The 56,402-nt window shown below is 65.3% G+C and carries 48 protein-coding genes; 19 read left to right on the forward strand and 29 right to left on the reverse strand.

What is annotated here, in order from left to right:
- Nucleotides 1-186: 186 nt before the first annotated feature.
- The 4 genes from AWB81_RS22560 to AWB81_RS22575 form a co-directional block, all read right to left on the reverse strand.
- Nucleotides 187-1,464 (reverse strand): MFS transporter, encoded by a 1,278-nt coding sequence (locus AWB81_RS22560; RefSeq protein ID WP_062638812.1) that lies wholly within the window; start codon nt 1,462-1,464, stop codon nt 187-189.
- Nucleotides 1,465-1,521: 57 nt separating this feature from the next.
- Nucleotides 1,522-2,526, reverse strand: coding sequence for a sugar kinase (locus tag AWB81_RS22565; protein WP_062638771.1), 1,005 nt, complete (start codon nt 2,524-2,526; stop codon nt 1,522-1,524).
- Nucleotides 2,527-2,562: 36 nt separating this feature from the next.
- Nucleotides 2,563-3,360 carry a sugar phosphate isomerase/epimerase family protein gene (locus tag AWB81_RS22570; RefSeq protein WP_062638813.1) on the reverse strand — a complete coding sequence of 266 codons (798 nt, stop codon included), beginning with the start codon at nt 3,358-3,360 and terminating at the stop codon, nt 2,563-2,565.
- Between the two features lie 135 nt (nt 3,361-3,495).
- On the reverse strand, nt 3,496-4,386 hold the full coding sequence (locus AWB81_RS22575) for a LysR family transcriptional regulator (protein WP_062638772.1): 891 nt from the start codon (nt 4,384-4,386) through the stop codon (nt 3,496-3,498).
- 109 nt (nt 4,387-4,495) lie between these two features.
- On the opposite strand from AWB81_RS22575, the gene AWB81_RS22580 reads away from it, so the two are divergent.
- The 6 genes from AWB81_RS22580 (at nt 4,496) to AWB81_RS22605 (ending at nt 10,191) form a co-directional block, all read left to right on the forward strand.
- Nucleotides 4,496-5,563, forward strand: coding sequence for a YeiH family protein (locus tag AWB81_RS22580; protein WP_062638773.1), 1,068 nt, complete (start codon nt 4,496-4,498; stop codon nt 5,561-5,563).
- 139 nt (nt 5,564-5,702) lie between these two features.
- Nucleotides 5,703-6,440, forward strand: coding sequence for a glutathione S-transferase (locus tag AWB81_RS22585; RefSeq protein WP_062638774.1), 738 nt, complete (start codon nt 5,703-5,705; stop codon nt 6,438-6,440).
- Between the two features lie 260 nt (nt 6,441-6,700).
- Nucleotides 6,701-7,504, forward strand: a complete 804-nt coding sequence (locus AWB81_RS22590; RefSeq protein ID WP_062638775.1) for an aldo/keto reductase — start codon at nt 6,701-6,703, stop codon at nt 7,502-7,504.
- A gap of 175 nt (nt 7,505-7,679) precedes the next feature.
- Nucleotides 7,680-9,416: a ClcB-like voltage-gated chloride channel protein gene (locus tag AWB81_RS22595; RefSeq protein ID WP_062638776.1), complete on the forward strand. Its 1,737-nt coding sequence runs from the start codon at nt 7,680-7,682 to the stop codon at nt 9,414-9,416.
- Between the two features lie 240 nt (nt 9,417-9,656).
- Nucleotides 9,657-9,920 (forward strand): hypothetical protein, encoded by a 264-nt coding sequence (locus tag AWB81_RS22600; protein ID WP_062638777.1) that lies wholly within the window; start codon nt 9,657-9,659, stop codon nt 9,918-9,920.
- A gap of 31 nt (nt 9,921-9,951) precedes the next feature.
- The gene (locus tag AWB81_RS22605; RefSeq protein WP_062638778.1) at nt 9,952-10,191 is read left to right on the forward strand and encodes a DUF2795 domain-containing protein; all 240 of its coding nucleotides are present in this window, start codon (nt 9,952-9,954) and stop codon (nt 10,189-10,191) included.
- 8 nt (nt 10,192-10,199) lie between these two features.
- Here AWB81_RS22605 and AWB81_RS22610 read toward each other — a convergent pair whose 3' ends face one another.
- A complete protein-coding gene (locus AWB81_RS22610; RefSeq protein ID WP_062638779.1) occupies nt 10,200-10,817 on the reverse strand; it encodes a TetR/AcrR family transcriptional regulator in 618 nt (205 codons plus the stop codon).
- Between the two features lie 243 nt (nt 10,818-11,060).
- On the opposite strand from AWB81_RS22610, the gene AWB81_RS22615 reads away from it, so the two are divergent.
- The 3 genes from AWB81_RS22615 to AWB81_RS22625 are packed head-to-tail and all read left to right on the forward strand — an operon-like array spanning nt 11,061 to nt 16,827.
- Nucleotides 11,061-12,197, forward strand: a complete 1,137-nt coding sequence (locus AWB81_RS22615; RefSeq protein ID WP_374730506.1) for an efflux RND transporter periplasmic adaptor subunit — start codon at nt 11,061-11,063, stop codon at nt 12,195-12,197.
- Nucleotides 12,194-15,379, forward strand: coding sequence for an efflux RND transporter permease subunit (locus AWB81_RS22620; protein WP_087135122.1), 3,186 nt, complete (start codon nt 12,194-12,196; stop codon nt 15,377-15,379). Before AWB81_RS22615 ends, AWB81_RS22620 begins: the two co-directional genes overlap by 4 nt.
- Nucleotides 15,376-16,827 (forward strand): efflux transporter outer membrane subunit, encoded by a 1,452-nt coding sequence (locus AWB81_RS22625; protein ID WP_062638781.1) that lies wholly within the window; start codon nt 15,376-15,378, stop codon nt 16,825-16,827. Before AWB81_RS22620 ends, AWB81_RS22625 begins: the two co-directional genes overlap by 4 nt.
- A 401-nt stretch (nt 16,828-17,228) precedes the next feature.
- Here AWB81_RS22625 and AWB81_RS22630 read toward each other — a convergent pair whose 3' ends face one another.
- Nucleotides 17,229-19,586 (reverse strand): AsmA family protein, encoded by a 2,358-nt coding sequence (locus AWB81_RS22630; RefSeq protein WP_062638782.1) that lies wholly within the window; start codon nt 19,584-19,586, stop codon nt 17,229-17,231.
- 122 nt (nt 19,587-19,708) lie between these two features.
- Here AWB81_RS22630 and AWB81_RS22635 point away from each other — a divergent pair, with 122 nt between their 5' ends.
- From AWB81_RS22635 to AWB81_RS22665, 7 genes are all read left to right on the forward strand, one after another.
- The gene (locus AWB81_RS22635; protein WP_087135123.1) at nt 19,709-20,455 is read left to right on the forward strand and encodes an ABC transporter ATP-binding protein; all 747 of its coding nucleotides are present in this window, start codon (nt 19,709-19,711) and stop codon (nt 20,453-20,455) included.
- Complete coding sequence (locus AWB81_RS22640) at nt 20,452-21,252, forward strand: ABC transporter permease (RefSeq protein WP_062638783.1); 801 nt, start codon at nt 20,452-20,454, stop codon at nt 21,250-21,252. The genes AWB81_RS22635 and AWB81_RS22640 overlap by 4 nt, the downstream gene beginning before the upstream one ends.
- 96 nt (nt 21,253-21,348) lie before the next feature.
- On the forward strand, nt 21,349-22,275 hold the full coding sequence (locus AWB81_RS22645) for a radical SAM protein (protein WP_062638784.1): 927 nt from the start codon (nt 21,349-21,351) through the stop codon (nt 22,273-22,275).
- Nucleotides 22,276-23,382 carry an SUMF1/EgtB/PvdO family nonheme iron enzyme gene (locus tag AWB81_RS22650; protein ID WP_062638785.1) on the forward strand — a complete coding sequence of 369 codons (1,107 nt, stop codon included), beginning with the start codon at nt 22,276-22,278 and terminating at the stop codon, nt 23,380-23,382. It abuts the gene before it with no gap.
- A complete protein-coding gene (locus AWB81_RS22655) occupies nt 23,379-23,645 on the forward strand; it encodes a hypothetical protein (protein ID WP_062638786.1) in 267 nt (88 codons plus the stop codon). The genes AWB81_RS22650 and AWB81_RS22655 overlap by 4 nt, the downstream gene beginning before the upstream one ends.
- 48 nt (nt 23,646-23,693) lie before the next feature.
- Nucleotides 23,694-24,314 carry an NUDIX domain-containing protein gene (locus AWB81_RS22660; RefSeq protein ID WP_062638787.1) on the forward strand — a complete coding sequence of 207 codons (621 nt, stop codon included), beginning with the start codon at nt 23,694-23,696 and terminating at the stop codon, nt 24,312-24,314.
- Complete coding sequence (locus tag AWB81_RS22665; protein ID WP_062638788.1) at nt 24,307-25,509, forward strand: macro domain-containing protein; 1,203 nt, start codon at nt 24,307-24,309, stop codon at nt 25,507-25,509. Before AWB81_RS22660 ends, AWB81_RS22665 begins: the two co-directional genes overlap by 8 nt.
- Nucleotides 25,510-25,596: 87 nt before the next feature.
- On the opposite strand, the gene AWB81_RS22670 is transcribed toward AWB81_RS22665, so the two are convergent.
- From AWB81_RS22670 to AWB81_RS22720, 11 genes are all read right to left on the reverse strand, one after another.
- The gene (locus tag AWB81_RS22670; RefSeq protein ID WP_062638789.1) at nt 25,597-26,070 is read right to left on the reverse strand and encodes a VOC family protein; all 474 of its coding nucleotides are present in this window, start codon (nt 26,068-26,070) and stop codon (nt 25,597-25,599) included.
- A gap of 36 nt (nt 26,071-26,106) precedes the next feature.
- Nucleotides 26,107-26,577, reverse strand: coding sequence for a VOC family protein (locus AWB81_RS22675; RefSeq protein ID WP_062638790.1), 471 nt, complete (start codon nt 26,575-26,577; stop codon nt 26,107-26,109).
- Nucleotides 26,578-26,726: 149 nt separating this feature from the next.
- Nucleotides 26,727-28,667 carry a hybrid sensor histidine kinase/response regulator gene (locus AWB81_RS22680; RefSeq protein WP_062638791.1) on the reverse strand — a complete coding sequence of 647 codons (1,941 nt, stop codon included), beginning with the start codon at nt 28,665-28,667 and terminating at the stop codon, nt 26,727-26,729.
- A gap of 133 nt (nt 28,668-28,800) precedes the next feature.
- Nucleotides 28,801-29,265: a response regulator gene (locus tag AWB81_RS22685; RefSeq protein WP_062638792.1), complete on the reverse strand. Its 465-nt coding sequence runs from the start codon at nt 29,263-29,265 to the stop codon at nt 28,801-28,803.
- Nucleotides 29,266-29,280: 15 nt separating this feature from the next.
- On the reverse strand, nt 29,281-31,695 hold the full coding sequence (locus AWB81_RS22690) for an ATP-binding protein (RefSeq protein ID WP_062638793.1): 2,415 nt from the start codon (nt 31,693-31,695) through the stop codon (nt 29,281-29,283).
- Complete coding sequence (locus tag AWB81_RS22695) at nt 31,692-32,300, reverse strand: biliverdin-producing heme oxygenase (protein WP_062638794.1); 609 nt, start codon at nt 32,298-32,300, stop codon at nt 31,692-31,694. Before AWB81_RS22695 ends, AWB81_RS22690 begins: the two co-directional genes overlap by 4 nt.
- Nucleotides 32,301-32,544: 244 nt before the next feature.
- Nucleotides 32,545-32,877: a hypothetical protein gene (locus tag AWB81_RS22700; protein WP_062638795.1), complete on the reverse strand. Its 333-nt coding sequence runs from the start codon at nt 32,875-32,877 to the stop codon at nt 32,545-32,547.
- Between the two features lie 30 nt (nt 32,878-32,907).
- Entirely contained in the window at nt 32,908-35,682 is a 2,775-nt protein-coding gene (gene ligD / locus AWB81_RS22705) for a DNA ligase D (RefSeq protein ID WP_062638796.1), read from the reverse strand.
- A gap of 46 nt (nt 35,683-35,728) precedes the next feature.
- Complete coding sequence (ku, locus tag AWB81_RS22710) at nt 35,729-36,640, reverse strand: non-homologous end joining protein Ku (protein WP_062638816.1); 912 nt, start codon at nt 36,638-36,640, stop codon at nt 35,729-35,731.
- 394 nt (nt 36,641-37,034) lie between these two features.
- Nucleotides 37,035-37,607 carry a DUF6013 family protein gene (locus AWB81_RS22715; protein WP_062638797.1) on the reverse strand — a complete coding sequence of 191 codons (573 nt, stop codon included), beginning with the start codon at nt 37,605-37,607 and terminating at the stop codon, nt 37,035-37,037.
- Between the two features lie 158 nt (nt 37,608-37,765).
- Nucleotides 37,766-38,782 (reverse strand): zinc-binding alcohol dehydrogenase family protein, encoded by a 1,017-nt coding sequence (locus AWB81_RS22720; protein WP_062638798.1) that lies wholly within the window; start codon nt 38,780-38,782, stop codon nt 37,766-37,768.
- Nucleotides 38,783-38,898: 116 nt separating this feature from the next.
- Between AWB81_RS22720 and AWB81_RS22725 the strand changes: the two genes are divergently transcribed.
- On the forward strand, nt 38,899-39,855 hold the full coding sequence (locus AWB81_RS22725; RefSeq protein ID WP_062638799.1) for a LysR family transcriptional regulator: 957 nt from the start codon (nt 38,899-38,901) through the stop codon (nt 39,853-39,855).
- Nucleotides 39,856-39,879: 24 nt separating this feature from the next.
- Here AWB81_RS22725 and AWB81_RS22730 read toward each other — a convergent pair whose 3' ends face one another.
- A complete protein-coding gene (locus AWB81_RS22730) occupies nt 39,880-41,097 on the reverse strand; it encodes a cytochrome P450 (RefSeq protein ID WP_062638800.1) in 1,218 nt (405 codons plus the stop codon).
- 168 nt (nt 41,098-41,265) lie between these two features.
- Between AWB81_RS22730 and serB the strand changes: the two genes are divergently transcribed.
- The gene (gene serB / locus AWB81_RS22735; protein WP_062638801.1) at nt 41,266-42,105 is read left to right on the forward strand and encodes a phosphoserine phosphatase SerB; all 840 of its coding nucleotides are present in this window, start codon (nt 41,266-41,268) and stop codon (nt 42,103-42,105) included.
- Nucleotides 42,106-42,188: 83 nt separating this feature from the next.
- Here the strand turns inward: serB and AWB81_RS22740 are convergent, their stop codons facing one another.
- The 11 genes from AWB81_RS22740 to AWB81_RS22790 form a co-directional block, all read right to left on the reverse strand.
- On the reverse strand, nt 42,189-43,388 hold the full coding sequence (locus tag AWB81_RS22740) for a cystathionine beta-lyase (protein ID WP_062638817.1): 1,200 nt from the start codon (nt 43,386-43,388) through the stop codon (nt 42,189-42,191).
- A 94-nt stretch (nt 43,389-43,482) separates the two neighbouring features.
- Complete coding sequence (locus tag AWB81_RS22745; protein WP_062638802.1) at nt 43,483-44,109, reverse strand: hypothetical protein; 627 nt, start codon at nt 44,107-44,109, stop codon at nt 43,483-43,485.
- A gap of 40 nt (nt 44,110-44,149) precedes the next feature.
- On the reverse strand, nt 44,150-45,334 hold the full coding sequence (gene bktB / locus AWB81_RS22750; protein ID WP_062638803.1) for a beta-ketothiolase BktB: 1,185 nt from the start codon (nt 45,332-45,334) through the stop codon (nt 44,150-44,152).
- A 40-nt stretch (nt 45,335-45,374) separates the two neighbouring features.
- Complete coding sequence (locus AWB81_RS22755; RefSeq protein ID WP_062638804.1) at nt 45,375-46,301, reverse strand: sugar kinase; 927 nt, start codon at nt 46,299-46,301, stop codon at nt 45,375-45,377.
- A 2-nt stretch (nt 46,302-46,303) separates the two neighbouring features.
- Nucleotides 46,304-47,680 carry a 30S ribosomal protein S12 methylthiotransferase RimO gene (gene rimO / locus AWB81_RS22760; RefSeq protein ID WP_062638805.1) on the reverse strand — a complete coding sequence of 459 codons (1,377 nt, stop codon included), beginning with the start codon at nt 47,678-47,680 and terminating at the stop codon, nt 46,304-46,306.
- Between the two features lie 309 nt (nt 47,681-47,989).
- On the reverse strand, nt 47,990-48,562 hold the full coding sequence (gene phaR, locus AWB81_RS22765; RefSeq protein ID WP_062638806.1) for a polyhydroxyalkanoate synthesis repressor PhaR: 573 nt from the start codon (nt 48,560-48,562) through the stop codon (nt 47,990-47,992).
- 134 nt (nt 48,563-48,696) lie between these two features.
- The gene (locus AWB81_RS22770) at nt 48,697-49,437 is read right to left on the reverse strand and encodes a 3-ketoacyl-ACP reductase (protein WP_062638807.1); all 741 of its coding nucleotides are present in this window, start codon (nt 49,435-49,437) and stop codon (nt 48,697-48,699) included.
- Between the two features lie 86 nt (nt 49,438-49,523).
- Entirely contained in the window at nt 49,524-50,705 is a 1,182-nt protein-coding gene (locus AWB81_RS22775; RefSeq protein WP_062638808.1) for an acetyl-CoA C-acetyltransferase, read from the reverse strand.
- 94 nt (nt 50,706-50,799) lie between these two features.
- Nucleotides 50,800-52,818, reverse strand: coding sequence for a class I poly(R)-hydroxyalkanoic acid synthase (gene phaC / locus AWB81_RS22780; RefSeq protein ID WP_087135125.1), 2,019 nt, complete (start codon nt 52,816-52,818; stop codon nt 50,800-50,802).
- Between the two features lie 482 nt (nt 52,819-53,300).
- Nucleotides 53,301-54,158, reverse strand: coding sequence for a peptidoglycan editing factor PgeF (pgeF, locus tag AWB81_RS22785; RefSeq protein WP_087135126.1), 858 nt, complete (start codon nt 54,156-54,158; stop codon nt 53,301-53,303).
- A 5-nt stretch (nt 54,159-54,163) separates the two neighbouring features.
- On the reverse strand, nt 54,164-55,399 hold the full coding sequence (locus AWB81_RS22790) for an RluA family pseudouridine synthase (RefSeq protein WP_062638810.1): 1,236 nt from the start codon (nt 55,397-55,399) through the stop codon (nt 54,164-54,166).
- A gap of 42 nt (nt 55,400-55,441) precedes the next feature.
- On the opposite strand from AWB81_RS22790, the gene AWB81_RS22795 reads away from it, so the two are divergent.
- A complete protein-coding gene (locus AWB81_RS22795; RefSeq protein WP_062638811.1) occupies nt 55,442-56,275 on the forward strand; it encodes an outer membrane protein assembly factor BamD in 834 nt (277 codons plus the stop codon).
- Nucleotides 56,276-56,402: the final 127 nt, after the last annotated feature.

Below are 56,402 nucleotides of genomic sequence, written 5' to 3' on the forward strand. Positions count from 1 at the left end.
GACGTGCGGTGACTGCTGCCTGAAAAAGCTGCTTTCTTTGCTTACTTTCTTTGCAGCAGCAAAGAAAGTAAGTCCCGCCCCGGACAGGGGCAGAGCTAATAGACCAAAACCAAAACAAGTTCCATAGAAGCACATCAAAATCAAACGGTGTTCAAACGCAACGCCCCGCCCACCCCGCCCAAAGTATCAGACCCTATGCGCAAGCTTCGCGCTCCCCGAAGCAGCCCCTTGCGGCCGCACGGCCAGAGTCAGGACCACAGCAGCAACGAGCGCTGCGCTCATGAACACGTACGAGGCCCCGGGCGACCCGGTCGCGCCATTGAGATACCCGACCACATAGGACCCGACGAACGACCCGAGCGCCCCCATGCTGTTGATCAGGGCCATCGCGCCTCCAGCGACATTCTTCGGCAGCAACTCCGGCACGATCGCGAAGAAAGGTCCATACGGCGCATACATCGCCGCGCCAGCGATCACGAGCAACGCATACGACGCCCAGAAGTGCGTCGAGCCAAGCAGGTACGATCCGGCAAACGCAAACGCTCCGATCAAGAGGAACGGCCACACGAACGCCTTGCGCGCATTCAACTTGTCCGACGCCCACGACGCCGCGATCATTGCGATGGTCGCCGCAAGGTACGGCATCGCCGAAAGCCAGCCCGTCTCGACCATGCCGAAGGTCGAAGCGTTCTTCAGAATCGAAGGGAGCCACAGCACGAAACCATACACGCCAATGCTCCAGCAGAAATACTGCGCGCACAACTTGATCACCGCAGGCGAACGGAACGCCTCACCGTAGTTCTTGACCGGCTTGATCGCGGCCTGCTCGGCGCGCAGCGTGGCATCGAGGTGAGCTTTCTCCTGCGCGCTGAGCCACTTCGCCTGCGCTGGCTTGTCCTGCACGATGAACCACCAGATCACAGCCCACACCACGGCCGGCAGCCCTTCCGCGATAAACATGTTGCGCCAGCCGAACGAATTCACCAGATACCCCGACACGACCGACATCCACAGCACCGTCACCGGATTGCCGAGAATCAGGAACGTATTGGCGCGTGAACGCTCGGACTTCGTGAACCAGTTCGAGATGAAGACGAGCATCGCGGGCATCACGGCCGCCTCGACGATCCCGAGCACGAAACGTATCGCCATCAGCGAAGGAATGTTGCTCACCATGCCTGTGAGCGCCGCGCATCCGCCCCACAGGATCAGGCTCACGAACACGAGCTTCTTCACACTGCGCCGTTCGGCGTAGATCGCGCCCGGAATCTGGAAGAAGAAATAGCCAAGGAAAAAGAGCGCGCCGATCAGCGACGACAAGCCCTTGCTGATGCCGAGGTCGTGATTGATGCCGGCCGCGGCGGCGAAGCCATAGTTCGCGCGGTCGAGATACGCGAGGCTGTAGGTAATGAAGACGATCGGCATGATCGCCCACCAGCGGCGCACCGCCAGCTTGGGGGTAATCGTGGTTTGCATCGTGTCTCTCCAGTATCCGGTTCGGTTCGATTCAGTCCGAATCGGTCAGGTCAGGTTGAAAGCGGCTCGTGCCGTCTTCTCGATGGATGTCTCAGGTTCTTCCAGCTTGTCCAGTTCAGCGCGCGTCGGCAGCCCTTCGCTGTCGCCGATCACCTGGATCGCAAGCGCGCCGATCCGGTTGCCGCGCGCGAGCGCATGGCGCACGTCGCGGCCCTCAAGCAGCGCGCTCACCACGCCGACCGCGAAGCCGTCGCCCGCGCCCACCGTATCGACGACCTTCGCGACCGGCACCGCCGGCACGATGCCCGCATCGCCGTCGGCGGTGCGGAAATAGGCGCCATGCGCGCCCAGCTTCACGATTACGCCCTTTGCGCCCTGGTCGAGATAGAAGCGTGCGATGTCCTCAGGCTTCGCGTGGCCCGTGAGCGTGAGCCCTTCTGTGACGCCGGGCAGCACCCAGTCGGCGAGCGCGGCAAGCGCGTTGAGCGACTCCGCCATCGCCTCGCGTGACGGCCAGAGCGTCGGGCGGAGGTTCGGATCAAAGGAAATCGTCTTGCCAGCAGCCCGCATTTCACGTGCCATGTGGAACGCGAGTTCGCGCGAACTTGCCGAAATGGCCGGCGCGACGCCCGTCAGGTGCAGGTGGCGCGCGCCCCTCACGTAGCCGGCGACGTAGTCGGCGACCGACAAATGGCTCGCCGCCGAGCCCTTGCGGAAATATTCGACTGCCGGATCGCTGCCGTCGTCGTTCTTCGATTTGAGCTGAAATCCCGTCGGATAACGCTCGTCGACGGTGACGCAATTCGCGTCGATGCCTTCGGCGGCCAGCACGTCGAGCACGTAGCGTCCGAACGAATCGCGCCCGACGCGGCTCATCCAGCCGACCTTGAAGCCGAGCCGCGACAGTCCGATCGCGACGTTCAGGTCCGCACCCGCGACGCGCTTCGTGAACTGGCCGACTTTCGCGAGGTCGCCAGTCTCGGCGGCCACGAACATCGTCATCGCTTCGCCGTAGGTCACGACGTCGAGCGTCTCGGGTTTTGTCTGCATGGTGTGTCTCCTCTCGTGTCTTGTCGGGGTGTCGGGTCAGGCGGCGGCGAGCCACGCGACTTTCGCGGCCGCGTCGGTTTCGGGCGCGGCGGCGTCGAACGGGAATTCGATGCCGCGCGGCACGTCGCGCGGCAGCAGCTTCAGCAAATGGGCGAACAGGACGTCGCGGGCGCCGGGCGCGACGGCGAAGCGCCGCGCGCCCTCGCCCGTCACGGCCTTGCAGTGCACGTAGCTCACGTGCGGCGCGAGGCGCCGCGCGGCTTCGGCCGGGTTCTCTCCCGCCCACAGCCAGTTGCCGGTGTCGAAAGTCATCGAGAGCGTGCGCGAGTCCTTCGGCAGCGCGTCGAACAGCGCGGCAAACGCGCCGATCGTGCCGCCCGCCTTCAACTGGCCGTTTTCCACGACGACGCGCGCCCGCGAACCCGACATCGTCGACAGCGCTCGATCGAGCGTGGCGGCATCGGTCGCGGTGCCGTGTTCCGTGCCGCCCAGTTGCAGCTTCACGATGCGTGCGCCGAGCGCCGCGGCTTCGTCGATGGCCAGCCTGAGCGCGGCGAGATCGAGCGAGCCGTCGGCAGCGAAGAGCGTCGCGGGCGTCGAATAAACCGCCCACAGACCGAGCGCGGCGACCTGCTCGCCGAGGCGGCGCAACGCGTCGGGCGTGGCGTCGGCGTAGCGTGCAAAGAGTTCGCGGCGCACTTCGAATCCGCTCGCGCCCGCGCGCGCCGCCGCGGCGGCCCAGAACGCGTGGCCATCGCGCCGGATGGCGTCCGCGCCAAACGCGCTGGCGACGATCACCACTTCGGCGTGTGTATCGGAATGAAGCTCGCTCACGGAAATCTCGCTCAATTCGTGCTTTTGGAACCTATGGAACCGGTTCCATTTGCGGGGTTTAAAAAAGACGCCTGCGCGTCCGTCTCAAAACGAATGGTGCGCCCGGTCGTCGGGCGCACGCTATAGTGGAATTCCCTAGGCCGGATTTGGGTCGGCGAGACACAGTTCGAGAAAGCGCGCCGCCACTCTCGATGGCGCTGCCGAGTGGGGCAGGAGGATCGAAAACCGGCGCGTGAGCGGTTCGGGCGCGATGCGCAGGCGCCTGAGCGCGTCGTCTTCGTGGCGGATCGACATCGCCGACACGAAGCCGATGCCCATGCCCGCCCGCACCGCTTCCTTCACGCCCTCGACGCCCGCGATTTCGAGCGCGATGCGCATCGGTGCGCCTGCGCTGGCGAACGCGCGCTCGACGATCTGCCGCACGCCCGAGCCGCTTTCGCGCAACACGAGCGGATGCGCGGAAATCGCATCGAGCGATGCCTCGCCGCGATCCGGCGCGAGCGCGTGCGACGCCGGCAGAATCGCGACGATCTCGTCCTCGCGCCAGGGCGTGACGCTCGTGCCCGGCGGCAGATCGACGCCCACCGGCCCTTCGATCATCGCAATGTCGAGTCCCGGAAGGGCCGCGACGATATCCGACGTGTTGCCGTCGATCGTCGTGATCGCGATGTCGGGAAACTCGCCGTGGAAGGCGGCGATGAGGTACGGCAGCAGATAGCTCGCCGGCGTCGTGCTCGCGCCGATGCGCAGCGTGCCGCGCTCAAGGCCGCGCAGCGCGTCGCGAAACGCATACGCCTGCCGGTAGGTCTCGCGGATACGCGCGGCGTACTCGGCGAGCTGCTCTCCCGCGGCGGTCAGCCGCACCCCGCGGCCGTCGCGCTGATAGAGCGGCTCGCCGAACTCGTCCTGCAACTGGCGCAACTGGCCGGAGACGGCCGGCTGCGAGAGATGCAGCGCCGTCGCCGCGCGGCTGATGTTGCCGAATTCGGCGACCGTCGCAAACGTTATAAGCTGATCGGGGGTCATTTCGTTATATATATCGGACCAGCCGATACTTTACATCCCAAATCACGATTTTTCATATCGATATATCAAGTTTAGGATTGGCGCATTGCGATAAAAACTCCGACCCGACATGTCCACTATCCAGCCCACTCATACTCTCGTCGCCAGCAAACCGTCCACGCGCGGTCAGCTGAACGGCATTCTCTTCGTCGCGCTCTTCGCCGCCGCCGTCACCCGACTCTCGTCCATGCCCGCCATCGCCGGACTCGGTATCAGCCCGCTGATCGTCGGCATCGTCGCCGGCGCACTCTACGGCAACGCACTGCGCGACGGCATGCCCGCCAGCTGGGCCGCGGGCGTCAACTTTTCGGCGCGCAAGCTGCTGCGTATCGCGGTCGCGTTCTTCGGGCTGCGCGTAAGCCTGCAGGAAATCGCGCAGGTCGGGTTCGCGGGCGTCACGGTGTCGGTGCTGATCGTCGTGAGCACGCTCGCGATCGGCACCTGGGCCGGCATGAAGCTGATGAAGCTCGACCGCGACACCGCGCTCCTCACCGCCGCCGGCAGCGCGATCTGCGGCGCGGCCGCCGTGCTCGCGTTCGAATCGACCCTGCAGTCCAAGCCGCACCAGAGCGCGATGGCGGTCGGCAGCGTCGTGCTGTTCGGCACGCTCTCGATGTTCCTCTATCCGCTCGCGATGCACGCCGGCTGGCTGCATCTCGATACGCTCGGCGCCGGCCTCTTCTTCGGCGGCACGATCCACGAAGTGGCGCAGGTGGTTGGCGCGGCCAGCAACGTGAGCCCGGAAGCAACGCACATCGCGACCATCGTCAAGATGACGCGCGTCATGCTGCTCGTGCCGGTACTGCTCGCGCTCGGCCTTTGGCTGAACCGCTCGCGTGCTGCTGCCGGCGCCGGCGGCAAGGGCGGCAAGCTCGCGGTGCCCTGGTTCGCGCTCGGCTTCCTCGCGCTCGTGATCGTGAATTCGCTGCACATCCTGCCGGAAACCGCGACCAGCACGCTCAACATGCTCGACACCTTCGCCCTCACGATGGCCATGACCGCGCTCGGCATGGAAACGCGCTTCGCACAGATTCGTCAGGCAGGCCCCCGCGCACTGGCAACGGGTGCGATCCTGTATGTCTGGCTGATCGGCGGCGGGCTTGCGATCACGCTCGGCGTCGAGCGCCTCTTCGGCTGAACGCCGGCTTAGTCTGATAAACAAGAACGCCCCGCCCTCGCGCGGGGCTTTCGCTATGTATGGCACGGACCCTGCTGAACCAGAAGTTTGCGCGCGGCGCGGCACGTCCGCCGCGCATGAACACGAGGAGGAACTGCCCATGCCCTACGAACTGTATTACTGGGACGGCCTGCAGGGCCGAGGAGAATTCGTCCGGCTCGCGCTGGAAGATGCAGGAGCCGACTATATCGACGTCGCGCGCGGCGCGAAGAAGGACGGTCTCGGCACGGACGCCATGATGAAGCTCATGAACAGCAAGACCGAGCCGCATATCCCGTTCGCGCCGCCGTTCCTGAAAGTCGGCGAACTGATCGTGCCGCACGTCGCGAACATCCTGATGTATCTAGGGCCGAAGCTCAAGCTCGCGCCGAAGGACGAGGGCTTGCGCTACGTCGCTCATGGCCTGCAACTGACGATCGCCGATGTGGTCGCGGAAGTCCACGACACGCATCATCCGCTCGCCACCGATCTCTATTACGAAGATCAGAAAGACGCGGCCAAGGTGCGCTCTAAGAACTTCATCGAGCAGCGCATTCCGAAGTTTTTCGGTTACTTTGAGCGCGTGCTGAAGCAGAACCCCGACGGCGATACGCAGATGGTCGGCAAGTCGGCGACGTATGTCGACCTGTCGATGTTCCAGCTCGTCGACGGCCTGCACTACGCCTTTCCGCGCGCGATGCGAAAATTCGGCCAGCACTATCCGCGTGTGGCGGCGCTGCACGATGCCGTGCTCGAGCGGCCGAACATCGCGGCGTATGTTGATTCTGAACGGCGCATCCCGTTCAATGAATCGGGGATCTTCAGGCACTATCCCGAACTCGATCAGGACGCGAAGTAGCCGTCGATCGCCTCGAAACCCTTAACCGCCACTTTGTGGCATGGGACCAGGTAAGCGCTGAAGCGCCAACTCTGGTCGACCGCCACTTTGTGGCATGGGACCCGAGTAAGGCGCTGAAGCACCAACTCTGGTCGACCGCCACTTTGTGGCATGGGACCCGAGTAAGGCGCTAAAGCGCCAACTCTGGTCGACCGCCACTTTGTGGCATGGGACCCGAGTAAGGCGCTAAAGCGCCAACTCTGGTCGACACAGGAGCCAGCATGGTCGAAACGATTCCCTCATTCGGTCTCGGCACGTTCCGCGTCGCGGCCGGCAAGACCGCGCAGTCGGTGAAGAGCGCGCTGCAACTCGGCTATCGTCACATCGATACCGCCCAGTACTACGACAACGAAGCCGAAGTCGGCCAGGGCGTGCGCGATTCGGGCATCCCGCGCGAGGACGTCTGGGTCACGACGAAAGTCTGGTGGGAGCGCCTGCGCCGCGACGATCTGATCGCAAGCCTGAAAGAGAGCCATCGCAAGCTCGATATCGGCACGATCGACCTCGCGCTCATCCACTGGCCGTCGCCGGACAGCGTCGTGTCGATCGCTGAAACGCTCGCCGCATTGCAGGAAGCGCAGAAGCTCGGGCTGATCCGCCATTACGGCGTATCGAACTTCACGGCGCCGCTCCTCGAAGCCGCGCTCGCCGCGCCGGGCGGGGGCACCATCGTGACGAACCAGTTCGAAGTCAGCCCGTTCCTCGCGAACCGCGCGCTTGTCGAGGCGACGCAGAAGCTCGGCGTGAAGGTAACGGCGTACATGCCGCTCGGCGAAGGTCGCGCGCACACCGACCCGACGCTCGCCGACATCGCGAAGAAGCACGGCGCGACGCCCGCGCAGGTGACGTTCGCGTGGCTGCTGTCGCGGCAGATCGTGGTGCTGTCGGCATCGACGAATCCGGAGCACCAGCAGGTCAACTGGGACGCGCAGAAACTGAAGCTCGACGCCGAAGACATCGCCCGCATCGATGCACTCGACGAAGGCAAGCGCAACGCAAATCCGCCGTTCGCGCCGAAGTGGTAGCGCGCGTAAGGTGGGCCCGACAGCCCGGCGCGTTGGAGCGCCGGGCTTTTTTTGCCCGCGCGGACCGACCGGCAGCATGGCTCGTCCGCGCGACACGCGAATGCTATCCTTGCGGCGCACTTGGCCCTGAACCGATCCAAGCCGCTCGCCCAACCGCCCGATACGTCCCGTTCACGTGCTTTCATTCCTGCTCAAACTGCGCACCCGCGCGCAAAAGCTCTTCCGGCTCTCCGATGACCACACGATGCTCGTGTGGGCGGTGATCGTCGGCGTCGCCGGGGCGTTCGCGACCGCGGCGTTTCGCGAAGGCATCGACGAATTGCAGCGGGCGTTCGGCAGCGAAGCCGGCAATTTCGTCGAGATGGCGAAGCGCCTGCCGTGGCCCGTGCGCGTCGCCCTGCCGACGGCGGGCGGACTGGTCGCGGGCGTGTGTCTCCTGATCGCGCGGCGCCGCGCGACGAAGCAGGCCCACGCCGACTACATGGAAGCCGTCACCATCGGTGACGGCGCCGTGCCCGTGTGGCAGAGCTTCTGGCGCAGTCTGTCGTCGCTATTCACGATTGCGAGCGGCGGCTCGATCGGGCGCGAAGGATCGATGGTGCAGCTCGCGGCGCTCTCGGCTTCGCTGATCGGCCGCTGGGTGCACTTCGATCCGCCGCGCCTGCGCCTCCTCGTCGCGTGTGGCGCCGCCGCCGGCATCACCTCGGCGTACAACGCGCCGATCGCGGGCGCGTTCTTCGTCACCGAAATCGTGCTCGGCTCGATAGCGATGGAGAGCTTCGGGCCGATCGTGGTCGCGTCGGTCGTCGCCAACATCACGATGCGCGAGTTCGCCGGCTACCGCCCGCCTTACGAGATGCCCGTCTTCCCGACCATCACGGGCGTCGAAGTGCTGCTCTTCGTCGTGCTCGGGCTGCTGTGCGGCGCGCTCGCGCCGCATTTCCTGCGGCTCCTCGCCGCCTCGAAGAAGCGCTTCACGCTTCTGCCGCTGCCCTTGCCGCTCAGGCTCGGGCTGGGCGGTCTGATCGTCGGCGTGATTTCGATCTGGTGGCCGGAAGTCTGGGGCAACGGCTACGAAGTCGTGAACTCGCTGCTGCACACGCCCTGGACCTGGACCGCCCTTCTCACCGTGCTCGTCTTCAAGATCATCGCGACCGCCGCAACGACCGGCTCGGGCGCGGTCGGCGGTGTCTTCACGCCGACGCTCTTCGTGGGCGCCGTGCTCGGGTGTCTCTTCGGCATCGCCGCGCACACGATCTGGCCGCACTCGACCTCCGAACCCTTCGCCTACGCGATGGTCGGCATGGGCGCGTTCCTCGCCGCCGCGACGCACGCGCCGCTGATGGCGATCCTGATGATCTTCGAGATGACGCTGTCGTACCAGGTCGTGCTGCCGCTGATGCTGTCGTGCGTAGTTGCGTATTTCATCGCGCGCACGTCCGAGCAGACGTCGATGTACGAAGTCACGCTGCGCCGCACGCGCGAAGAGAAGGAGCGCACGCGGCTCGCCGCCACGCAGATGCGCGAACTGGTGAAGCCCGCCGATACCGTCGTTCCGCTCTCGGCGAACGTGAAGGACATGACGCGCGTGTTCCTCGAATATCCTGTGAAGTATCTGTATGTCGTCGATGAGGGCGAGCACTTCCAGGGCGTGGTCGCGCTGAAGGACATCACCTCCGACCTGCTCGACGAACGCGACACGGAGACTAAGACCGCCCGCGACTATCTTCAGCCGCACTTCGACGTGCTCACGCCCGACATGTCGCTCGGCGAGGCGCTGCAGCACTTCCTCGCGTTCCAGGGCGAGCGGCTGCCGGTGATCGAGCGGCGTGCGGAGCCGCTTCTGCTCGGCGTCGTGTACAAGACATCGCTACTCGACGCATACTTCCGTTTGAACCCGACGACGCGCTGAACTTGCGCTAGTGTGCAAATTTGCAGTGCGCGGGTGCCTGGCGGCACTGCCGCATGCTGCCGGGCATCGGTGCGGCCGCACTTCAGAACTCACTCGAAGTGTGTTCGCCGCGCTCCCGTTCGAGCGCGTTCGCGCGTTGTAAGCAGTTAGTGTTTTCGCGCGACGCGAAGCGGCACGGATGCGATTGGCATGGGCTTTGCTCGTTGCTTTCTCGCTGCTTACGTCAGGAGGGGTTGAGCGATGAAAACCTCAACGATGTTGTCGATGGCTCTGGTTTCCGTGTCGTGCTATGCGGCGCCGCTTCACACGAGCGACACCGATGCCGCGATCGCGACCACTGCAATGCGCGCCGCAATGCGCGCGAACGCGGCGCCCGTGTCGGCGCCCGCGCCGGAGGTCACGGCGCAGGATCTCGACCATGCGCGCTGGCGTCACGTGAAAATCCCGAAGTCGCGCGCGCCGAGCCGCGGCATGGCGAGCCAGCCCGTGCAGGTGCAGACCTGAAGCGCTTCCTTTATCCACCGGAACGATGCGAATGACCGACACGCCCAAACACGCCTTGAACGACGAGCCGATCGACGATGAAATCGCGCAGGTGCTGCGCGCCATGCAGTTTCCGGCAAACAAGGACGCGATCGTCGATGCCGCGCGCGAAGCGGGCGTAAGCAACGACGTCATTACGGTTTTCGACGCGCTCCCCGAGCAGGATTACGCCGACGCGGATGCGGTCGAGCAACTTCTCGGCGGCAACGGCGGGCCGGGTCTGTCGATCTAGAGCCCGGCTCAGTTCGCGCCGAATACCACGCGGCTGAAGAAGCCTGCAAGCACGGCCTCGGCGAAATCCCCGGGCACCGATTGCGGGTCCGACGAATAGAAGAACTGCACGCCATCGCATAGCGCGATCAGGCCGAGCGAAAGCTGCTCGGCCGGCATTGGCAACGGCGTGCCGACGCGCTCCGAAAATGCGCTGATGTAATCGGTCGTGGTCTGGCGCAACTCCCGCATGAACGCATTGAACTGCTCGCGAAAAGCCGCGTCGCGGCTCGCATGCAGCTTCGCCTCGACCCACAGCAAAAAGCATTTGTTCTCGCGATAAATCTCGCTGTAGTACTCCAGCACGCGCGCTTCCATGTCCGCGCGCGACGCCTCCCCGTCTTCGAAAATCGAGCGCATGCGGCCCATCGTGGCGTCGTGATCGCGCCTGAGCAGTTCGAGCAGCAGCTCCGACTTGCTGCCGAAATTCGAATAGAACGCGCCGCGCGAGTAGCCCGCAGCGGCCGCGATGTCTTCGACGCTCGTCACGCCGAATCCCTTGTTCATGAATGCCGTGAGCGCCGCATCGAGTAGACGCTGGCGCGTCTGGTCGCGGCTTTGCTCACGTGTGAGGCGGGTGGGTTTCATGCGTCGAGTTTAGCATCGAACCCCCTTTCAGAACGTTTTTGATACAGCTTTGCATTCGAATACATACCTGTATTAGAATTCATCGTGCATTGCCCGGTGTATCGCCGGAAAGCCCGTCGTCAATGGCGTTCCGGCCTCTTGCCGAGCTTCTCATGCGTCCCCCCGTGTCTCGAAATGCTGCCGCCGCGCCGTACGCGCCGAGTTTTCGAGCTCCCGATCCCGCCTTCGGCGTCGAGGTCTTCTGTGATTTCTTCTCGCTGCGTGTTTCAGTCGAACCGCATCCGCGCGCTGGCCAGCGCCGCATTCATCGCCACGCTCGCCGCGCTCGCCGCATGCGGCAAGAAGGAAGCACCGGCGCCCGCGCCGAGGCCGGTCGTCGCCGTGGCCGCCGAGGCCGACGGACAGCCGCCGCGCGCCACCCTTCCCGGCCAGATCGAGTCGCGCTATTCGACGCCGCTCTCGTTTCGCGTCGGCGGGAAGATCACCGAGCGGCGCGTACGGCTCGGCGATAGTGTTGCGGCCGGCCAGATCGTCGCGAAGCTCGATCCGGCGGATGCGTCGAAGAATGCCGCCAGCGCCGCCGCGCAACTCGAAGCCGCCCAGCACCAGCTCGCCTACGCGAAACAGCAGCTCGATCGCGATCGCGCCCAATCCGCCGAGAACCTGATCGCGCCGGCACAACTGGAGCAGACGCAGAACGCCTATGCCACCGCGCTCGCGCAACGCAATCAGGCGCAGCAGCAGGCGGGGCTCGCGGCCGATCAGCTGAAGTACACGACGCTCATCGCCGATCACGCGGGCGTCATCACGTCCGAGCAGGCCGACACGGGCCAGAACGTCACCGTCGGCCAGCCTGTCTACAACCTCGCGTGGAACGGCGACATCGACGTGGTCTGCGACGTCCCGGAAAGCGCGCTTTCCGCGCTCGCGGTCGGGGCGCGCGCCACCGTCGCGCTCGGCGCGCTGCCGGGCAAGTCGTTCGCCGCGCGCGTACGCGAACTGTCGCCCGCCGCCGATCCGCAGAGCCGCACCTACCGCGCGAAGCTGACGGTCGAAGCGCCGACGCGCGACATGCGCCTCGGCATGACCGCCGACGTCACGTTCGCGCAGGCCGTCGCGACGCAGCACGCCGGCGTGTTCACGCTACCTTCTACTGCCCTCTTCCACGACAACAAGGAGCCCGCCGTCTGGGTCGTGAAAAGCGATAACGCGCTCGAACTGCGCCGCGTCGAGGTCGCGCGCTACGGCGAGCGCACCGTCACCGTCACGCGCGGCCTGAACGCGGGCGAGCGCGTCGTGTGGCAAGGCGTGCACACGGTTTCCGCCGGCGAGAAAGTGCGCGTCGTCGCGCCGCTGCATCCCGAGGACTTCGCGTCATGAGCACGCAGGCTCCGGATCAAGACACGCCGCAGGTAAGCGCGCAGAACAACGACTACCGTCACGAGGAAGGCCGCTTCAACCTCTCGGCGTGGGCGCTGCGGCATCGCGCGCTGGTCGTCTTCCTGATCGCGATGGCGACGATCTTCGGCATCATTTCCTACACGCGGCTCGCGCAGTCGGAGGACCCGCCGTTCACGTTTCGCGTGATGGTGATCCGCACGTTCTGGCCGGGCGCGACCGCGCGTCAGGTGCAGGAAGAAGTCACCGACCGCCTCGCGAGGAAGCTGCAGGAAACGCCGTCTACCGATTTCCTGCGCAGCTACTCGCGCCCCGGCGAGTCACTGCTGTTCTTCACGATGAAGGACGGTGCGCCGCCGAGCGAAGTGCCCGAAGAGTGGTATCAGGTGCGCAAGAAGGTCGGCGACATCGCGGCGACACTGCCGCAAGGCGTGCAAGGCCCCTTCTTCAATGACGAATTCGGCGACGTCTACACCAACATCTACACGCTCGAAGGCGATGGCTTCTCGCCTGCGCAACTGCACGACTACGCCGATCAGTTGCGCGCGGTGCTGCTGCGCGTACCGGGTGTCGCGAAGGTCGACTACTTCGGCGATCAGGACGAGCGCATCTACGTCGATATACCGAACACGCAGCTGACCCGCCTGAACATCTCGCCGCAGCAGATCGCCGAAGCGATCAACGGACAGAACGCGGTCGCGCCGGCGGGTACGATGAATACGCCCGTCGACCGCATGTTCGTGCGTCCGACCGGCCAGTTCACTGACATTAAAGCGCTCGCCGACACGCTGATCCGCGTGAACGGCCGCTCGTTCCGTCTCGGCGACATAGCGACGATCAAGCGCGGCTACGTCGATCCGCCCGCGACGCAAATGCGCTCGGGCGGCCAGCCCGTGCTCGGCATCGGCATCACGATGCAGCCGGGACAAGACGTGGTGCGACTTGGCAAGGCGCTCGACGCGAAGACCGCCGACCTCCGCGCGCACCTGCCCGCGGGGTTGAAACTCGCGGAAGTGTCGAGCATGCCGCACGCGGTATCGAATTCCGTCGACGACTTTCTGGAGGCGGTCGCCGAAGCGGTAGTGATCGTGCTGGTGGTGAGCCTCGTGTCGCTCGGCGTGCGCACGGGCATGGTCGTCGTGATTTCGATTCCGGTCGTGCTCGCGGTCACCGCGCTGTTCATGTATTTCTTCGATATCGGCCTGCACAAGATCTCGCTCGGCACGCTGATCCTCGCGCTCGGGCTGCTGGTCGACGACGCGATCATCGCCGTCGAGATGATGGCCGTGAAGCTCGAACAGGGCTGGAACCGCACGCGCGCCGCTGCCTACGCCTACACCAGCACGGCCTTTCCGATGCTGACCGGCACGCTCGTGACCGTCGCCGGCTTCCTGCCGATCGCGCTCGCGAAGTCGAGCACCGGCGAATACACGCGCTCGATCTTCGAAGTCTCGGCGATTGCGCTGATCGCGTCGTGGCTCGCCGCCGTCGTGCTGATTCCGCTGCTCGGCTACAAGCTCTTGCCCGAGAGGAAGCGCGAAGCGCACGAGGCGCACCTGCCCGATGATCACGAGCACGACATCTACGACACACGGTTCTATGGGCGTCTGCGCGGCTGGGTGACGTTGTGCATCGAGCGGCGCTTCGTCGTGTTGATCGTCACCGTCGGGCTGTTCGTGATCGCGCTCGGTGGCTTCGGCCTCGTGCCGCAGCAGTTCTTCCCGAGTTCGAACCGGCCGGAACTGCTCGTCGATGTGCGCCTGCAGGAAGGCGCGTCGTTCGACGCCACGCTGCGCGAAGCGAAGCAGCTCGAAAAGGCGCTTGAAGGACGGCCGGAAATCGATCATGTGGTGAGCTTCGTCGGCACGGGCGCGCCGCGCTTTTATCTGCCGCTCGACCAGCAGCTGCCGCAGCCGAACTTCGCACAGTTCGTCATCACGGCGAAGACGGTCGAAGCACGCGAACAGCTGTCGCAATGGCTCGAACCGACGCTGCGCGAAAAATTCCCCGCGATCCGCACGCGGCTGTCGCGGCTCGAAAACGGGCCACCGGTCGGCTATCCGGTGCAGTTGCGCGTCTCCGGCGACGACATCGCGACCGTACGCAAGATCGCCGAGCAAGTGGCCGCCGACATGCGCGCCGACGCGCGCACGACCAACGTGCAGTTCGACTGGGACGAGCCGTCCGAGCGCTCGGTGCGCTTCGAAGTCGACCAGAAGAAGGCGCGCGAACTCGGCGTCTCCTCGCAGGACGTGTCGAGCTTCCTGGCGATGTCGCTCTCCGGCTACACGGTCACGCAGTATCGCGAGCGCGACAAGCTGATCGGTGTCGACCTGCGCGCGCCGCTCACCGAACGCGTCGATCCGTCGCGGCTCGCGACGCTCGCGATGCCGACGCCGAACGGCCCGGTGCCGCTCGGCACGCTCGGGCACGTCGTCAACGACCTGGAGTACGGCGTGATCTGGGAACGCGACCGGCAGCCGACCATCACCGTGCAGTCGGACGTGAAGGCGGGCGCGCAGGGCATCGACGTGACCAACGCGATCGACAAGAAGCTCGACAGCACCTTGCGCCCGACGCTGCCGGTGGGCTACCGGATCGAAGTCGGCGGGCCGGTCGAGGAAAACGCGAAGGGACAGACATCGATCAACGCGCAGATGCCGATCATGCTGATCGTCGTGCTGACGCTCCTGATGATCCAGCTGCAAAGCTTCGCGCGCGTGATGATGGTCGTGCTCACGGCGCCGCTCGGGCTGATCGGCGTGGTCGCGGCGCTGCTTGCCTTCGGCAAGCCGTTCGGCTTCGTCGCGATGCTCGGCGTGATCGCGATGTCCGGCATCATCATGCGCAACTCGGTGATCCTGATGGACCAGATCGAGCAGGACATCGCCGCCGGACACGAGCGGTTCGACGCGATCGTCGGCGCGACCGTGCGGCGATTCCGCCCGATCACGCTGACCGCCGCGGCCGCCGTGCTCGCGCTCATTCCGCTTCTGCGCAGCGACTTCTTCGGTCCGATGGCGACCGCGCTGATGGGCGGCATCACGAGCGCGACCGTGCTCACGCTGTTCTATCTGCCGGCGCTTTATGCGGCGTCGTTTCGCGTGAAGAACGACGAACGCGCAAAACCCGGCGAGGATGCGCCGGAGGGAGTCGAGCCATGATGAAGGTCTGGAAAGCGACGACGGCGTCATTGGCCTGCGCCCTCGCCGCCTGTTCGTTCGGGCCGAGCGGCAAGCCGCCCGCGATGCCGCAGCCCGAACACTACGGCGCGCTCGCCCAGCCGGCGCAGACCGTCGAAGCGCAAGGCGCATCGCAACGCTTTGACGTCGGTGCGAAACCGGTGCCCGAATGGTGGAAGCTGTATCGTTCGGACGCGCTGAACGCGCTCGTCGACGAAGGCTTGCGCAACAGCCCGAATCTCGCCGCCGCCGACAAGAGTCTCGCGGCCGCGCGCGAGCAACTGAAGGCGCAGGTCGGCTCGTCACTGTTGCCATCGATCGATGCCGGCGGACAGGCCTCACGCCAGCGCGGCCTCGGCGTGCCGGAATTCGGTCCGCCGACCGCGGTCTATAACCTCTTCGTCGGCCAGATCCAGGCGCAATACACGTTCGATCTGTTCGGCGCGGCGCGCTACGAGAACGCGTCGCTCGCCGCGCAGGTCGACCAGCAGTCGTTCCAGCTCGATGCCGCGCGCCGCGCGGTCGCCGCCAACATCGTGACCGGCGCGATCGGCGCGGCCGCGCTGCATGCTCAGATCGACACGACCGAGCGCCTCGTCGCGCTCGCAAGCGACGACGCGCGCGATGCAGAACGCCGCTATGCGCTCGGCTCGGCGTCGCGCTCGGAGGCGCTCAATGCCGAGGAAAGCGCGGCATCGCTCGCGGCGTCGCTGCCGGGTCTGCGCGCGCAGTGGCTCGCGACGCGCCACGCGCTCGCCGTCCTGCTCGGACGCACGCCGGACCAGGCGCCCGACGATCTCGATTTCGCGAGCCTCGCCGTGCCGGACAGCGTGCCGGTGGTCGTTCCGTCGGAACTGCTCGCGACGCGCCCCGACATCCAGGCCGCCGATGCCGCTGTCAAAGCCGCAGCCGCGCAAGTCGGCGCAGCGACGGCGCAGTTGTTTCCGAGCCTGTCGCTGTCGGCATCGATGGGCAAAGGCGGCTTTAGCTGGCCGACGGCGCTGTCGGGCGCGGGCGCGTTGTGGAGCATTGGCGCGTCGCTCTCGCAGCCGATTTTTCACGGCGGCGCATTGCTCGCACAACGGCGCGCAGCGCTCGATACCTATGACGCCGCCGTCGAACAGTACAAGCAGACGGTGCTCGCCGCGTTCCAGAACGTCGCGAATACGCTGGCGTCGCTGGAACAGGACACGGCGGCTCTCTCGTCGAGCGATGCGGCGAGTCGCGCGTCGCGAGGCTCTTCCGACGACACCGCCGGGCGCGTGCGGCTCGGCGCCCTGCCGCCGCGTGCTGCGCGCGCAAGCGAACAGCAATACCGCAACGCGCAGCTCAACACGATCCGCTTTGCGAGCGCGCGGCTTACCGATACCGCATCGCTCTTTCAGGCGATGGGGTCGCCCGCGGGCATTGTGCAAGCGGCATCGCGATGAACTGACCTGGCGGGGAAAGTTGTCCCCAGCCGATGGGGACCAGTCTGTTAAAAAGCTTCGGACAACGACGCCAAGTGTCTGACACGCAAGGGAATATCGATGTCGCACGAAAGCGCATCAAGCGCGCTCGCGGCATGAGCGACTTATCCCCGCCGAATGTTGACAGACCTGTGGACAAGCACGTGGCGAGTGCCTCACGTCGTTGATTCGCCTGAATAAAACGCTCGCGATGCGCTTTGCATCAGTCCGGCGAACATCGTCCAGCCGACTGAAGCGCGCCCGGCTTATCCACAGAAAATGGGGATAGCCTTGTGCATAAGCGCGTGGCAGGTGAATCAAGTGGCTGATCGGCAAGAACATTCTGGCAACGGTGCCAGCGACGCACCTTCGCCGCGCGCCGCTCAACTCCCCTTGTACTCCGCCGCGCTCGCCGGCGCCGGCCTCGCCGGCGCGGCCGCCTTCGGTGCCGATGCGCCAGCCGCATCCGGCGACATATAAGCCGGCGCCGCCTTCGCCTTCTGCTGCTGACCCGCGGCCGGCGCGCTCGGCGCACTGCGCATGTCGGCGAGCATCTGCTGGCAAGGCAACGGCTTGTTGTTGCTCGGCGCGATGAGCGGAATCAGCGCCGCGAAAGGGTTGATCAGCCCGAGGCCGACCGCCGCCGCGCCGCGAACCGCGAGCGCGCCCGCGCTCACGCCCACGTGCGGGTCCTTAAACGTGCCCTTCACATAGAGCGGCGAGCGCAGCGAGAACACCCGGAAGCCTTTCGTATGCGGATGGATGGCAAGATCCATCTCCTCGGTCTTCAAGTCGATGTGGCCATCCATGTTGATGACGGCGTCGTCGGTATCGAGCGCGAACACGCGCGACTCCAGCACGCCGTTGGTCGCGACGAAATCCGCCGCCGCGCAGTTGATCTTCACGTCGCGCTTGCCGAAGAGCTTCTCATACACGACGTTCGCCACGTTCAGCCCCGCCGCCTCCATGTAGAGGCGGCTGACCGTGCCATCGGTGATCAGCGCCTTCACCTCGCCATTCGACGTCGCAGCGAGCGCCGCGGGCGAGTTGCCGGTCGCCGAGAGCGCCGCGTCGCCGTTCACTTCGCCGAGCGCCGACTGCATCGTCTTCACGTTCGGGAAGAGCTGTTTCAGCTTCAGATGCCGCGCCTCGGTCGAGACCCGCCCCTTCAGCGGCGTCGTGCTGCCGTCGAGATGGATGTTCGATGCGAGCGAGCCGCCCGCCACGCCGAACTTGAGCGGTTCGAGCGAGAGCACGCCGTCCTTCATCACCACATGCGTGTAGAGATCGGTGATCGGCAGGTCCGGGTCCTTGATGATGCGACGGCCCGTGAACTTGACGTCCGTATCGATGGCCTTCCAGCGGTCGGTCTTGAACTCCTCGGTCGGCAGCGCCTTCGCCGACGGCTGTTTCGTCTCCTCGCCGCGTTTTGCCTTGCTCGCATTCGAATCGGCGCCGATGATCGGCGCGAGATCGGAGAACTGCAGCAGATGCGAAACCAGTTCGCCGGACAGAAGCGGCCGCGGCTGTCGTCCCGCGTAGACGAGCGAGCCGTTGATGTCGCTGCCGCCCACGCGGCCCGTGAAGTTCTCGTACTTGAAGACGTTGCCCTCCTTCTTGAACTGCCCGACGAGCCGTCCTTCGGTCGCATACGGCGGCGTCTCGGGCAACGTCACGCTCGTGATCGGATAGAGATGCGCCATGCTCACGCCCTGCAGCCAGAGCCGCAAGTCGAGTGCAGCGAGATGCGCCGGATCGGTGACGGTGCCGACGAGTGCGATATGCGTGTCGCCGATCCGCACGTCCGCCTGCACGGGGAACGGCCTCTGCGCGTCCTGCAACGCAAGCACGCCGCCCACCTTGCCTTCGCCCGACACAGCCGTCTTGTTGTACGTGCCCTTCACCGTCCAGCCGATGCCGTACGGCGGCACCGGCGGCTTCGGACCGTTCTTCGTGGTGATGCTGTTGGCCGCCGATGTGCTGGCGGGATTCGCCGGCTCCGCACTCGCCGCAGCCGCGGCCGAAGCCGCCGAGGCCGCCGACGCCTCGGAAGCCGCTTCTGCGCTCGCCTGCTTGTCGAGCTTGTTTGCGCCGCTCTTGCCGACCACCTCCGCCGACGACTTGCGCGACGCCTCTTCCTGCTGCTTCATGGCCTCGCCGATCGGCACCGGCTGGCCGAGCGTATCGACGACCGCCTGCATGTCGGCTTTCGTGATCTCGTCCGAATAGGCGATCGCGCCCTTCGCGAACGCGATGTCGTGCAGCTTGAGATTCCACGTCGAAGGCTCGGTCGACTGCTGGAACTTGAACGTCCAGTTGTTGCGATTGTCCTTCAGGCGTTCGAGATCGATCGACGGATTGACCAGGTTGATCGTCGGAATCACGATGTCGTGAGCGAGGAGCGGCAGGAGCGCGACCTGGAACTCGATCTCGTCGAGCGTGGCGAAATATTGCTGCTTCGCCCAGTCCGGGTTCGCCACGGTAATTTTTTGCGCGGTGAAGCGCGGCCACGGCACCCAGCGCTTCCAGCCGGTCTCGCTCGGCGGGCGCGCCCAGCCGAGCTTGAGGTCGCCGGTGATGTGGAATTGCCGGCCGATGGCTTGTGACACCTTGTCGTCGACCCACGGCCGGGCACGATTCCAGTCGAAGGTCAGGAACACGACGACGATCACGGCGATCAAGAGCGCCAGAATGGCAAAGAACCATGCAACAATTTTTCCGATCTTCCGGCCTTGCGCCATGACGGCTCCAACGTTTTTTCTCATTGCGATCGGCGCAGCATGTTACGTGCCCGGTTTTACCGCCGCCCCGCGCCCGGCCGATTCGCTTTAAGATCGCTCGCCAGTCCTCACACATACTCAAAATGCCCGACCCGCAGCAAGCTTTCGAGACCTTGCCGAAGGCGCCCTCGCGGGACGCTGGTGCCGCGCTGATCGCCGCGTGCGGCGTCGAGCGGCGCGATCCTGTGCGCCAGGCGATCCTGCTCCATCCGACCGACTTCATCCTGCGCGAAGGCGATCGCGCGGTGATCACGGGTCCGTCCGGCTCCGGCAAGAGCGTGTTCTTGCGCACGCTCGCGCTGCTCGACCCGGTCGATGCCGGGCGCATTCTCTGGCGCGGCGAGCCCATCGCGCGCTCTCGCGTGCCGGCGTACCGGCGGCGGGTCGCATATATCGCGCAGCGGCCCGCGATGCTCGACGGATCGGTCGAGGACAATCTGCGCTATCCGTTCGGTCTGAAGGTTTATCGCGATCTGCGTTTCGATCGCGCGTCGGTCGCGCGTCTCGCGGCGGCGGCAAGCCGCGGCGAGGATTTCCTCGACAAGCGCGCGAGCGACCTGTCCGGCGGCGAAGCACAGATCGCGGCGCTGATCCGCGTCCTTCAACTCGCGCCCGACGTCCTCCTGCTCGACGAGCCGACCGCATCGCTCGATCCGGATTCGGCGCGCGAAATCGAGGCGCTGGTTGCCGCATGGTCCGCCAACGAGACGGCGCGCGCGCGCATCTGGATCTCGCACGATCCGGCGCAGGCACGGCGCGTCGGCGACCGGCAACTGACGATGGTCGCGGGCACGCTGACCGAGGCTCCGTCGCAGGAGGGCACGCCATGAGCGGTTATCAGAACCTGAGTCTCTTCGACATCGGGCTGGCGGCGGCGCTGATCGTCGTCAATGGCGCGCTCTCGGTCGCGCTCAGGCTCGATCTCGAACGCAAGCTCGCGTGGGCAGCGGTGCGCACGGTCGTGCAACTGTTCCTGATCGGCTATGTGCTCGGCTGGGTGTTCGAGTTCGACCGCTGGTACGTCGTGCTGCCGCTAATGGCCGTGATGACGCTGATCGCCGGTTTCTCCGCCTCGAATCGCGGACGGCGCACGTACGCCGGGCAGCGCGCCGACAGCATCGCGTCGATCTGGGCGAGTTCGTGGCTGGTCGGCGCGTTCGGGCTTTTCGTCGTGATCCGGATTCATCCGTGGTACGAGCCTCAATACGCGATTCCGATTCTCGGCATGATCCTCGGCAATACGCTGACGGGTGTGTCGCTCGGCATCGAGCGGATGACCGAGGAGCTGACCGCCGGGCGTGGCGCGGTCGAGATGTCGCTTGCGCTGGGTGCGACGCGCTGGGAAGCGGCGCAAGGCCCGGCGCGACAGGCAGTGCGCGCCGGGATGATCCCGACGCTCAACCAAATGGCGGTGGTCGGGCTCGTCAGCCTGCCGGGGATGATGACCGGACAGGTGCTCGCGGGGCAGTCTCCGTTGCAGGCGGTGCGGTATCAGATCGTGATCATGTTCCTGATCGCGGCATCTTCGGCGCTCGGGACGGTCGGGGCGGTCGTGCTCACGTACCGGCGGCTGTTTTCGCCGGAGCATCGGTTTATGGCGGGGAAGCTGGTGGAACGGAGCAACTAGGACGCCGGACAGGAGCGGCTCGCACGCCGGATTCTCTGCTATAAGTAGGAGATAAACCTCTGCCTTGTGCCTAAGCATGTGGAGAGAATGCGAACGATGAGCCCGCGCCGCCTACCCGATCGACTGAACCTGGCCATTGCGCGGCGTTGCCCTGTCTCGTGCAACGGTTGCTACACGTTTTTCGGCCGGGATGAACCGGACCTCGACGCGCTTCTGGCGTCGGTGGCCGTCTTTGTCCGCCTCGGCGTCAGTTGCGTCACCGTGTCGGGCGGCGATCCCCTGACGATTGCCAACCTGCCAGCGTTTCTGCGCGGTCTTCGTTCAGTGGGTGCGACGTCAATCAAGGTGGATACGGTCGGCGTCGGGTTGTCGCGGGGTATCGATGACGCGGGCGGCCCTGGCTGGCAGGTGGCCGAACTGATGGATGCCATCGATTTTCTCGGCATTCCGCTCGACGGGTGGTCGAACGAAAGCGTGCTCCAGTTCCGCCGCGGCCGGCGCAGCCTGTACAGCGAGACCGTCGCGCTTCTCGACACCCTGGATCGTCTGGATGGTCCCCCCCGGGTCATCGTCAACACCGTCGCGCATCGCGCCAACCTGCCTTGCCTCGATCGGATCAGTCTCGAAGTGCGACGCCATCGGGCCGTCTGTCACTGGAACATCTTTCAGTACACGCCCACGGACCAGGCTCGCGCGGGAGCGAACGACCGCTTTTTCGTGAGCGACGAGGCATTCGCGCAAACGGCCCTTACTTCTGGTTTCGCGGCGGCTCACGCGGGCGGCGCCGGACCGCGGGTCGAGTTTCGCAGCGCGACCTCCCGGCTTGGCCAGTACCTGCTCGTCAACAGCGATGGCGAAGCCTGGCTGCCCGATGCCGCTGGCTACACCATCCCCCTCGGGCCAGTTTTTGGCGCGGAGAAGTCCGTCCTCGAACGCTGGGAAGATGCGGCAGCAACCTTGCAAAAGACGACGCCGCGCCGAACCCTACCGGTGACGGAGCAAGGTTTCGCCGGAGTGGCCTAGATGGTATTCGTCAGCTACGCGCGCGTGGACCGCTCTCTGGCGACAAAGCTGGCGCAGGCTCTGGCGCAGAAGGGCGTCGGCTGCATGCTGGACCCGGAACTCATCGAGGGCGATCCGTTCTGGCGGGAGACGATCGCGCAGCGTTTTCCCGACTGCGATCTGATGATTGGACTCCACTCGCCATTCGCGCTGGCATCACCATGGGTGCAGCAGGAACAGGATGCGTTTCCGGGTCGCAAGATGTGGCTTGCCGTCGACTCGCCCCCGGTGGCGACGGTTGCCGAACTTATCCCGCGTGACCAGGCGCTGAGCGCCATACTGGCCGCGCTGCCTCATCGCCGGCAACAACCGTGCGCGACAAGCCGACCAGCGCCCAGATCCTCCCTCAAGAACGAGCGTATGGCGCTCGCACGCGATGAAAATTCGACGCTGGAGAGCTTCCAGCGGTCGTGTTCGTCGTCGCTGCGGCGCAACCTCGAAATCACAGGGGAAGTCGCCCGGACCGGCGACGGGTTCATGGTGTTGCGGCGGCTCCCGGCTTTCTCGAAGCGAGACGTGTACCTCGGTGTCCTGCCGGTCACCAACGCGCAGTACCGGGAATTCCTCCGCGCATCCGGCTACCCGGAGCCCCCGACCTGGAAGCGAGCCGGGTTCCGGGCCGACGACGCGCCAGTCACCGGAGTCAACTGGTTCGAGGCCTGCGCATTCGCCCACTGGGTCGGCGGCAGCCTCCCCACCGAGGCCGAATGGGTCGCGGCGGCGACCGGTTGCGACCCGTCGCGCTCCCATGCCACGGCGACCGGCGAGATCGGCGACGCCCTCGCCTGCTTCGGAAAGCCGTTTGGCGCCGCCTGCCCGGCTGCCGCGACGGCTCATCCGCCCAATCCAGAGGGATACTACGGCATGTGCGGAAACACCTGGGACTGGTGCGCGGACGTCTGGGACAGCCACCGGGTCATTCGCGGTGGCAGCTGCATGGATTCGGCCGATTTTTGCACGACCCGCACTCGTTACCGGAATGCACCGGTCGACCGCGACTGCAGCGTTGGCTTTCGCGTGAAAATCGAGCTGGACGTCAGCCGGCATCGGCAAGGAGGACTACGGTGAGCGAAGATACTGATCTCCTGCAACACACGGAGCATTTGTCACCCCGGGAACGAGCGGCTGCGCTGGCCCACTGGATCTACATCCGAACCTCCCATGAGGACGCCGATTGGTCTCTTCGGGTAAGCGAAGCGTGGGAGGATCTGGATGCCAAGGCCAGGCACTTCAATCTCGCCACGATCGATTCGTGGGCGCATTCGCCGGACGTCCTCGCCGCCTGGATCGAGGCACTCGATGCCTATCGAAAAGAATTGCATCATGGGTAAGTACGGCCTGGCGGCTGCCGGCACGCCCTGCGTGAACGGGCCGCCGCCATGAAAAAGGTCATTGTCCACCGCCAGACCCGGTTGCTCGACGACTACTTCCAGGTGGACGAGGCGCATTTCTCGCACGAGCTCTTCAGCGGCGCGATGAGCCCGGTCATACGTCGGCTCAGTTTCGAACGCGGCGACTCGGCGGCGGCGGTCGTGTACAACCGCGACACGGAGCGCGTCATCCTGGTCGAGCAGTTCCGCTATCCCGCGTACGGAAAGGGGCCGGGCTGGTTGACGGAGGCCGTGGCCGGGATCGTGCGGCCGAACGAGCCGCCCGAGGCCGCTCTGCGCCGTGAAGTGCGCGAGGAGATAGGCTACGAGATCGACACGCTGCACCACATCGCCGAATTCTACGTGTCGCCGGGTGGATCGTCGGAGCGCGTCTTTCTTTACTACGCGGAAGTGATTCGTGCGGGCAAGACCGGCCCCGGTGGCGGGGTAAGAGCGGAAGGCGAAGACATCCGCATCGTCGAGTACTCCATGGATGCATTGCGGGATGACCTGGTGCTCGCGCGGATTCAGGATGCCAAAACCTTGATCGGCATCATGTGGCTCCTGTCTCGTCGATTGTCGGACGCCGCCGCGATTTCTCCTCGCGCAGGCAGGGGGCGGCATGACTGACGCAACGAAAACCTGCTTCGTGATCATGCCTTTTCGCGAGAAGACCGATGTCGACGGCAAGCTGATCGACTTCGACCGGATCTACGACAAGCTGATCCGCAGCGCGGTTGAAGGTCAGCCCATGCGAGATGCCGGTGGCCCGCTACTGAAGTGCGTCCGGTGCGATGAAATCGACCAGGCGGGATGGGTTCACCGGCAGATGATCTCGCACATCATGGACGACGCCGTTGCAGTGGTCGATCTCTCGACGCTGAACCCGAATGTCTTTTATGAGCTGGGCGTGCGCCATGCACTTCGCCAGGGGGTCACGGTGCTGTTGCGCCGTGAAGGCACGAAGACGCCCTTCAATCTGCAGGGATTCAAGTGCATCAGCTACGATCCGGACGCGCCCGACAGCGTCGCGGCCGCAGGGGTGAAGATTGCGCAGTACATCGCCAACGGTCTCAGCGGGCAGGTGCTGGACAGTCTCGTGCACGAAGTGCTGAAGGAGCGGCACCTCGTCACCGCGCCTCCCGAGCGCGTCCATCCCGACAAGGCGCAACTGTTCAGGCTGCGCAACGCATCGAAGAAGCGCATCGGGATTCTCACCGGCGATCTGCGTCACGTGACCGACATCGACATCTGGGTCAATTCGGAAAACACCAACATGCAGATGGCCCGCTTTTACGATCGCTCGGGGTCGGCCGTAATCCGTTACTTCGGCGCCAAGCGACGGGCTGGACAGGTCATCGAGGACACCATTGCCCACGAATTGGCCGCCGCGATGGGAGCGGCAACGTCCGTGCCGCCCGGCACCGTCCTCGTCACCACGGCAGGCGAGCTGACACAGAGCAACCGGGTGAAGCGCATCTTCCACGCGGCGGCAGTCCAGGGGCAGCCCGGCGTGGGTTACAAGTCCGTGCCGGATGTGGAAGCCTGCATCTCCGAGGCTCTGAGGACCGCCGACTCACCCGAATACGCGCATGAAAAGCCCCGCTCGATCTTGTTTCCCCTCATGGGCACCGGCACGGGCGGAGCGGACCCGAGAGATACCATCAAGCGTCTCATCGAAACCGCTATCAACTACTTCGAGCAGAAGCCCTCGAGCGTCATCTCGACGGTGTATTTCCTGGCTTACACCGACCATCAACGCGATTTCTGTCTGGGCGCACTTGCCCAGGCCAAAGTGGACCGTCTGCCGGACAACAGCCGGTAGCCCGTAACGAAAGCGCGGCTCGCCCCTTCCTGCGCAGACGACCCAGCCTCGACCGCCCGCGTCAGCCTTCCGGCTGACGCGTCCCGCTCACTCCCCTCGATAAGCCTTTTCCAGCTCGGCGATATCGAGCTTGACCATGGTCCTCATCATCCGCATGGTCCTTGCCGCTTTCACTGGATCCTCGTCCTGCAGCATCCCCATGAGCTTGCCCGGCGCGATCTGCCAAGACACGCCGAACCGGTCGGTGAGCCAGCCGCACGCCACCGGCGTGCCGCCTTCCAGGAGCTTGTCCCAGTAGCGATCGATCTCTTCCTGCGTCTCGCACTTCACGAAGATCGATATGGCCGGTGTGAACGAGTACATCGGTCCCCCGTTCAGCGCGATGTATTCCGCGCCCAGCAAGTCGAACGTCACTGTCAGCACGCTACCCGCCGGCCCCGGCCCGGCTTCGCCATAGAGCATCACGTCGCGGATGCGCGAATCGGGAAAGATGCCGGTGTAGAAGTTCGCGGCCTCCTCGGCCTTTCCGTCGAACCAAAGGCACGTTGCAATTTTCTGCATGGGATCTCCTTTGTGATAGTCGCGGCTCACCAAGGCTCACTGACTGCCCATCTTCGCCATCGCTTCCTGCATCTGCTCGGGCGTGACGTCGCGCGTATGCGTCGCGACCGACCAGCGGTGTCCGAACGGATCCTCGATCTGGCCGTAGCGGTCGCCCCAGAACATGTCGGCGACGGGCATCGTCACCTTGGCGCCGGCCGCGACGGCCTGCGCGACGGCGGCATCGACGTCTTCGACGTAGAGATGAATCGTGACGGGCGATCCCTTGAGCGTCTTCGGCCCGATCGCGCCGCAATCGGTCATTTCGTCGACGAGCATGAGGGTCGAATTGCCGATTTTCAGCGACGCGTGCATCAGCTTGCCGCCCGGACCGGGCAGCCGCACCATTTCGACGGCATTGAACGCCTTCGCGTAGAAATCGATGGCCTCGGCGGCGCCCGCGCAGATGAGGTGCGGGGTCAGCGAGTGCATTCCTTCGGGAATCGGTTTGATGGCGGGTGTGGACATGACGGCGGCTCCTTGGCTTGGGGATCAGAGGTATACGTCAGATAAACCGGATCGCGCCTCGCGCGTTTGCCCGGCGCTCCATCCCTACGACGAGCGAACCGCCACGGAATCGACAAGAGCCGCACAAAAATTCGACGGCGCGCGAAATTTCACTCGCTGGCCGGTTTCTGCGCGAGCGAATGGATCAGCGCTTCGAGCCGGGCGAAATTCACGGGCTTGGTCAGATGATCGTCGAAGCCAGCCTCGCGGCAGCGCCGGATGTCCTCGTCCATGCCGTATCCGGTGATCGCAACCGACCGCTTGCCCGGCTGCAAGGTCTGCCACGCGCGCGCGACGTCGAGCCCGCTGCCGTCCGGCAAGCCGATATCGGAAACGAGCAGGTCGAACGGCTCGTTTTTCGCAAGCGCGAGCGCCTCCCCGACCGTCGACGCGACGGCTACCTGGTGGCCCAGCACTTCGAGCACCTCGGCCATCGCCGACGACGTGTACTCGTTGTCCTCGACGAGCAGCACCTTGAGCGAGCGTCCGGCGGCGTTCGGCTCCGCGGTGGCGTTCGGCGAACTCTCGCGCTCCGGCTCGGCTTTCACGAGCGGCAGCGTGAGCGTGAAGCGCGCGCCCTTGTCGCGGCCCTCGCTTTGCGCGGTCAGCGTGCCGCCGTGCTTCTGCGCGAGCGTGCTGGCGATCGCGAGGCCGAGGCCCAGGCCGCCGAACGCGCGCGTGATCGAATCGTCGGCCTGCTCGAACGCCGAAAAGATGCGCGGCAGCGCTTCGGAGCTGATGCCGATGCCGCTGTCCGTGACCGACACCGCGATCGTCGACGCATCCGGGTTCCACGTGCGCACCTCGATGCGTCCGTCGGACGGCGTGAACTTGACCGCATTCTTCATCAGGTTCCAGACGATCTGCTGCAGGCGCGCGCCGTCGCCGAGCACGAGCGATGCGCCCGCCTCGAAGCACGTTTCGAGCGAAAGCCCCTTCGCGCGCAGATCGGACACGGACATGTCGAGCGCGCTCGTCATCAGCGTATCGAGCGCGACGTTGGTGAAGTTGAGGCTCAGCTTGCCGCGCGCGATGCTCGTGAGATCGAGCAGATCGTCGATCAGCCGCGCTTCCAGTTCGACGTTGCGGCGAATCAGGTCGAGCGTCGGCATCGCATCGTCCGACAACTGGCGCTTCATTTCCAGCAGGCGGACGGCGGCGAGGATCGGCGTGAGCGGCGTGCGCAATTCGTGCGACAGCACCGCCAGAAAATGATCCTTGGCGCGGTTCGCCGTCTCGGCCTGCTCCTTCGCGAGCCGCAACGCGTCGGCGGCCATGTGGGCTTCGGTCGCGTCGCGGATGATCTTCGAGAAGCCGATCAGCTCGTGACTCTCGGCGCGGATCGCGGTCGTCACGCCCGAGGCGAAGAACGAATGGCCGTCCTTGCGCCAGAGCCAGCGGTCGTCGCTTGCGCTGCCCTCGCGCCCCGCTGTTTCCAGCTCGGTCTCGAAGACACCCGCCTCGCGGTCTTCCGGACTCAGGAACACGCTCGCCGAGCGGCCGACGACGTCCTGCGCCGGATACCCCAGAATGCGCTCCGAGGCGGCGTTCCAGGTGCGGATGCGGCCTTCCGGATCGAGCGTGATGACGGCGTAGTCCTTGAGCGCGTCGACGAGCAGGCGAAAGTGCGTCTCCGTTTCGCGCAGCACGCGCTCCACCGCGATGCGCTGCTGGCGCTCGGCGGCCTCGCGCATCGCGCGCCGCACGACGGCGGGCAGCCGTTGCAGGCGCTGCTTGAGGACATAGTCGGTTGCGCCGCGCTTGAGCATTTCCACCGCGTGCTCTTCGCCGAGCAATCCCGAAACGAAGATGAAAGGCGTGTCCGGCGCGCGCTCCGTCGCGAGCGTCAGCGCTTCGATGCCGGAGAACGTCGGCATCACGAAATCGGCGAGGATGACGTCGAACTGCGTCGATTCGAGCTGGGCGACAAAATTGGCTTCGTCGTAGACGATCTGCGCCTCGACGACGTAGTCGGCGCGTTCCAGCTGGGCGAGTGTCAGCTCCGCATCGAGCGCGTTGTCTTCGACGAGAAGCAGGTGCAGGGGCTGCATGTTCTAGGCGGCCTGACTGGACGGCGCGCAGCCGGCTGGCTGCATCAGCCGATGCAGGTGCTGCATTCGCGGAGGTATTCGCAAGGTCATACGCGGAGTCTTGGGCAACGTGATTCGCAACTTGGTCGTCGGGTCATTCGCCCGCGCCCGGACGCCGGAAGCGCGTCGAGCCCGGTGGCGGTTCGTTCAGCACGGCCCAGAATACGCCCAGATCGGCGATCGCTTCGACAAATTCGGAGAATTCCACCGGCTTCACGACATACGCATTCACGCCGAGTTCGTAGCTGCGCAGCAGGTCCTGCTCTTCGCGCGACGAAGTCAGCATCACGACCGGAATGCTCTTGAGCAACGCGTTCGCGCGGATCATCTCCAGTACTTCGAGGCCGTCGATCTTCGGCAGCTTCAGGTCGAGCAGGATCACGGCGGGGTTGCCCGGCACGCGGTCTTTCCACGAGCCTTCGCTCGTCAGGTAGTCGATGGCTTCCTGGCCGTCGCGCGCAATGATCACTTCGTTGGCGAGCTGGCTCTTGTCCAGCGCGACGAGCGTGAGCTCCAGGTCGTTCGGGTTGTCTTCGACGAGAAGAATGGGTTTGAGCATGGTCGGGTTTTACGATTATGCAGATGCCGCGGGTGCAGCGGGCGGCGTGCGCCACGCGCCCGGCTCCGTCCTGAATACCAGTGGCAACGAAAAAAAGAACGCCGCGCCGCCGCCGACGCTGCCGTCGGCCCAGGTGCGGCCGTCGTGACGCTCGATGATGCGCCGCACGTTCGCCAGGCCGATGCCGGTGCCGTCGAACTCTTCCGCGCGATGCAGGCGCTGGAACACGCCGAACAGCTTGCCGACGTATTTCATGTCGAAGCCGACGCCGTTGTCGCGCACGCAGACGATGTGTTCGGTCGCGGTGGTGTCCGCAAATATCTCGATTTTCGCCGATTCGCGCGTGCGCGTATATTTCACCGCGTTCGACACCAGGTTGCGCATCGCGAGTTGCAGGAAGGTCGCGTCGGCGGTGACGCTCGGCAGTTCGCCGATCACCCATTCGACGTTGCGCCCCGCCGTGTCCGGCGCGAACTCGCCGACCACCGAGCTCACCAGCTGGTTCAGGTCGACCGCGGCGGGCCTCAGCGCCGCGCGGCCCATCTGCGAGAACGTCAGCAGATCGTCGACGAGCGTGCCGGCAAAGCGCGCCGACTGCAGCATGTTGTTCAGGAAGCGCAGGCTGCGGTCCGACATCCGCTCGCCTTCCTGCTCGCGCAGCAGGTCGCCGTAGCCGGCAATGTGGCGCAGCGGCGCGCGCAGGTCGTGCGACACCGAATACGAGAACGCTTCGAGTTCCTTGTTTGCGCGCGTGAGTTCGGTTGCGAGCTGCGCCAGTTCCTCGGCGCGCCGCAGCACGATGTTGAGCATCGCCGCGCGAAACTCGCCCGCGATCTCGATCTCGACCGGACGCCATTTCATCGAGTGATTGCGGATGGTTTCCAGCCACGGGGTGAAGTCGGTGCGCGGCGCGTTGCTGCCGTCCGCGGCGCGCAGCTTGACGGGCTCGCCCGCCCACTCGATCGTGCGCATCACCTCAGGCCGGAACCACAGCACGTAGTTGCGGAAGATCTGCGAGACTGGCACGGCGAGCACGCCGCACGCCGTATCGGCATGCTGCGCGGCGCGCGGCCAGGCGAGCGGCAGCGCGTCGGTCGCGTAGACACCCGAGGTGCTCGCGGCAAGCCACTGCGTGAGCGCGAGCACGGTGTCCGCGTCGGGCGTCGCGCCGATCAGCGTCACCTCGTCGTCGACGACGATCGCCGCCCCGCCCGACGACGCGAAGCACATCATGTCCTCCGGCGCCGAGCGCAGGCCTTCGACGAAGCTGTCGTGCTCGCCCATCGTGCCGATCAGGTGCGCCATCGTGCGGCGCAGGCTCAACAGATAGCTGCTCTCCGCGCGCTCTTCCTTCGCCTCGATCTGCAGCGAAAGGATGTGCCCGAGATGCTCGACCGCCATGCGCACTTCGAACGGCACGAGGCGTGGATCGTGGTCGTGACACGAGATGAGACCCCACAACTGCCCCCGCACGACGATCGACACCGACATCGACGCATGCGTACCCATGTTGCGCATGTACTCCAGATGCACGGGCGAAAAACTGCGCAGCGTCGCGTAGGTGAGATCGGTCGGGCGTCCGGTGACCGGGTTGACCGGCGGGACGAGGCGCGCGGGCGCGTAGTCGACGTTCGCGACGAGGCGGATGCGGTTGCGCAGATAGAGCGCGCGCGCCTGACGCGGAATGTCGGAGGCCGGAAAGAACTGGTTAAGAAATGAGGCGTAGCTTTTGTCGCGGTCTTCGGCGAGCACGTGGCTTCTGCCTTCCTCGTCGAAGCGATACAGCATCACGCGTCCGAAGCCCGTGATCGCGCGCACTTCATGCACCGCAAGACGCGCGAGTTCGTTGACCGTCGCGACGTCCTGCAGGCTGCGCGTAAAGGTGCGCACGAGCGGATACATCGACGCGAACACGTCGTCGTGCGGATGGCGCGCCACTTCCAGTTCGACGATCAGGTTGCCGTCGTGACGGTGCATCGTCACGTCGAACTCGGCGCCTTCGCTGTCACGTCGCGTTGCTGGCCGCGAGTGCGGCGCATGCGCGTTCATGTCATGGAGCATATTCTCGACGATGCCGAGATAAAGCGGCGCTTCGTCGAGTTGTGCCGTCGCCGCGGCGTGCGCGAGCCGGTCGGCCGTCGCGCGTCCGAGCAAGGCTTCGACCGGCTGGCCGAGCAAGGTTTCAACCGGCTGCGCCGTGAGCGTCGCGAGGTTGTCGCTTGCCTGCAGGATGCGCAGGTCGTCGGAGACCGCGAGCAGGTAACCGTGCGGCTGGATGCCGCCCGGAATGTGGATCGGCTCGGCATCGCAATCGCCATTCGCGACACCCGATTCGAGCGTGCGGCGCCGTGCATCCGCGTCGGGCGACGTCGGGAAGCGCCGGGCGTCCGCGTTCGGCTTGTTCGATGGCGCACCCGGGTCCGCGCTCATGCACTGGCTCCCGATTCGACACGCGTTCCCGCGAGCCACGCGTGCAGCCCTTCGAACGTCGCGATGGCGGCCTCGATGGCGTGGTCGTGCTGGTCGGGCAGAACGGTCGCGGCGGCCGTCTCGCGAAACGCATTCCACATGCTGCCCGTGCGCAAGCCATAGCCGTCGAAGTACGCGTTGCCCTCGCCGTTCGCGAGACCGAAGAGGCGCGCAACATGCGGCGCGATGAAGCGGCCGCCGAGCGTCGAGCCTTCCATCACGTACATCGAGCCGAATACGCGGCCGAGGCCGTCGAGTGCGGGAAGGTCGGCATCGGGATCGGCGAGCGGCACGGTGTCGGCACGGCGTTCGTCGCCCGTCAGCACGTGCAGGTCTGCGGCAAGCAACGCGGCCTTGCGGCGCGCGTCGAAGAATTCGCGCAGATGCGCGGGCATCCGTCGCCCTGCCGCGTTCTCCCACACGGCGACATAGCCGAAGAACCGTTCGAGCAGCGCGACATATTCATCGCGCGACCAGTCGTGACGCATGAGGTCGGGTGCGTTCTCCAGCCGCGTATGCCACGCGGCGGTTTCATGCTTGAGACGGGCCAGGAGATCGTATTGCATGTTCCATTCGGTTTCGGCGTCCTTCGCGCGAAGAGGGACACCGGGTTGTCGCGCCGGGCGTGGGCGGGGTCTTGCGATACGTCGATGCAGTCACAAAGCAATGCGACCGCATCGCAATAAAGAGATTCCCCGTCGGTATCGCTTACCGGGCCAGCGCGATTCGAACGCGATTTAGCCGGTATAAATTTCAGCTTCTGCTGCGCCATGTGGGTAAATCGCGCGAGGCCGCTTATTGCGAATCATTCTACGCAACGAAGCAAGGCTTTGCCACGCGCTCAGGACCCCTCCGTGTCCTATCCGAACTGTTCACGTTCGCGTGCTCGTCGCGCTGGGTCTGCTTCTGGTACTCGTCGCCGCCGCGCCGGTCCGTGTCGACGAGCCCTCGTTCGACATCGCGATGCGCCTGCTCGCCTACTTCGCGCGTGCCCTCTTCGTGCTGCGATTCCGGGCTCTGATCGGCTTCGTGCGGCAGCGGTGTGTCCGCGGCATCGTCGCCCTTCTGCTGACCGGCATTGCGGCTTTCCAGTTCGCGGCCTTGGTCGGTCACGCCTTCGGGTGCAATTGTCGATTGCTTCATTCGAGCCTCCTGTCCTTTCAAGTTACCGTCTCATTCGCTTTCAATGCCGAGACGCTTTTTCATCGCGACGGTCGGGCGCTGGCGCTTCTTGCCATAGCCGGCCCACGGATCCGCGCGAAGCGAGTCGAGTCGCTCGCGCACGTTGCCGATGTTCCACTGGTCGCCGCTTTTCACATCGTCGAGTTCGTTCCAGTCGATCGTCACCGATGCGCCCATGCCCGGCCGCGCACGCAGCGAAAACGCGGCCACCGTGCTGGAGCCGCGGTTGTTGCGCAGATAGTCGATGAAGATCTTGCCCTTCCTGTTCTGCATGCCCATCTTCGCGGAGAAGAGCTTCGGCAGCGTGTTCGCCATGTGCTGTGCGACCGCCTGCGAGAAGCCCTTCACCTCGTCCCAGCCCGCCTGCTTCGCAATCGGCACGACCACATGCAGGCCTTTCCCGCCGCTCGTCTTGCAGAACGCCTCGAGCCCGAGTTCCTCGAGCAGTTCCCTCGTCAGCCGCGCAGCCTCGGTCATGCGCTCCCAGCCGACGCCCTCGCCCGGGTCGAGATCGAACACCATGCGGTCGGGCTTCTCGATCGACGATGCGAGCGCGTTCCACGTGTGCAATTCCACCGTGCCCATCTGCGCGGTACCGACGAGCGCGCCGGCCGATTCGATCGTGAGGAGCGGCGGGTGTCCCGGATCGATGCCCTCATGCTGCGTGATATGCGGGATCGCAAGCCGGGCGCTGTGCTTCTGGAAAAACAGTTCGCCGCCGATATCCTCGGGCGCGCGCACGAGCGACACCGGGCGATCGCGCAGATGCGGCAGCATCCAGTCGGCGACCGACTCGTAGTAATTCACTACATCGATCTTGCGGATGCCCGCCGACTTGTCGATCACGCGTTCGGGATGGCTGATCTTCACGCCGGCGACGAGGCTCGCGTCCTTCGACGACGATGCTTTCTTCGCGGCGGCTTTCTTAACGGCGGTTTTCTTGACTGCGGCCTTTCTCGCCGGCTTCGCCGTCTCTTCTGCAGCCTGCGCTTCGACCTGCCCGGCCGGTTTCGGCTCTTCCCTGACGATCTGCCGCGCCGGCTTGTCGTTGCGCAGGCTCACGAACGATGCTTGCCTCACGATGCGCTCCTTGGTCCATTCAGCGAAATTGCACTCCGCGACGAGCTCGGGCTTCACCCAATGCACGCGCGTGCGGCTCCTTTCCACGGGCTCGCGCGCGAAAGGCATCTTGCCGGTCTCGCGCTTGTCGAGTTCCTTCTTGATGTCGCGCAGCATCGACTGGTCGAAGCCGCTGCCGACGCGCCCCGCGTACTGCAGCTTGCCTTGCGAATCATGGACGCCGAGCAGGAGCGCCCCGAAGTGGCCGCGGCTGCCCGACGGCTCCGAGTACCCGCCGATCACAAACTCCTGGCGGCGCCGGCACTTGAGCTTGATCCACGCGCTGCTGCGGCCCGACACATACGTGCTGTCGATGCGCTTGCCGATGATGCCTTCGAGCGCCATGTCGCACGCGCTCTTCAGCAGGTCGTCGGGCTTGAACGCGAAGTCGTCCGAGAAGCGCAACGCGGGATCGTCGACGGGTTCGATGAGCGCCTTCAGGATCGCGCGCCGCTGCACCAGCGGCACCTGACGCAGGTCATAGCCGTTCAGGAACGGGACGTCGAACCAATACACGACGATATCCTGCGGACGCCCCGCATCGAATGCGTTCTGCAGCGCCTGGAAGTCCGGCAGGCCGCGATCGTCAAGCACGACGGCTTCTCCGTCGAGCCAGCCGCTGTCGATTTCCAGTTGTTCGAGCGCCGTCACCTGCCGGCTGAATTTCGCGGTCCAGTCGTTGCCGTTGCGTGTCCAGACCTGCACGCCGCCCGACGACGCCGACCGGTCGATGCGCGCAAGCACGCGATAGCCGTCGAACTTGATCTCGTAGGACCAGTTGCCGCCGGGCGGCGCGGCATCGACGAGCGTCGCGAGCTGCGGCTTGAGGGTCGCGGGCAACTTCGTCTTGACCGCACCCTCGACCGACGGCTCGTGTGCGAGCGTGCGGAGCGACTCGGCATTGCGATTCGCGACGATGTCGGGACGGTCTTCCTTCGTCGGTTTCTTCGACGCTTTCGATGCGCTCTTCCTGGCTGGCGCCTTGCGTTCAGTACGCCCGATGATTTCGCCTTTCCTGTTGCGCGCGCCGAGCGAGTCGGTCAGCACGCTGCCGGGCTTCTTCAAGAGGATGTCGTAGTCGGCTTCGGCGCGCGCATCTTCGTCGCGTTCCTTGATGAGAAGCCACTGCTCCTTGTCGCCGTTGCCGCGCATGTGGCTGCGCACGAGCGTCCATCCGCCATGCAGCTTTTCGCCGTCGAGCCTGAACTTGAGTTTGCCCTTCTCGTAGGATTCGATCGCTTCGCGGATGGTGCCCGATTGCGGTTCCCACGTTCCGCGATCCCATACGATCACGCTGCCCGCGCCGTAGTTGCCCTCGGGAATCTCGCCTTCGAAGGAGCCGTAGTCGAGCGGATGATCCTCGACATGCACCGCAAGCCGCTTCACCGACGGATCGAGGCTCGGTCCCTTCGGCACGGCCCACGATCTGAGCGTGCCGTCGAGTTCGAGGCGAAAGTCGTAATGCAGCCGCCGCGCGTCGTGCTCCTGGATCACGAACGACAGCGCTTTCGACCGTGCGGGCGCCTTCTTCGCGGCGGCCTTCCTTGCGGCGGCCTTTTTCGTCGCCGGCTTGCCCGTGCTGCCCGACGGCTCGGGCGTTGCGTCGAAGCGGCGCTTGCGCTGGTAAGTGTCGAGTTTTCCGGGCATCGCAGTCGTGTGCTTTCGTTCTTCCGGGATAGTGAGCGCGCGGCGTTCAGGCGCGCTTGCGGCGCGTCGTCTTGCGGGCGGGACGCGCGGGCGCTTCCTCGCCGCTTTCGTCGTTGCCCTCGCCTTCGCCTTCATCGGCCGCGGCGCCGCGCTTTGCGGGCTTGCCCTTCTTCAGGCTGCGCTTGAGCAGTTCCGACAGGTCGAGAATATCGGCCGACGATTTACGCTCGCCCGATTCCTCGACTTCCGCGACTTCGGTCGTCTTGCCCTCGCTTACCTTCTTGTCGACGAGCGCCATGATGTCGTCGCGGAACGTGTCGTGATACTTCGCGGGATCCCACGTATCGCTCATGTCCTCGATGAGGCGCTTCGCCATCTCCAGTTCCTTCGGCGTAACACCGGCCTTCTTGGTGTCCTCGTCGGGAAACTTGAACTGGCTGAAGTCACGCACTTCGTCGGCCCAGCGCAGCGTCTCGAGCGCGAGCGCGGGACCGACCGGAATCAGCGCTGCCAGATGCTGCTTGTTGTGCAGCACGACGCTCGCGATGCCGATCTTGCCGCTGTCCTTGAGCGCATCGCGCAAGAGCGCGTAGACCTTTTCGCCCTTGCGGTCGGGCGCGAGGTAATACGGCGTGTCGAGCGAGAGGAACGAGATGTCGGGGGCATCGATGAAGGCGAGGATATCGACCGTCTGCGTCGACTCGGGATTCGCCGAGCGGATCTCGGCGTCGCTCATCACGACGTACTTGCCCTTTTCATACTCGAAGCCGCGCACGATGTTGTCGCGTGTGACTTCCTTGCCGGTGTTCTTGTTGATCTGCTTGTAGCCGATGGGGTCCATCGAACGCTTGTCGAGCAGATTGAAGCCAACCTTCTCCGACTGCGTCGCCGGATAGAGTTGCACGGGCACGTGGACCAGCCCGAAGCTGATCGCGCCTTTCCAGATCATGTGCGGCATCGCGATTCCTCGCTCGAACCTGAGTCGGTGCGCGTTGTGGTTGAGAAGCTTGCGGTCTCGCGTCGTCTCGAAGGCGGCGCTCACCGACGGCCCGCAGGAAACATGCCAGACGCCGGTCTGCGTGGGCTTTGCGGCAGGCGCGGCGCCCGCAACGCGGATATGGCGGGCTGCGGTCGCGATCGCGCAGCGGCGAGCGGAGCCGGGCTGTAAGGATTGCCGTGGAGAGGCATTTTTCACCGGATCGGAAATCGGCGATGACGGTAGGCCTGGGCCCTGAAGGCGGCTTTAAAAAGATAGTTGAGGCACACGCGTGCCGAGGCGCGGCGGGCCAGCGACTTGACCGTTAGTTGCGAAATAAGATCGGAGCGATACTCGCGCATCGCCCATCGAACCGCTATTTCCGCGTAGCACTCACCGTGAGTTGAGTGCCATCGCTCAGCGTGACAGTCTTCGACCCACCCGTTGTCGGCATCGTAAAGCGCACGATCTGGCTCAGGCGCTGCTCGACGGGGCATTGCAGCGCCTTCCCGTTCACCATCACCTTGCTCGTGCCGCTTGGCGCGCGCGCCTGGAAACTGAGCTGGACGTTGGCCGAGCCGTTTTCCGCGACCACCGATGCAAACCGGATCTGCACCTGCTTGACCGCCGCGCCTTCCGCATTGCGCGCAAGGCTCGAAGCGCCGGGACAGTCGTCGGGAACCGCCTGCGCCCCGCCGGGCGCGGCGCTTTGCCAGGTGAAGTCGTCGGTCTGGCCCGAGCGGATGGTGCGCGTCTCCTGCTGGTTGCCGTAGGTCTTCGACGTCATCTTGACCGTGTACTTGATCGGTCCGTCATTGGCCGCGCCCTCCTGGACCTTGATGCCGGGCGTCGCGTGGGCCGCCGGCGCGATGGAAACGATGAGCGCCGCGCCGAGCGCGAGCGCCGAGATACCGGCTCGAAAGCGACAGACGTTCAGACGACGGTTCATGCCGGCACCTCCGATGTGCTCGTCACGCGAGACGAGGCAGACGCGGTGCGCGCTTGCCGGGGTTTCGCGTGAGCCGATCCAGTCTAGCGCGGCGCACGTCCGGCGGGCTTAGGGAAAACCCGCGCGCGCGCCGGCCTCGTCCCGTCGATCGACCTCGTTCAGAAGCCCGTCAAAACCAGCTTGCCGATCGCGCGGCCTTCCTCCAGCAGCCGGTGCGCCTCGCGCAGGTTCGCCGCGTCGATCCGGCCGAGGTCGCGGCCGAGCGTCGTCGTGAGCGTGCCTGCGTCGATCAGTCGCGCCACTTCGGAGAGCAGCTTGTGCTGCTCGATCATGTCCGGCGTGCCGAACATCGAGCGCGTAAACATGAACTCCCAATGAAAAGCGGCGCTCTTCGCCTTCAGAAGGCCGATGTCGAGCGGCCCGCTGTTCTCGACGATCGAGCAGATTCCGCCCTGCGGCTTGATGACTTCCGCCGCGGCAGGGAAATGCTTGTCGGTGTCGTTGAAGATCAGCACATAGTCGACCTGGGCGAAGCCGGCCGCCTTGAGCTGCTTCGGGAGGTCGTCGAAATGGTTGACGATGTGGTCTGCGCCGAGCTCCGTCGCCCATTTCGCCGACTCGGGCCGCGATGCAGTCGCGATCACGTTCAGCTTCGCGACCTTCTTCGCGAGCTGGATGCCGATCGATCCGACGCCGCCCGCGCCGCCGATGATCAGCACCGACTTGCCCTCGTCCGCGCCTGCGGGCGACACGCCGAGCCGCTCGAAAAGCGCTTCCCACGCGGTGATGGTCGTGAGCGGGAGAGCCGCCGCGTGCGTGAAGTCGAGCGATTTCGGCTTCGCGCCGACGATCCGCTCGTCGACCAGATGAAACTCGCTGTTCGCGCCCTGCCGCGTGATGCTGCCGGCGTAGTAGACAGCGTCGCCGGGCCTGAAGAGCGTTGCGTCGGGACCGACCGCTTCAACGATGCCCGCCGCGTCCCAGCCGAGCACGCGCGGCGTTTCCTCGACCTTGTCCTTCGGCGCGCGGACCTTGGTATCGACCGGGTTGACCGCGATCGCCTCGATCTTCACGAGCAGGTCGCGGCCGGTGGGCACGGGTTTGTCGAGTTCGATGTCGATCAGGGCTTGCGGATCGGAGATCGGAAGGTAACGGGTCAGGCCGATGGCTTTCATGGTGGCTCCTTCAATGAACGTGCGATGGTTTGCAATGCGTGGACCCGATGCTAGGCCGATCTGTCTTCGCTGAAAACGGTCATAATCGCTGAAACATTATTCGGCAAAACAAGAGAATGGCTTCCGACATTTCATTCGACGACTCGGCGCGCGGCCGCCTCGATCTGCTCGACGTCGCCTTGTTCGTGCGCGCGGCGGCGCTTTCGAACGTGTCGTCGGCGGGACGCGAATTCGGTCTGTCCGCGGCGGCGGCGAGCGCGCGCCTCGCCGCGCTCGAACGCACGCTGGGCGCGCGGCTCCTGCATCGCACGACGCGCCGCGTCAGTGTCACGCAGGAAGGAGAGGTGTTCGCCGAACATGCCCGGCATCTGCTCGATGCCGCCGACGCCGCACGCGCCTCGGTTGGTCGGGCGCTCGCCGAGCCTCACGGGCGGCTGCGCGTGACGATGCCGTCCTCGCTCGGACGTCAGCACGTTTCGCCGCTGATTCCCGCGTTTCTGAAGCAGTACCCGGGCGTTTCCGTCGATTTGCGCCTGACCGACCAGCTCGTCGATCTGGTGGACGAGGGCATCGATCTCGCGATCCGCATCGGCGCGCTGAAGGATTCGACGCTCGTCGCGAGAAAGCTCGCGAGCAACCGGCGCGTGCTGTGCGCGTCGCCGGCTTATCTCGCGGCGCACGGCACGCCGCGCCATCCCGCCGACCTCGCGCAGCACGAATGCGTGATTCTCGCGGACCAGCGCGACTGGGGATTCGTCACGCCAGCGGGCGTGATCGACGTGCGCGTGTCGGGGCGGCTCGTGACGGACAACGGCGAGGTAATTCGCGATGCGCTCGCGGCGGGTTTCGGCATCGGACTCAAGTCGACGTGGAGCGTCGCGCCGCTCATCGCGAGCGGCGAACTCGTGACCGTCCTGGACGACTACCCGCTCGCCGAGACGGTCGCGATCTGGGCGGTGTATCCGAGCCGCGCCTTCGTGCCGCCGAAGACGAACGCGTTCATCGAGTTCCTCGCCGCGCGCTTCGGCGAACCGCCGTACTGGGACGTAGATCCGTCACGCGTGATGCGCTGAAGTCGTGCGCCGAGTCGCTACGTTCTATTCGATCGCGACCGGCGCGCTGACGAAGCCGCGAAAGCGAGCCCGAGGCGCGCGCTCGGGCTCGCCGTTCATGCGATAGCGCGGAAACCTCGCGACGAACCGGCCGATCGCGATGCGCGCCTCCAGCCGCGCGAGCGACAAGCCGGCGCACTGGTGAATGCCGAAGCCGAACGCGAGATGCCGGTTGGGTTCGCGGGCGATATCGAAGCGCTCGGGCGAAGGAAACTGCTCCGGGTCGCGATTGGCCGCGCCGATGCACAGCGTCACAGGCGTGCCACGCGGCACCGGGATATCGCCTATGGCGGCATCCGCGACGGCGATCCGGTTGCCCAGCTGGTTCGAACTCTCGAAACGCAGGCACTCCTCGATTGCGCTTTCGATCAGCGCGGGTTCCCGTTGAAGCCGCTCGCGCTCGCCCGGCCACGCGGCGAAGAGCACGAGGCCGTTGCCGATCAGGTTCGTCGTCGTCTCGTGGCCCGCGTTCAGAATGAAGATGCAGTTGTGCAGCAGCTCCGCTTCGTCGAGCCGCTCGCCGTCTGCTTCGCCCAGGATCAGGCGCGTCAGCACGTCGTGCTGCGGATCGCCGGGAAGCGCGCGCCGGCGCGCCACCAGCACCCGCAGGTAATCGATGAACTCGCTCACCGCGCGATTTCCCCGCGCTTCCTGCTCCGCCGTGAGCGCGGGCTCAAGCGCCCCGAGAATCGCGAGCGACCATTCGCGCAGCGGACCGCGCTCGTCGTGCGGCACGTCGAGCAGATTGCCGATCACCTCGACCGGGATCGCCGAAGCGAAATCGTCGATCAGATCGAATCGCCCGCGCGCCTCGCCGCGATCGAGCAGGCCGCCGACGAGCCGGATCAGCCCCGGCTCCATCGCGGCGATCGCGCGCGCCGTGAGCGCGCCCGCGATCAGCCGGCGCACGCGCGTGTGGCGCGGCGCGTCGTTGAAGACGAGGCTCGTCGTGTGATGCGCGTAGAGCGGCGTCGAGACGCCGTATTTCGGGCCGAACTCGACGGTCTTGTCGGAGCTGAACGACTTCGCATCGCGATACACGGCCTGAACGTCGCGATAGCGCGTGAGGAACAGCGACCCGTCGGGCATGCGCCGCACGGGCTCGTGCGTGCGCAGCGCGTCGTACACGGGATAAGGGTTCGCATAGAATGATGCGTCGAGACGGCGCAGGTCGAAATCGCGTGCGAGGTCCGCTGGGTTCATCTCATCTCCTTTGTCGACCAGAGTCAGCGCTTCAGCGCTTACGCTGGTCCCATGCCACATGGTTGCGTTTATGTCTTTGGCGCATCATAGCGGCGCCCCGCGCGGGTGCGCCATCGGTCGGCACCATTACAATGGAGGCTTTCGCCCTTGCCCTTCTGTGCCGCGCCTATGAACCTCGTCGTCCAAAGCCCTTCCCCGATAGCCGATTCGCATCTCCGGCCGCTCGCCGCCCTCGCCCGCTCGTCGGAGACCAGGCGCGCCGACGACACGCTCGTGCGCTTCATCGGCGCCGATCCGCTGCAGCGTCCCGACATCGATGCCTATTGCGGCACGCACCGCCTCGACTACGCGTTCGTCGCGCCAGACGCGCGCCTCGCGGACTTCGGCCTCGTCGCGATGGACATGGATTCGACGCTGATCACGATCGAATGCATCGACGAAATCGCCGACTTCTGCGGACTGAAGGCGGAAGTCGCGGCGATCACGGAAGCATCGATGCGCGGCGAGATCAAGGATTTCAACGAGAGCCTCACGCGCCGCGTCGCGCTGTTGAAGGGACTCGACGCGAGTGCGCTGGAACGGGTCTACGAAGAGCGGCTGCAACTGTCGCCGGGCGCGGAACGGATGCTCGCGAACGCGCGCGCCGCGGGACTGAAGACGCTGCTGGTCTCGGGCGGCTTCACGTTTTTCACCGAGAAGCTGAAGGCGCGGCTCGGCCTCGATTTCACGCGCGCGAACACGCTCGAAATCGTCGACGGGAAGCTGACGGGAAAAGTGACCGGCGAAATCGTCAACGCGGAGGTGAAGGCGCGCACGCTGCGCGAGACCTGCGCGCAGATCGGCATCGACCCGGCGCGCGCCATCGCGATGGGCGACGGCTCCAACGATCTCAAGATGATGGCGGAAGCGGGGCTGTCGGTGGCGTTTCGCGCGAAGCCGGTGGTGCGGGAAGCGGCGAGCGTCGCGTTCAACTTCGTGGGGCTGGACGGCCTGCTGCGTCTGTTCTGAGCGAATCTCGGCGATCAAAAAAGCGAGAGGCCGCTTTGCGTGACGCAAAGCGGCCTCTTGTTCGTGGTGCGGCTTGAAAAGCGTTATGCAAACGCCTTCGTCAACGCCTGTTCGATGTCGCGGCGCAAATCCGCCTCGTCCTCCAGCCCGACGAAGAAGCGCACGAGCACGCCCTCGTGCGGCCATTTCGCGGCGGTACGCATCGTGCTCACGTTGTACGGCATCGCCAGGCTGTGCGACCCACCCCAGCTCCAGCCGATATCGAACAATTCAAGGGCCTCGACGAACGCATCGACCTGCGCCGCGCTATAACGCTTGTCGAACACGAACGAGAACAGGCCGCCCGCGCCGCCCTTGAAATCGCGCCTGAAAATCTCGTGGCCCGGACAATCTTCGATGGCCGGATGCAGCACCGCCGCCACTTCCGGACGCGTCTTCAACCAGGTGGCGAGCGCAAACGCGGTGCGGTCGTGGGCCGCGTAGCGCAGCGTCATCGAAGGGAGGCTCCTCAGCACGAGCGAGCAGTCGTCCGCCGACACGCCGATCCCGAGCCGCATCCGCGCGCGCTTCAGCTTCATGTGATGTTCGCGGTCGACGGCGATCGTCGCGCCCATCAGGATGTCGCTGCCGCCCGACTGGTACTTCGAAAGCGCCTGCACCGAAATATCGACGCCGTGTTCGAACGGCTTGAATGCGAGTCCCGCCGAATACGTGTTGTCCAGCGCCGTGACGACGCCGCGCGCGCGCGCGACCGCTGCAATGGCCGGCACGTCCTGCACTTCCATCGTCACGGAACCCGGCGCCTCGACCCAGACCAGCTTCGTGTTCGGCCGGATGAGATCCGCGATGCCCGCGCCGATCATCGGGTCGTAGTACGTCACTTCGACGCCGTAGTCAGCCGCGAGCCAGTCGGCGTGCTCGCGGTTCGGCGAATAGGCGTTGTCGGGAACGAGCACGTGATCGCCCGACTTCACGAAGCCGAAATACACATTCGATATCGCCGACAGCCCCGACGGATGCAGGAGCGCATGTTCGCCGCCTTCGATCGCCGCGAGCCGCTGCGCGAGCGTGATCGACGTGGGCGTGCCGTGCAGGCCGTAGCGCCATTGCGAATCGTCGCTCCAGACGAGCTTGCGCATCGCGGCGAGATTCGGGAACACGATCGTCGACGCGCGCGTGACGGGCACGGGGAACGCTTCGAAGCCGGGCGTCAGGCGGTCTTCCGGATGGACGATGCGGGTCTGCTCCGAGCGTCCTTCGTCCTTCGGGCTGGAATCGGTCATGGCGTGCTTGCTTGAGGTGATGTTCGGAAAAGCAACGCCATCGAACGATGGTTCGATGGCGTGCGGGTTTCGGTCGGCGCGACGCAAACGCGCGCTACTCGCCGATGATCACGTTGCTCGTCCCGCCGACGGCATTGCGCGGCGGAGTCGGCGCAGCGGGCGGCGCCGGTTCCAGGGAAGGCGCGGCGGGTTTTGCTCCGCGATTCGCAGGAACCGTTACGCCCGCGACCGCGGGACGCAGTTCGAAGGGCTGCGGGTTGGAATCGTCGGCGTTCATGCGCTCGCCGGACACGCTGCCGTCCGCCGCAAACTTGCCGACCCAGTTGCCGGTGATGTGCGTGCCGTCGTTCGACTCCTCGATTTCGAGCGTATCGCCATCGCGATCGCCCGCCACCAGGATCACCGACGAACTGCCCGCGAAGCGGTACTCGCCGTGGATGCCCGACGCCTCGTCGGTCTTCGCGCCGAGCCGCATCTCGATCTGCTTGCCGCCGACCGTGCCCACATAGCGCGGGAAACGCGCGTATTCCGGGTTCGGCGCAAGCGGCTTCGCGGGCGGCAGCGCGAGCGTCGCGATGGCGTTGTTGGCGCCGATCACGTCGTCGCTTTTCGCGGCGGGCGCGGCCGTGGCCGGCCGATCCGGCGGCATCGGCGAATTGCACGCGGCGAGCAGCACCGTCATTGCCAGCGAGCCGATTACCGCCGTCTTCCTATGCATCATCCTCTGTTTCCTTCGAATTTCGATCGCGGCGCGGCCCGGATCAGACGCGCTCGAAAATCGCCGCGATGCCCTGCCCGCCGCCGATGCACATCGTCACGAGCGCATAGCGGCCGCCGATGCGCTGCAGTTCGTACAGCGCCTTCACCGTGATGAGCGCACCCGTCGCGCCGATCGGATGGCCGAGCGAGATGCCCGAACCGTTCGGGTTGACCTTCGACGGATCGAGCTTCAGTTCGTTCGTGACGGCGCACGCCTGCGCGGCGAAGGCCTCGTTCGCTTCGATCACGTCGAGGTCGGCGACCGTGAGGCCCGCGCGTTCGAGCGCCTTCTGCGAAGCGGGCACCGGACCGATACCCATGAACTTCGGATCGACGCCCGCGTGCGCGTACGCGACGAGGCGCGCGAGCGGCGCGAGGCCCCGCTTCTCCGCGACGCTGCGTTCCATCAGCACGACGGCCGCCGCCGCATCGTTGATGCCGGACGCGTTGCCCGCCGTCACCGTGCCGTTTTCCTTCGCAAAGACAGGCTTGAGCTTCGAGAAGTCGTCGCTGCTCGCGTTCATGCGCACATGCTCATCCTGATCGAAGACGGTATCGCCCTTCTTCGATGCCAGCGTGATCGGCAGGATCTGATCCTTGAAGTAGCCGGCTTCGATTGCCTTCGCCGCGCGCCGGTGCGATTCGAGCGCGAGCGCGTCCTGTGCTTCGCGCGTGATGCCGTACTTGCCCGCCACGTTCTCAGCCGTCACGCCCATGTGGATCTTGTCGAACGGATCGTTCAGCGCGCCGAGCATCATGTCGATCACGCGCGCGTCGCCCATGCGCTGGCCGAAACGCGCCGCCGGCATGATGTAGGGCGCACGGCTCATGCTTTCGGCACCGCCGCCGATCGCAACGTCGGCGTCACCGAGGAGGATCGACTGGGACGCGGAGATGATCGCCTGCAGGCCCGAGCCGCACAGGCGGTTCACCGTCAGCGCGGGCGCGTGCTGCGCGACGCCGCCGTTCAACGCCGCGACGCGCGCGAGGTACATGTCCTTCGGCTCGGTATGCACGACGTTGCCGAACACCACGTGACCGACGTCCTCGCCCGACACGTTTGCGCGCGACAGCACCTCGCGCACGACGCGTGCGCCGAGATCGGTCGGGCTGAAGTCCTTCAGCGCGCCGCCGAAATCGCCGATTGCCGTGCGTACCCCGCTCACCACTACGACTTCACGTTGCATTTCTAGTCTCCACTTTGGATAGTTAAGCTTGCTAACGATCTTAGCATTGCGCGAGCGCTTGCTCGACCGTCGCCTGAAGGGGAATGGGCGCGACCGCGCCGAAGCCTTGCGTCGACAGCCCTGCCGCGACGTTCGCGTAGCGCGCGGCCGCGAACGCATCGTCGCCCGCGACGATGCGCGCGATGAACGCGCCGCCGAAGCAGTCGCCCGCGCCGGTTGCATCGACGGCCTGCACGACGCGGCCAGGCACCACGCGCCGCTCGCCGGGCGTGGCGATGTACGAGCCTTCCTTGCCGAGCTTCAGCGCGACCACCTTCGGCCCTAGCGCGAGCAGGAAGTCGACGATGGCGTCCTTGTCCGTGAGGCCGGTGAGGTCAGTCACGTCGTCCCAGCTCGGCAGGCAGATGTCGGTTGCGCGGATCGCCTCGAGCATCACCGCGCGCGCCCGTGCAAGCGGCCAGAGCTTGAGGCGCAAGTTGGTATCGAAACTCACCTTCACACCATGACTGCGCGCATGATCGATGGCGGCAAACGCGGCGTCACACGCAGAGACGCCGATCGCGAGACTGATGCCCGACAGATGCACGACCTTCGCGGCCGCGATCGTGTCGAGCGGCAGATCGGACGGCGCATAGCGGCTCGCGGCCGAACCCGCGCGCAGGTAATCGAAGCGATGCCCGGTCGCGCCGTGCGACACGAAGTAGACGCCGGTGGGCGCGTTGGCGTCGACGCGCACCGTCGAGGTGTCGACGCCTTCCGTACGCCACAGTTCGAGCAGCAATTGCCCGAACTGGTCATTGCCGACCGCGGACACGAAGCCCGTCGATGCGCCCTGCCGCGACGCCGCGATCAGGAAGTTCGACACGTCGCCCCCGAAGCCTTGCAGGTAAGTCGGCTCGCCGGCCTTCGACTGGTTGAATTCGATCATCGCCTCGCCAAGCGCGAGGACTTGCGGCGTCTCGGTCATGATTACACCTCGCCCCAGAGGTCGTGGCCGTCGGCGCCGGTGATTTTCACCGAAACGAAGTCGCCGGCCTTGTAGCGCTTCGATGCCTTCGTCGCCGGCGCGATGTAGACGACGCCGTCGATTTCGGGCGCGTCCGCCGCCGTGCGGCCGACACCGCCGTCGGAATTCACTTCGTCGACGAGTACCTTGAGCGTCTTGCCTACCTTGCGCTTCATGCGCGCCGCCGACAGTTCCTCGGCCAGTTCCATGAAGCGCGCGCGGCGTTCCTCGCGGACTTCGTCGGGCAACGCGCCGTCGAGTTCGTTCGCGCTCGCGCCTTCGACCGGCGAATACGCGAAGCAGCCCACGCGGTCCAGGTCGGCGACGCGGATGAAATCGAGCAGCGTCTGGAACTGCTCTTCGGTTTCGCCGGGGAAGCCCGCGATGAAAGTGCTGCGAATCGTCAGGTCCGGGCAGATCGCACGCCACGCCTGCACGCGCTCGAGCACCTTCTCGGCGTTCGCCGGGCGCTTCATGCGCTTGAGCACTTCGGGATGCGCGTGCTGGAACGGCACGTCGAGATACGGCAGCACGTGACCCTTCAGCGGACCCTCGGCCATCATCGGGATGACTTCGTCGACGCTCGGGTACGGGTACACGTAGTGCAGGCGCACCCACGCGCCATATTGCGAGGCGAGTTCGCCCAAAGCGCCGACGAGATCCGTCATGCGCGTCTTGATCGGCTTGCCGGCCCAGAAGCCTGTGCGGTACTTGACGTCGACGCCGTACGCGCTCGTGTCCTGCGAAATCACGAGCAGTTCCTTCACACCCGACTTGAAAAGGTTTTCCGCTTCGAGCATCACATCGGCGACCGGGCGCGAGACGAGGTCACCGCGCATCGACGGGATGATGCAGAACGTGCAACGATGGTTGCACCCTTCCGAAATCTTGAGGTACGCGTAGTGGCGCGGCGTGAGCTTGATGCCGGCGGCGGGGACGAGATCGGTGAACGGATCGTGCGGCTTCGGCAGGTGCGCGTGCACCGCGTTCATCACTTCGTTGGTCGCGTGCGGGCCGGTGACGGCCAGCACCTTCGGATGCACTTCCTCAATGAGACCCGTGCCGCTCGCGCTCTTCTTCGCGCCGAGGCAGCCCGTCACGATCACCTTGCCGTTTTCGCTGAGCGCCTCGCCGATGGCGTCGAGGCTTTCCTGCACGGCTTCGTCGATGAAACCGCAGGTGTTGACGACGACGAGGTCGGCGCCGTCATAGGTACCCGAGATCTCGTAGCCCTCGGCACGCAACTGCGTGATGATCTGCTCGGAATCGACCAGGGCCTTCGGGCAGCCGAGGGAGACGAAGCCGACTTTAGGGGCGGTCGGGGAGGAAATGTGCGACATAGATGGTCCGGCGGTGTGGGTACCTGGTTCGGGCGTGGAACCGGCGGGCGCGAGGCCGATCGAGGTACGTAGCTAACGAGCGCGGTGGCGCGCGGTGCCGGAAAAAGCCTGCCATGACGAGCATTCGGGCACTGCCGCAGGTTGCGCCGCCGGACGATCATCCGCCCCGGCGCGCCGCGCTGCAAAGCCGATATTGTACCGTGCCGGGCCAAACCGGCTGCGGCCCGGGAAGCCGGGCGCGACAGGCCGTCGGCGCCGGGCGCATCGCACCGCCGCGCGCGCACGGATAGCGGCGCCCGCAAAATTCGCTTACTTCTTCTCCGTCGACGGCGGCGTCGGCGTGGGGAACGGGAACGTGTTGAACATCGACTTCGCCTGCGACTGCATCTGCTCCTGCATCTGCACGAACATGTTCTTCGACTGCTCGATGTAGCTCGTCATCATGCCCTGCATCATCGGCGCCTGCATGTTCATGAACTGCGACCAGACTTCCGGATTGAGCGCGTTGCCGTCGTAGAGGCCCTTGCTCTGATCGGTGAGCTTCTGCTGGATGTCGATGAACGCCTGGATGTTCTTTTCCAGGTACGTGCCCATCATGCCTTGCATCGCGTGGCCATAGAAGCGAATGATCTGCGACAGCATCACCGACGAGAACATCGGCAGCCCGCCGCTCTCCTCCTCCAGAATGATCTGCAGCAGGATGCTTCGGGTCAGGTCATCGTTGGACTTGGCGTCCATGACCTTGAAGTCTTCCTGATCCAGCACGAGCTGCTTCACGTCGGAAAGCGTGATGTAGGTGCTCGTTTCCGTATCGTACAGCCGACGGTTCGGATACTTTTTGATGAGTCGTTCGGCGGGTTTCTTTGTAGTAGTAGTGGTCATTTAACGCCTTTAAACGCAAAACCTTACTGCGATGGCAGCAAACGTGTCTTGCGTATGCAAAGTGCGTTGCCGCCGTTCGTTTTCCGGCAAGTAGCGGCAGCGCACGGTTCCAGGCCGCGCGCCGCCGCTGCCCGTCAGCCCATGTGCAGACCGCCGTTCAGCGAGAAGTCCGCGCCAGTCGAGAAGCCCGACTCTTCCGATGCCAGCCACGAAACGATCGAGCCGATTTCATCCGGCCGGCCAAGACGTCGCACAGGAATCGTCGCGACAATCTTCTCCAGCACTTCCGGACGGATAGCCTTCACCATGTCCGTGCCGATGTAGCCCGGCGACACCGTGTTGACCGTCACGCCCTTGGTTGCCACTTCCTGCGCAAGCGCCATCGTGAAGCCGTGGATGCCGGCCTTCGCCGTCGAGTAGTTCGTTTGACCGAACTGGCCCTTCTGGCCGTTCACCGACGAGATGTTGATGATCCGCCCGAAGCCGCGCTCGACCATCCCGTCGACCACCTGCTTCGTCACGTTGAAGAGGCTCGTCAGGTTGGTATCGATGACGGCCGTCCAGTCCTCGTGCGTCATCTTGCGGAACACGACGTCGCGCGTGATGCCGGCGTTGTTCACCAGGATGTCGACCTCGCCGACTTCGGCTTTCACCTTGTCGAACGCGTTCTTGGTCGATTCCCAGTCGCCGACGTTGCCTTCCGACGCGATGAAGTCGTAGCCGTTCGCCTTCTGCTCCTCGATCCATTTCACCCGGCGCGGCGAGTTCGGGCCGCAGCCCACGACGACCGTATAGCCGTCCTTATGCAGACGCTGGCTGATGCTCGTGCCAATGCCGCCCATGCCGCCCGTCACATACGCTATGCGCTTCGTCATTCCTCACTCCATTTTGTTATGCGCGAAGCGGCCGTTGTCTTTCGGCCGCTTCCCGCTTGCCCTGACTGTCTATCTCCAAGACCTTCTTACGGACGCTCGAGTGCCAGCGCCACGCCCATGCCGCCGCCGATGCACAGCGACGCCAAACCCTTTTTCGCGTCGCGCTTCTGCATTTCGTGCAGGAGCGTAACGAGAATGCGGCAGCCGGATGCGCCGATCGGGTGTCCGATCGCGATCGCGCCGCCGTTCACATTGACCTTCGACGTATCCCAGCCCATCTGCTTGTGGACCGCGAGCGCCTGCGCCGCGAACGCCTCGTTGATTTCCATCAGGTCGAGGTCGCTCGGGGACCAGCCCGCGCGTTCCAGACAGCGCTTCGATGCCGGCACCGGGCCCATGCCCATCACCTTCGGATCGACGCCCGCGTTCGCGTACGCCTTGATGCGCGCAAGCGGCGTCAGGCCGAGCGCTTCGGCCTTCTTCGCCGACATCACGATCACCGCCGCGCCGCCGTCGTTCAGGCCCGACGCGTTGGCCGCCGTCACCGTGCCTTCCTTCGAGAACGCTGGCTTCAGGCCTGCGAGCGCTTCCGGAGTCACGCCGTGGCGCACGAACTCGTCGGTGGCGAACTTGAGCGGCTCGCCCTTGCGTTGCGGAATCTCGATCGGCACGATCTCGTCGTCGAAGCGGCCCGCCTTCTGCGCGGCTTCCGCCTTGTTCTGCGACAGCGCCGCGAACTTGTCCTGCTCCTCGCGCGTGATGCCGTATTCCTTCGCGACGTTCTCGGCCGTCGTGCCCATGTGGTACTGGTTGTAGACGTCCCACAGGCCGTCGACGATCATCGAGTCGATCAGCTTCACATCGCCCATGCGGAAGCCGTCGCGCGAGCCCGGCAGCACGTGCGGCGCCGCGCTCATGTTTTCCTGGCCGCCGGCGATCACGATCTCCGCGTCGCCCGCGATGATCGCGTTGGCGGCGAGCATCACGGCCTTCAGGCCCGAGCCGCACACCTTGTTGATCGTCATGCCGGGCACCGAGTTCGGCAGGCCCGCCTTGATGAGCGACTGGCGCGCGGGGTTCTGGCCCGAACCTGCCGTCAGCACCTGGCCCATGATCACTTCGCTGATCTGCTCGGGTTTCAGGTTGGCGCGTTCGAGCACCGCGCGAATGACGGCAGCGCCGAGATCAGGCGCCGCGATCTTCGCGAGCGACCCGCCGAATTTGCCGACCGCTGTGCGTGCGGCCGATACGATCACTACGTCAGTCATTTCAGTTTCCTTTGGCTTCGAATGTTAAAGCGGGCTCTGCAAGCTCGGTGCGTGGAAACCTGCTGTCCGACGCACCGTTCAGGCGCCGGGCGGCTCAGTGGTCGCGTTGCAGCACATAGCGCCCGGGCGCGGGTTCGATGACGGGATATTCCTCCGATCCGAGCGACGCCGGCGCCTTCATCTTCTTGCCGGCGTAGCCGTCGAGCCAGTTCGTCCAGGCGGGCCACCAGCTGCCCGGATGTTCGGTCGCGGCAGCGAACCAGTCGTCGGCGTCGGCAGGCAGCCGTTTGTCGTCGGTGTCGAGCATCCAGAAGTTGCGTTTGTTCTTCGACGGCGGATTGATCACCCCCGCGATATGCCCCGACGCGCCGAGCACGAATTTCTGCGGCCCGGTCAAAAGCGGCGCCGATGCATACGCCGACGCCCACGGCACGATATGGTCTTCGCGCGAACCGTAAATGAAGGTCGGCACGTCGATGCGCGACAGGTCGATCGGCTCGCCGCAGGTCGTCACCGCGTTGGGCTCGCGCAGCTTGTTCTCCAGATACGTGTTGCGCAGATACCAGGCGCACATCGGGCCGGGCAGGTTGGTCGAATCGCTGTTCCAGAACAGCAGGTCGAACGCCTGCGGCGTGCGTCCCTTGAGATAGTTGTCGACGACGTAGTTCCAGACCAGATCGTTCGGACGCAGGTACGAGAACGTGTTCGCGAACTCGACGCCGCGCATGAGTCCCGGAGGCGCGCCGTTCTTGCCGCCAATCGTCTGCTCGCGCATCTGCACGTGCGACTCGTCGACGAAGACGTCGAGCACGCCCGTGTCGGAGAAATCGAGCATGGCGGTGAGGAGCGTCATCGATGCGGCCGGATGTTCGCCGCGCGCCGCTGCGACCGCGAGCGCGGTCGAGAGGATCGTGCCGCCGATACAGAAGCCGAGCGTGTTGATCTGCTCGCGCCCGGTGATCTGCTTGACGACCTCGATCGGTTCGAGCACGCCCTCTTGCACGTAATCGTCCCAGGTCTTGTGCGCGACCGACTGGTCGGCATTGCGCCACGACAGGATGAATACCTGATGCCCCGCGTCGAGCGCGTGGCCGACTAGCGAGCTTTCCGGCTGCAGGTCGAGGATGTAGAACTTGTTGATGCAGGGCGGCACGATCAAAAGCGGCCGCTCGAATACCTGCGACGCGTGCGGCTTGTAGTGGATGATCTGCACGAGATCGTTTTCGAAGACGACCGCGCCTTCGGTCGATCCGATGTTCTTGCCAACCACGAAGCGCGACTCGTCCGACTGCGAGATCTTGCCGCGCTGCAGGTCGTTGAGCAGGTTCATCATGCCCTGCCAGAGGCTCTCGCCCTTGCTCTCGATGAGCGTCTTCTGCGCTTCCGGATTGAACGCCAGGAAGTTGCTCGGCGAGGCCGCGGCAGTCCACTGCTCGACGGTGAAGCGAATGCGTTCGCGCGTCTTCGGGTCGGTGTCGACGGCGTCGGCGAGTTCCTGCAGATAGCGCGCGTTGAGCAGATACCACGCGGCGGTGAACGCGTAGGCCGGCGTCGATTGCCACGCGGTCGTGCTGAACCGGCGATCCTTCAACGCCGCCGGATCGATGCTTTGCGCGCCCGCCTGCTTGAGCAACTCGACCACATCGCGCGAATAGTCGCCCTGCAACTGCTGGAGACGCTCGGACGAAATCGCCGCGTTCGGGAGTTGCGGCATGGAAGGCATGCCGGACATTTGCGGAAGCACGCCCGCAAATCCAGGAATCGCCTGCATGCCCGGAAGCTGGCTCGCGAGTTTGGAGAAATCCGGCATCGTGCCGAGCTTCGCGAAGTCGGGCAGCGGCGGCATCGCGAACGGCGTGGCGCCCTGCTGCGCGGCAGCGAACGCGGCAAACGGATTCGCGGCGGCGCCGTTGCCCGCGTTGTTGCCGTTCGCGCCATTCATCTGCTGAGTGAGCTTCGTCCACTGCGCCGGATCGGCGACGGAGCGCCACGCGTTCAGCCACTGCTCGAACACTTGCTGCATGCCCGCCATGTCGGGCGGACGAGCGGCCGCCGAAGTCGCATCGGTGGCATCTGAGCGGGAAGATGTAGAGGATGTTTTAGAGGCAGCCATACCCGCTTTTGACCTGTGAGTCTCGAAAGACTGGATTGCTGATGCAGGCGCTGCAGGGCTCGCCTTGACCAGCGCGCAAGTGTTGCGCCGAGTGCGCGATGGAAGCCGACCTTGCCACGCCTTGCCTGATTTCGGAGTGTTGCGGGAACATTCTTGCTCCCGAGCGTCAGGCATGTCAATGCTTTGCCCCGATTTTGCCGCAGTGCGATAATTTTTTAATTATCGTTTTCCCCCATGCAATCGTTGCGTTCCTTGATCCGGATTTGCCCTTATATAAGAGCGAACAAGCGTACGCGTACGACACACGGCCAAATGTCCGACATATTGCAGCACAACAAAAAATCGGCGAGCACTGCAAAAAAAGTGACCGGCGCTGCGCTCACTGGCCGGCGTTAAAGGTTATCGGCAATGTATCGCGGGCAATGGCAAAAGGCCGTCGCGGGATGCCCGGCGACGGCCTTTCGCGCTTCGATACGCGCCGTTCAGTCGGCGAGCCAGATCATTGCCGCCATGCGACCGGTCGTGCGATCCCGTCGATACGAATAGAAGCGCTCGCGCTCTGTCACCGTGCAGTGAGTGCCGCCGTGCACGCGCCTTCCGTCGACACCCGCGTTCGCGAGGCGCAGGCGCGCCAGCGCGTAGATGTCGGCGAGATACTTGCCTTTCGACTGCTTCGGACTGAACGCGGCGGCAGTGGTGTCGCGCTGGCTCACAGCGGCCGCCGAGACGAACGCGTCCAGCACGTCCTCGCCGACTTCGAACGCCGAGGGCCCGATCGCCGGGCCGAGATAGGCATGGAGCACCGAAGTATCCGCACCGGCGAGCGCCGCGACGCGCTCCGCCGTCTTCTCGACGATACCCGCGGCCAGGCCGCGCCATCCCGCGTGCGCGGCGCCGACCGCGCGACCCGCTTCGTCGCAGAACAAAACCGGCAGGCAATCGGCGACCATCACGACGCAGACGGCGTCCGCGCGATCCGTCACGCTCGCATCGGCGCGCACGGGGTCCGCGCCGGTCGCGGGTGCGTTCGCGCAGCGGTCGATCACCGCGCCAGCTTCCGCGATGTCGGCGCCGTGGATCTGTTCGAGCCACGCGGCGGCCGGCGTCCCGGTGAGCGCGAGCAGCCGGCGGCGGTTTTCACGCACGGCATCGGGCGAATCGCCGGTGTGCAGCCCGAGATTCAAACCGCCCTCGCCCGCACGGCCGCCGCCGAACGGCGCGGCGCTGACGCCGCCGTTGCGCGTCGTCGCGAGCGAACGCACCCGCGCGGACACGCCCGACGCTTGCCAGCCGGGCCACAGGCAGTCATCCGCGGAGAGCGCGGCACGGGGTTCGCCCATTGCGCTCATTCTTCGTCGTCCTCGTCGTCGGCTTCGTAGCCTTCGTCGTCGTACGCTTCGTCCATTTCGTACACCTCGGGGAAGTCGTCGTCATCGTCGTCCAGGTCGGACTGTGCGTCGCGGCCGAGGCCCAGTTCCGCGGCCAGGATCGCGATGTCCTCGGGAACGTCCGCGCGCCAGTGCACGTCCTTGCCCGACACCGGATGAATCAGCCCGAGCCGCCACGCATGCAGCGCCTGACGCTCGAAGCCGTTCGGCAGCGGCGTGACGGAGCGCTTGCCGCGCGCGCGCCCATAAACCGGGTCGCCCAGGAGCGGATGGCCCGTATGCGAGCAATGCACGCGAATCTGATGCGTGCGGCCGGTTTCGAGATCGCAATGGATCGCCGAGACCGGCTGGCCGTGCCACAGCGCGCGGTCGATGGTCCGGAAGTGCGTGCGCGCGGGCTTGCCCGACGCGCTTTCCACCACCGCCATGCGGGTGCGGTCGCGCGGATCGCGGCCGATCGGCGCATCGATCGTGCCTTCGTCGCGCATGTTGCCCCACACGAGCGCGACATAGCGGCGCTTCACCGTGCGCGCCTGCAGCTGGCGCGTGAGGAGCGTCTGCGCCTCGAGCGTGCGCGCGACGACCATCAGGCCCGAGGTCTCCTTGTCGAGCCGGTGCACGATGCCCGCGCGCGGCAGGCCGGCGGCGGCCTCGCCGTAGCGGTACAGGAGGCCGTTGAGCAGCGTGCCGCTCCAGTTCCCCGCCGCCGGATGCACGACCATGCCCGCGGGCTTGTTGATGACGACGAGCGCGTCGTCCTCGTAGACGATGTCGAGCGGCACCGGTTCGGGCGTGAACGCGAGCTGCTCGGGCAGCAGGTCGGGCACGAGCGTAATCGTCGCGCCGAGCGGCACCGGCTGGCGGACCTTCGACGGCGCGCCGTCGATCTGCACCCGCTCGGCCTCGATCCAGCCCTGCAAACGGCTGCGCGAGAATTCCGGAAACATCTTCGCGAGAACCTTGTCGAGCCGCTCGCCCGCGAATTCGTCAGGCACGCGCGCGACGCGCGGCGTTTCGGCATCGGCGCGGCGTTCGGCGAGCATTGTCGGCACGGTGCTCGCGATGCCCTCGGCGGGCGGCGCGGCGTGGCTGTCGGCGTCGGCTGAATCGTCCGGACGTGCGTCGTCGGGCGTAGCGCTTCGGCTATAATCTTCGTTGCGATCTTTGGTACGACGAGTACTTGAGCGGGTCATTTAGACAGAAAGCCGGGAAATAGCTAGGAAATGCAAGCACTGATGCGAGCCCTCTACACCACCAAACAGTCGATGCAGAAATCGATCAAGTATCTGGCGCTGGCCGCTGGCGTTGCCATTGTCGCGGGTTGCCACGGCCTGCCCGAGAAGACCGACGAGACGGCAACCTGGAATAACAACAAATTATATACGGAGGCTCAGGACGCGCTTTCCGGCAGCGACTACGGCAAGTGCGCGAAGTACTTCGAAGCACTCGAAGGCCGCGACCCGTTCGGCCATTTCGCGCAGCAGGCGCAGATCAACGTGGCGTACTGCAACTGGAAGGACAGCGAAACAGCCGCGGCCGACCAGGCCATCGACCGCTTCATCAAGCTGCATCCCGATCACCCGGAAATCTCCTACGCGTACTACCTGAAGGGGATGATCCACTTCAACGACGACCTCGGTCTCTTCGGCCGCTTCTCCGGCCAGGACATGAGCGAGCGCGACCCCAAGTCGCTGCGCGAGTCGTATGACGCGTTCAAGGTCGTCGTCGACCGCTATCCGAACAGCAAGTATGCGCCGGACGCCGCGCAGCGCATGCGCTATATCGTGAACGCGCTGGCGTCGCACGAAGTCCACGCCGCGGATTACTACTATCGACGCGGCGCGTATGTGGCGGCCATCAACCGCGCGCAACTGGCCATCCGCGAATACAAGAACGCGCCGGCCACCGAAGACGCACTGCACATCATGATGCTGTCGTACCAGAAGCTCGACCAGCCGCAACTCGCCGACGACACCAAGCGCGTGCTCGCGGCCACGTTCCCCGACAGCCCGTATGTGACCGGCAAGCGCCGCGCGGGTGTCGACAAGCCCTGGTATCAGATCTGGTAAGCGCGGCGTTCGGAACGGAACGCCCCAAGAAAAACCCGGCCGCCTGGCCGTAATGCCGTTCAGTTAATGTTCTTTTTGAGGTATCGAACGGTGTAGCGTTTAGGGCGGGATTTGACGACTCGGTCGC

The sequence above is a fragment of the Caballeronia arationis genome (assembly GCF_001544975.2).
Classification (GTDB): domain Bacteria; phylum Pseudomonadota; class Gammaproteobacteria; order Burkholderiales; family Burkholderiaceae; genus Caballeronia; species Caballeronia arationis.

Excerpts from the sequence above, each read along its gene's own strand:
- AWB81_RS22565 (WP_062638771.1), bottom strand. The coding sequence starts at position 2,526 with ATGCAGACAAAACCCGAGACGCTCGACGTCGTGACCTACGGCGAAGCG.
- AWB81_RS22575 (WP_062638772.1), bottom strand. The coding sequence starts at position 4,386 with ATGACCCCCGATCAGCTTATAACGTTTGCGACGGTCGCCGAATTCGGC.
- AWB81_RS22580 (WP_062638773.1), top strand. The coding sequence starts at position 4,496 with ATGTCCACTATCCAGCCCACTCATACTCTCGTCGCCAGCAAACCGTCC.
- AWB81_RS22585 (WP_062638774.1), top strand. The coding sequence starts at position 5,703 with ATGCCCTACGAACTGTATTACTGGGACGGCCTGCAGGGCCGAGGAGAA.
- AWB81_RS22590 (WP_062638775.1), top strand. The coding sequence starts at position 6,701 with ATGGTCGAAACGATTCCCTCATTCGGTCTCGGCACGTTCCGCGTCGCG.
- AWB81_RS22600 (WP_062638777.1), top strand. The coding sequence starts at position 9,657 with ATGAAAACCTCAACGATGTTGTCGATGGCTCTGGTTTCCGTGTCGTGC.
- AWB81_RS22605 (WP_062638778.1), top strand. The coding sequence starts at position 9,952 with ATGACCGACACGCCCAAACACGCCTTGAACGACGAGCCGATCGACGAT.
- AWB81_RS22610 (WP_062638779.1), bottom strand. The coding sequence starts at position 10,817 with ATGAAACCCACCCGCCTCACACGTGAGCAAAGCCGCGACCAGACGCGC.
- AWB81_RS22620 (WP_087135122.1), top strand. The coding sequence starts at position 12,194 with ATGAGCACGCAGGCTCCGGATCAAGACACGCCGCAGGTAAGCGCGCAG.
- AWB81_RS22625 (WP_062638781.1), top strand. The coding sequence starts at position 15,376 with ATGATGAAGGTCTGGAAAGCGACGACGGCGTCATTGGCCTGCGCCCTC.
- AWB81_RS22630 (WP_062638782.1), bottom strand. The coding sequence starts at position 19,586 with ATGGCGCAAGGCCGGAAGATCGGAAAAATTGTTGCATGGTTCTTTGCC.
- AWB81_RS22635 (WP_087135123.1), top strand. The coding sequence starts at position 19,709 with ATGCCCGACCCGCAGCAAGCTTTCGAGACCTTGCCGAAGGCGCCCTCG.
- AWB81_RS22640 (WP_062638783.1), top strand. The coding sequence starts at position 20,452 with ATGAGCGGTTATCAGAACCTGAGTCTCTTCGACATCGGGCTGGCGGCG.
- AWB81_RS22645 (WP_062638784.1), top strand. The coding sequence starts at position 21,349 with ATGAGCCCGCGCCGCCTACCCGATCGACTGAACCTGGCCATTGCGCGG.
- AWB81_RS22650 (WP_062638785.1), top strand. The coding sequence starts at position 22,276 with ATGGTATTCGTCAGCTACGCGCGCGTGGACCGCTCTCTGGCGACAAAG.
- AWB81_RS22660 (WP_062638787.1), top strand. The coding sequence starts at position 23,694 with ATGAAAAAGGTCATTGTCCACCGCCAGACCCGGTTGCTCGACGACTAC.
- AWB81_RS22665 (WP_062638788.1), top strand. The coding sequence starts at position 24,307 with ATGACTGACGCAACGAAAACCTGCTTCGTGATCATGCCTTTTCGCGAG.
- AWB81_RS22670 (WP_062638789.1), bottom strand. The coding sequence starts at position 26,070 with ATGCAGAAAATTGCAACGTGCCTTTGGTTCGACGGAAAGGCCGAGGAG.
- AWB81_RS22675 (WP_062638790.1), bottom strand. The coding sequence starts at position 26,577 with ATGTCCACACCCGCCATCAAACCGATTCCCGAAGGAATGCACTCGCTG.
- AWB81_RS22680 (WP_062638791.1), bottom strand. The coding sequence starts at position 28,667 with ATGCAGCCCCTGCACCTGCTTCTCGTCGAAGACAACGCGCTCGATGCG.
- AWB81_RS22685 (WP_062638792.1), bottom strand. The coding sequence starts at position 29,265 with ATGCTCAAACCCATTCTTCTCGTCGAAGACAACCCGAACGACCTGGAG.
- AWB81_RS22690 (WP_062638793.1), bottom strand. The coding sequence starts at position 31,695 with ATGAGCGCGGACCCGGGTGCGCCATCGAACAAGCCGAACGCGGACGCC.
- AWB81_RS22695 (WP_062638794.1), bottom strand. The coding sequence starts at position 32,300 with ATGCAATACGATCTCCTGGCCCGTCTCAAGCATGAAACCGCCGCGTGG.
- AWB81_RS22700 (WP_062638795.1), bottom strand. The coding sequence starts at position 32,877 with ATGAAGCAATCGACAATTGCACCCGAAGGCGTGACCGACCAAGGCCGC.
- ligD (WP_062638796.1), bottom strand. The coding sequence starts at position 35,682 with ATGCCCGGAAAACTCGACACTTACCAGCGCAAGCGCCGCTTCGACGCA.
- ku (WP_062638816.1), bottom strand. The coding sequence starts at position 36,640 with ATGCCGCACATGATCTGGAAAGGCGCGATCAGCTTCGGGCTGGTCCAC.
- AWB81_RS22715 (WP_062638797.1), bottom strand. The coding sequence starts at position 37,607 with ATGAACCGTCGTCTGAACGTCTGTCGCTTTCGAGCCGGTATCTCGGCG.
- AWB81_RS22720 (WP_062638798.1), bottom strand. The coding sequence starts at position 38,782 with ATGAAAGCCATCGGCCTGACCCGTTACCTTCCGATCTCCGATCCGCAA.
- AWB81_RS22725 (WP_062638799.1), top strand. The coding sequence starts at position 38,899 with ATGGCTTCCGACATTTCATTCGACGACTCGGCGCGCGGCCGCCTCGAT.
- AWB81_RS22730 (WP_062638800.1), bottom strand. The coding sequence starts at position 41,097 with ATGAACCCAGCGGACCTCGCACGCGATTTCGACCTGCGCCGTCTCGAC.
- serB (WP_062638801.1), top strand. The coding sequence starts at position 41,266 with ATGAACCTCGTCGTCCAAAGCCCTTCCCCGATAGCCGATTCGCATCTC.
- AWB81_RS22740 (WP_062638817.1), bottom strand. The coding sequence starts at position 43,388 with ATGACCGATTCCAGCCCGAAGGACGAAGGACGCTCGGAGCAGACCCGC.
- AWB81_RS22745 (WP_062638802.1), bottom strand. The coding sequence starts at position 44,109 with ATGATGCATAGGAAGACGGCGGTAATCGGCTCGCTGGCAATGACGGTG.
- bktB (WP_062638803.1), bottom strand. The coding sequence starts at position 45,334 with ATGCAACGTGAAGTCGTAGTGGTGAGCGGGGTACGCACGGCAATCGGC.
- AWB81_RS22755 (WP_062638804.1), bottom strand. The coding sequence starts at position 46,301 with ATGACCGAGACGCCGCAAGTCCTCGCGCTTGGCGAGGCGATGATCGAA.
- rimO (WP_062638805.1), bottom strand. The coding sequence starts at position 47,680 with ATGTCGCACATTTCCTCCCCGACCGCCCCTAAAGTCGGCTTCGTCTCC.
- phaR (WP_062638806.1), bottom strand. The coding sequence starts at position 48,562 with ATGACCACTACTACTACAAAGAAACCCGCCGAACGACTCATCAAAAAG.
- AWB81_RS22770 (WP_062638807.1), bottom strand. The coding sequence starts at position 49,437 with ATGACGAAGCGCATAGCGTATGTGACGGGCGGCATGGGCGGCATTGGC.
- AWB81_RS22775 (WP_062638808.1), bottom strand. The coding sequence starts at position 50,705 with ATGACTGACGTAGTGATCGTATCGGCCGCACGCACAGCGGTCGGCAAA.
- phaC (WP_087135125.1), bottom strand. The coding sequence starts at position 52,818 with ATGGCTGCCTCTAAAACATCCTCTACATCTTCCCGCTCAGATGCCACC.
- pgeF (WP_087135126.1), bottom strand. The coding sequence starts at position 54,158 with ATGGGCGAACCCCGTGCCGCGCTCTCCGCGGATGACTGCCTGTGGCCC.
- AWB81_RS22790 (WP_062638810.1), bottom strand. The coding sequence starts at position 55,399 with ATGACCCGCTCAAGTACTCGTCGTACCAAAGATCGCAACGAAGATTAT.
- AWB81_RS22795 (WP_062638811.1), top strand. The coding sequence starts at position 55,442 with ATGCGAGCCCTCTACACCACCAAACAGTCGATGCAGAAATCGATCAAG.